Source organism: Burkholderia sp. AU45274, from assembly GCF_030482505.1.
GTDB lineage: Bacteria > Pseudomonadota > Gammaproteobacteria > Burkholderiales > Burkholderiaceae > Burkholderia.
The window spans coordinates 1-55,862 of record NZ_JAUJQE010000017.1; the positions used below are offsets into that span (position 1 = coordinate 1).

Sequence of the window (55,862 nt, forward strand, 5' to 3'; positions counted from 1 at the left end):
TGGCAAGCTACATCCACTACTACAATCACGACCGCATCAAACTGAAACTAAAAGGGCTGAGTCCCGTGCAATACAGAACTCAGCCCTAGCCGTCATAACCCGTCCAACTTTACGGGGTCAGTTCACATCGTGCGGGGCTTCTTTTTCGCGCAAGCGGCAGCGCGTTCGGCTTACTTCACGCGCATGCCGGGCTTCGCGCCGCTGTGCGGCTCGAGGATGTAGAGGCCCGGCTCGGCCTTCTCGTCGGTGGCCGACGCGGCGAGCACCATCCCTTCGGACAGGCCGAACTTCATCTTGCGCGGCGCGAGGTTCGCGACCATCACGGTCAGCTTGCCGACGAGCTGCTCGGGCTGGTACGCGGACTTGATGCCCGAGAACACGTTGCGGGTCTTTTCCTCGCCGACGTCGAGCGTGAGCTGCAGCAGCTTGTCCGAGCCTTCGACGGCCTGGCACGCGACGATCTTCGCGATGCGCAGGTCGATCTTCGCGAAATCGTCGATCGAGATCGGTGCGTCGTCCGCGCCGTTCACGACAGCCTGCTTCGCGTTCGCCTTCGCGTTGTTCTTCGCATCCTTCGCGGCGTTCGCGCTCGCGGCAGCCGCGCCGGTGGCTTCGGCCTGCAGCGAATCGCGGTTCGCGGCGAGCAGCGCTTCGATCTGCTTCGGGTCGACGCGCGTCATCAGGTGCTGGTACGCCTTGATCGGCTGCTCCGACGACAGCGGCTTCGCGGCATCGGCCCAGGCGAGCGGCGCGATCCCGAAGAACGACTCGACGGCTTCGGCCACGCGCGGCATCACCGGCTTCAGCGCGAGCGACAGCAGGCGGAACGACTCGAGGCTCACGCTGCAGGTTTCGTGCAGCGCGACCGCGTTGGCCGGATCCTTTGCGAGATCCCACGGCTTCGCGCCGTCGACGTACGCGTTCACCTCGTCCGCGAGCTCCATCGTGTGGCGCAGCGCGCGGCCGTACTCGCGTGCTTCGTAGTGCGCGGCGATCTGCGGGATCGCCTCGCGCAGCTTCGCGACGAGCGGATGGTTCATCGCGCTGTCCTGCACGCGGCCGTCGAAGCGCTTGATCAGGAAGCCTGCCGCGCGGCTCGCGATGTTCACGTACTTGCCGACGAGGTCGCTGTTCACGCGCGCCTGGAAGTCGTCGAGGTTCAGGTCGATGTCTTCCATCGTCGCGTTCAGCTTCGCGGCGAAGTAGTAGCGCAGCCATTCGGGGTTCAGGCCCGTGTCGATGTAGCTCTGCGCGGTGATGAACGTGCCGCGCGACTTCGACATCTTCGCGCCGTCGACCGTCAGGAACCCGTGCGCGAACACGTTGGTCGGCGTGCGGTGGCCCGAGAACTCGAGCATCGCGGGCCAGAACAGCGTGTGGAAGTACAGGATGTCCTTGCCGATGAAGTGGTACTGCTCGGTGGTCGAGCCCGGGCGGACCCACGCATCGAAGTCGATGCCGTTGCGCTCGCACAGGTTCTTGAAGCTCGCGTAGTAGCCGACCGGCGCGTCGAGCCACACGTAGAAATACTTGCCGGGCGCGCCCGGGATCTCGAAGCCGAAATACGGCGCGTCACGCGAGATGTCCCAGTCGGCGAGCTTGGCCTCGCCGGCGTCGCCGAGCCATTCGCGCATCTTGTTGGTCGCTTCGGGCTGCGCGAGGCCGCTCACCCATTCGCGCAGGAACGTTTCGCAGCGCGGATCGGACAGGCGGAAGAAGTAGTGCTTCGAGGTCTTGCGCACCGGCGTCGCGCCCGACACGACCGAATACGGGTTCAGCAGTTCGGTCGGCAGGTAGGTCGAGCCGCACACTTCGCAGTTGTCGCCGTACTGGTCCTTCGCGTGGCACTTCGGGCACTCGCCCTTGATGAAGCGATCCGGCAGGAACATTTCCTTGACGGGATCGTATGCCTGCTCGATCTCGCGCTCGGCGATGAAGCCGGCGTCCTGCAGCGCGACGTAGATCTTCTCGCTCAGCACGCGGTTCTCGTCCGAATCGGTCGAGTAGAAGTTGTCGAACGACACGCCGAAGCTGTCGAAGTCGCGCTTGTGTTCGGTCCACACGCGATCGATCAGCTGCTTCGGGGTCAGGCCTTCCTTCTCCGCGCGCAGCATGATCGGCGTGCCGTGCGTGTCGTCGGCGCCGATGTAGTAGACCTCATGGCCATGCATTCGCAGCGTCCGCACCCAGATGTCGGTCTGGATGTACTCGACCAGGTGGCCGATGTGGATCTGCCCGTTGGCATAGGGCAGTGCGGACGTAACGAGGATCTGGCGGCCACCTTGCGGCGCCGCAGCCTGCACGGAAGTGAGGTCGGATGCGGACATAGGGTCTGTAGAGGAACGGCGGAAAAACGACGGGAAACTGCGATTCTAGCAGGGGCGCGCGTCAGCGACGCGGGCAGGCGCCCTCGACCGGGCGCCGAAAGAGGCGGGGCCACGCAAGCGGCGTGCCCGAGGGCGGTGTGCTGCGGCGCAGCACGATTTCTGCGGGCAAAAAAAACCGGGGCGGATACGGCCCCGGAGCAACAACGACAAGAGGAGAATGGTGACGCGCCGGCAACACCAGCCGCGTACCGTAAATACTGACCACGGCCTGCGACAGAAGTTCGAAAATTTTTTCGATTTGTTACCGGGTCCGCCGGAAGCCTTGTCCGGCGGGGCTGCGCGGGCCGCGAGCCCGCGCGTTCCCCTCGTCGTGCGCTTACTGCGCCTGCGCTGCGCGCAGGTAGATTTCGACGCGGCGGTTCTGTGCGCGGCCGGCTTCGGTCGCGTTGTCCGCGATCGGGTTCGATGCGCCCATGCCTTGCGCCGACAGGCGGCCGCCGTTCACGCCGCGCTGCGCCAGTGCGTTCACGACGCTTTGCGCGCGGTTCTGCGACAGCGTCTGGTTCAGCTGCGCCGAGCCCGTGCTGTCCGTGTAGCCGACGATCGAAGCCGTCACTTGCGGGTTCTGGTTCAGCGTCGTCGCCAGGTCGTTCAGCAGCGGCGTGAAGGCCGGCGTGATCGCGTACTGGTTCGTCGCGAACGTCACCGAGCTCGGCACGTTCAGCTTCAGCGAGCCGTCCGGCTGCTCGGTCACTTGCGTGCCCGTCTGCGCTGCCGACGGTGCGAGCTTGTTCTTGATCGCCTGCCAGTTGTAACCCGTCACGCCGCCGACCAGTGCGCCGACGCCAGCGCCGATCGCCGCGCCCTTGCCGCCGCCTGCCAGCGCGCCGATGCCTGCGCCCAGTGCTGCGCCCGTGCCGGTACCGACGGCCGCGTTGTTGCCTTGCTGCGTGGCGCAGCCTGCCAGCAATGCGCCGGCCAATGCAAAGACGGACAAGCGGGTCGCGATTTTCATGTTCATCTTGGATTCCTCTCTTGGTTGAACGAGTCGACAACGACGACAACAACAGTTATGGCTCCCTGCGCGGGCCGCCCGAAAAAGGAGGGCAGGCCCGTGCTCGCGGCAGCCGCCGAGGTGGCTGCATGCCCTGCCCGTCAGCGTGGCTGTTGGGACAGTGCGACGCGTCAGCCTCTACAATATAGGCGGTAAGTGGCCGATTTGGCCCCATAGCATGCCGCACGCGAAGAGTGCGCCGGGTCGCGCGTTCGCGCAATGGCGTGCAACAGATTCTTTCACTTTTCCCGATTTTCGCGCCGAAATTTGATATTTTTTGACGTTTGCGCGCGAGAAAAACGTTTTCACGGAGTTTCGATGAGCATTGACCGGGCACAAGTCGACGCCGCTTTGGCGGCTGTCGTCGACCCCAATACCGGCCGTCCGTATGCGGCGAACAAGGGCGTGCGCAACGTCGCGATCGACGGCGACGTCGTGGCGCTCGACGTGGTGCTCGGTTATCCCGCGCGCAGCCAGCACGACGACGTGCGCGCCCGCGTCACCGCGGCGCTGCAGGCCGTGGCCGGCGTGCGCGACGCGCGCGTCGCGGTCTCGCAGGAAATCGTCGCGCACACGGTGCAGCGCGGCGTGAAATTGCTGCCGAACGTGAAGAACATCGTCGCGGTCGCATCGGGCAAGGGCGGTGTCGGCAAGAGCACGACGGCCGTCAACCTCGCGCTCGCGCTCGCCGCGGAAGGCGCGTCGGTCGGCATCCTCGACGCCGACATCTACGGTCCGTCGCTGCCGACGATGCTCGGCATCCACGGCCAGCGTCCCGAGTCGCCCGACAACCAGTCGATGAACCCGCTCGTCGGCCACGGGCTGCAGGCGAACTCGATCGGCTTCCTGATCGAGGAAGACAACCCGATGGTATGGCGCGGCCCGATGGCGACCTCCGCGCTCGAGCAGCTGCTGCGCCAGACCAACTGGCGCGAGCTCGACTACCTGATCGTCGACATGCCGCCCGGCACGGGCGACATCCAGCTGACGCTCGCGCAGCGCGTGCCCGTCACCGGCGCGGTGATCGTCACGACGCCGCAGGACATCGCGCTGCTCGACGCGAAGAAGGGCCTGAAGATGTTCGAGAAGGTCGGGATTCCGATCCTCGGCATCGTCGAGAACATGAGCATCCACATCTGCTCGAACTGCGGCCACGAGGAGCACGTCTTCGGCGCCGGCGGGGCCGAGCGGATGGCGAAGGAGTACGGCGTCAACGTGCTCGGCAGCCTGCCGCTCGACATCGCGATCCGTGAGCGCGCCGACAGCGGCACGCCGACGGTCGTGGCCGATTCGGAAGGCGCGCTGGCGCATCGCTATCGCGAAATCGCGCGCGGTGTTGCGCTGGCGATTGCCGAGCGATCGCGCGACATGACGTCGAAGTTCCCGTCGATCGTTGTTCAAAATACGTAAAACCCTTGCGGGGCGGGGCCTCACGCTGTTTACGGCGCCGCGAGGCGCGGTATCATGGCGACTTTTCCCGGGTCCCTTTACCCGCCCGGCGCGGCCGTCGTGTCAAACGGCCGTCAGCCGGCATGAGGATCGAATGAAACAACGACATCACGGCGTGTACGCCGGCCGCGCGCGGTGCGCGCTGCTGGCCGCCGCCGCGCTGGGCCTGCTGGCCGGCTGCACCTCCTTTTCCTCGTCGCACGAAAAACGGGCCGACGCACAACTGCAGCCGACGGTTGGCTCGCAGGCGCGCGGCGCGGTGACGTTCGTCGAGCGTCCGGACGGCGTGCAGGTCACCTACAACCTGGCCGGCTTGCCGCCGAACAGCGATCACGCCTTGCAGGTACACGAACGCGGCGACTGCAACGCGGGCGACGGCTCGAGCGCCGGCCAGGTGTTCGCGCCGGCGGCCGACCGGCTGCGCGCGGGTGCCCGCGTCGCCGGCGATCTCGGCAACATCCACGCGGACGCGAACGGCGTCGCGGCCGGCTTCATCGTCGCGCCCGATCTGGCCCTCGATGGTGTGCGCTCGGCGATGAACCGCGCGGCGCTGGTGCACCGCGAACCGAGCGATCCCGCGTTTCCGCAGCATGGCGCGGGGCCCGCGCTCGCTTGCGGCGTGATCCGGTGACGGCCGCTGCGTGCGCAGGCCGATGATCGCGTAAAATGTGCGCCTTTCCCGGCCGCTGCCTCGCGCGAGCGGCCCTCCCTGACTGTCACGCAGCGTTTCCAGGCGCCCTGATATGAAACGACCCCAACGCTCACTTCGTTCGCTGTCCCCCGAGGGGACGGCCAGCCTCCTTGGGACGGCCCGGCGGAGGCTGGCATGAGCATCAAGTCCGACAAATGGATTCGGCGCATGGCCGAAGAGCACAAGATGATCGAGCCGTTCGTGCCCGATCAGGTTCGCGCGTCCGAGGACGGCCGCCGGATCGTCAGCTACGGCACGTCGAGCTACGGCTACGACATCCGCTGCGCGGACGAATTCAAGATCTTCACGAACATCAACTCGACGATCGTCGACCCGAAGAACTTCGACGAGGGTTCGTTTGTCGATTTCAAGGGCGACGTGTGCATCATCCCGCCGAACTCGTTCGCGCTGGCCCGCACCGTCGAATATTTCCGCATCCCGCGCACGGTGCTGACGGTCTGCCTCGGCAAGTCGACCTATGCGCGCTGCGGGATCATCGTCAACGTGACGCCGTTCGAACCCGAGTGGGAAGGCTACGTCACGCTGGAATTCTCGAACACCACGCCGCTGCCCGCGAAGATCTACGCGAACGAAGGCGTCGCCCAGGTGCTCTTCTTCGAGAGCGACGAAGTGTGCGACGTGTCGTACGCGGATCGCGGCGGCAAGTATCAGGGGCAGCGTGGTGTCACGCTGCCGAAAACCTGATCTGGTTGCATAACGTCTCACCAGTTTCCGGGTGACCGCTGCGCGTGACGCGCCGCGGTCGTTCTTTTTGGAGAATCGCCCATGAAGTTTCGTTTCCCCGTCGTCATCATCGACGAAGATTTCCGCTCCGAGAACATCTCGGGCTCCGGCATCCGGGCGTTGGCCGAAGCGATCGAGAAGGAGGGCGTCGAAGTCCTCGGTCTCACGAGCTACGGTGATCTGACGTCGTTCGCGCAGCAGTCGAGCCGCGCGTCGTGCTTCATCCTGTCGATCGACGACGACGAACTCATGCTCGGCGAAACCGGTTCGGACGGCGAGCTGCCCGAGCTCGCGACCGCGATCATCGAGCTGCGCGCGTTCGTCACCGAAGTGCGCCGCCGCAACGCGGACATCCCGATCTTCCTGTACGGCGAGACGCGCACGTCGCGCCACCTGCCGAACGACATCCTGCGCGAACTGCACGGCTTCATCCACATGTTCGAGGACACGCCGGAGTTCGTCGCCCGCCACATCATCCGCGAGGCGAAGGTCTATCTCGACTCGCTCGCGCCGCCGTTCTTCAAGGAGCTCGTGAAGTACGCGGACGAAGGCTCGTACTCGTGGCACTGCCCGGGCCACTCGGGCGGCGTCGCGTTCCTGAAGAACCCGCTCGGCCAGATGTTCCACCAGTTCTTCGGCGAGAACATGCTGCGCGCGGACGTCTGCAACGCGGTGGACGAACTCGGCCAGCTGCTCGACCACACGGGCCCCGTCGCGGCGTCCGAGCGCAACGCGGCGCGCATCTTCAGCGCGGACCACCTGTTCTTCGTGACCAACGGCACGTCGACGTCGAACAAGATCGTCTGGCACGCGACGGTCGCCCCGGGCGACATCGTGCTGGTCGACCGCAACTGCCACAAGTCGATCCTGCACGCGATCACGATGACGGGCGCGATCCCCGTGTTCCTCACGCCGACGCGCAACCACTTCGGCATCATCGGGCCGATCCCGCGCGACGAATTCAAGCCGGAGAACATCCGCAAGAAGATCGAGGCGAACCCGTTCGCGCGCGAAGCGATGCGCGAGAACCCGGACATGAAGCCGCGCATCCTGACGATCACGCAGAGCACGTACGACGGCGTCGTCTACAACGTCGAGATGATCAAGGACCTGCTCGGCGACCTGCTCGACACGCTGCACTTCGACGAAGCGTGGCTGCCGCACGCAACCTTCCACGATTTCTACCGCGACATGCACGCGATCGGCGACGGCCGTCCGCGCACCGGCGCGCTCGTGTTCGCGACGCACTCGACGCACAAGCTGCTCGCGGGCATCTCGCAGGCCTCGCAGATCGTCGTGCAGGATTCGGAGAACCGCACGTTCGACAAGCATCGCTTCAACGAGGCGTACCTGATGCACACGTCGACGAGCCCGCAGTACGCGATCATCGCGTCGTGCGACGTCGCGGCCGCGATGATGGAGCCGCCGGGCGGCACCGCGCTCGTCGAGGAATCGATCGCCGAGGCGATCGACTTCCGCCGCGCGATGCGCAAGGTCGACGCCGAATACGGCGACGACTGGTTCTTCAGCGTGTGGGGCCCGGACAACCTGTCCGAGGAAGGCATCGGTTCGCGCGAGGACTGGATGCTGAAGCCGAACGACCACTGGCACGGCTTCGGCCCGCTGGCGGAAGGCTTCAACATGCTCGACCCGATCAAGGCGACGATCATCACGCCGGGGCTCGACGTCGACGGCGAGTTCGGCGAGACCGGCATTCCGGCCGCGATCGTCACGAAGTACCTGGCCGAGCACGGGATCATCGTCGAGAAGACCGGCCTGTACTCGTTCTTCATCATGTTCACGATCGGCATCACGAAGGGCCGCTGGAACTCGATGGTGACCGAGCTGCAGCAGTTCAAGGACGACTACGACAACAACCAGCCGCTGTGGCGCGTGCTGCCGGAATTCGTCGCGCAGCATCCGCGCTACGAGCGTGTCGGCCTGCGCGACCTGTGCACGCAGATCCACGACGTGTACCGCGCGAACGACATCGCCCGCCTGACGACGGAGATGTACCTGTCGGACATGGAGCCGGCGATGAAGCCGTCGGACGCGTTCGCAAAGCTCGCGCACCGCAAGATCGACCGCGTGCCGCTCGACGAGCTCGAAGGCCGCGTGACGAGCATCCTGCTCACGCCGTACCCGCCGGGCATTCCGCTGCTGATCCCGGGCGAGCGCTTCAACAAGACGATCGTGAACTACCTGCGGTTCGCGCGCGACTTCAACGAGCGCTTCCCGGGCTTCCACACCGACATCCACGGCCTCGTCGCGGAAGAGGTGAACGGCCGGGTCGAGTACTTCGTCGACTGCGTGCGCGACTGATGGCGACGCACGGACGAATCCAGGCGATGCGTGCGGCGCTGGCCGCGCTCGTCGTCTGGGCGGCAGGGTCGGCAGGGCTGGCGGGAGTCGGGGTCGCGCACGCGGAAGTCGCGGCGGCCGACCCGATCGACGTCGCGATGCGGCAGTGTCTCGCGCGGCGCGACCGGTCGTCACCGGCCGGCCAGATCCAGTGCATGGGCGAGGCGCAGCAGCAGTGGCAGGCCGTGATGGACGGCGCGTACCAGCGCCTGTTGAAGGATGCGCCGGCCGACGCGAAGCGCGGCTGGCAGGACAGCCAGCGCCATTGGCTCACGTGGCGCAAGGACGAAGTGCATCTGCTGAAGGCCGTGTACGACACCACGCGCGGGACGTCGTACGCGATGTCGAGTGCCGACCTGCAGCTGCAGCCGGTGCGCGATCGCGCACTGGCGCTGCGCGCTGCGGCCGATCGCTATGCGCCGCCGCCTGCCGCCGTGCCGGTCGCGGCCACGAGCGGCGCGCAGGGCAGCGTGGGTGATGTCCCGAGCGCGGCCAAACCGAACGCCAAACCGAACGGCAAGCCGGCGAACGCGCCGCGCGATCCAGCCGTGCGCCGCGTGCGGCCGTGCGAACAGGACGCCGCGTGCGAGCACGCGCTGTTCGACCTGAACCGCTATTACCAGAAGCTGCGCCGCAAGATGCCCGCGCATTCGGCCGCGACGCTCGTGCGCGCGCAGCGCGCGTGGGTCGGGTTCCGCGATGCGACGGCACCGCTCGTCGGCGAGGACGGCCGCGTCGACCTGATCGGCGCGCGCATCGCGACGATGAAGCGGCTGTCGGAGACGGCCGGCAACAAGTAAGCGCAATGGCGACGCCGGTGATCCGGCGAGACGGCAAAAAGCAAAACGGGCACCCGGAAAGGTGCCCGTTTTTCATTTGGCGGCCGTGATTCAGGCGGGCCGTTGCGTATCGAGCCCGCCGAACCACGACGGCACGAGCGCGACCGCATCGTCGAGCGACGCGAGCACGTGCAGGCTCAGCGCGACGATTTCGGGCGTCGGCGCCTTCAGGTCGGGCACGGTGATGACCGATGCACCCGCGCCGGCGGCCGATTGCGCGCCGAAGTCGCTGTCCTCGAACGCGACGCAGGCGTGGGCCGGCACGCCGAGGCGTTCGGCCGCGAGCCGGTAGACGGCCGGGTCGGGCTTGCCGCGCGCGACTTCGTCGCCGCCCGCGATCGCGCGGAAGAACGGCAGCACGCCGACCGCGTCGAGCCGCGCACGGATGACCTCGCGCGCGGACGACGACGCGACCGCACACGGAATGCCGGCTTGCGCGAGCGCGTCGAGCAGCGCCAGCGCGCCCGGCTTCAGCGGAAACTTCGGATGCGGTTCGGGCGCCGCAAGCTGCTCGCGCACGCGGATGCGCACCGCGTCGAACGTATCGGGGTTGCCGATCAGCCGTGCCAGGATGACCTGGCCTTCGGCGAACGAGCGGCCGACGATCTGCAGGTAGTCGGTGGTGGTCAGCGTGACGCCGTGCGCATTCGACACGTCGATCCACGTGTTCATGATGGTCCGCTCGGAATCGACGAGCAGGCCGTCCATGTCGAAGAGCGCGGCGGAAAAGGTCATCGGCGGCATTCGGGAAGCAGGGAAGGCGATGGGCGGCGCGACGGCCGCCCGAATGAAAAACGGACGCCGAGGGCGTCCGTCCGGAACAGCAGGCTTACTGGCCGAGCGCGGCGCGCGCCGCCTTCACCGCCGCACGCACCTGGTCGGGCGCGGTGCCGCCCGGGTGGTTGCGGCTCGCGACCGAGCCCTCGAGCGTCAGGTAGCCGAACACGTCTTCGCCGATCAGGTGCGCGACGTTCGGCAGTTCCTGCTTCATCTCGTCGAGCGTCAGGTCGGCCAGGTCGATGCCTCGGTCGTCGCAGATCTTCACGGCGTGCGCGACGGCTTCGTGCGCGTCGCGGAACGGCAGGCCGCGCTTCACGAGGTAGTCGGCGAGGTCGGTGGCGGTCGAGAAGCCCTGCAGCGCGGCCGCGCGCATCGCGTCCGGCTTCACGGTGATGCCGGCCACCATCTCGGCGAAGATCCGCAGCGTGTCGGCGACGGTGTCGACCGTGTCGAACAGCGGTTCCTTGTCTTCCTGGTTGTCCTTGTTGTACGCGAGCGGCTGGCCCTTCATCAGCGTCAGCAGCGCCATCAGGTGGCCGTTCACGCGGCCCGTCTTGCCGCGCGCGAGCTCGGGCACGTCCGGGTTCTTCTTCTGCGGCATGATCGAGCTGCCGGTGCAGAAGCGGTCGGCGATGTCGATGAAGCCGACGCGCGGGCTCATCCACAGCACGAGTTCTTCGGAGAAGCGCGACACGTGCGTCATCACGAGCGCGGAAGCCGCCGTGAATTCGATCGCGAAGTCGCGATCCGACACCGCGTCGAGCGAGTTCGTGCAGATGCCGTCGAAGCCGAGCGTCTTCGCCACCGCGTGACGATCGATCGGGTAGCTCGTACCGGCGAGCGCGGCCGCGCCGAGCGGCAGGCGGTTCACGCGGGTGCGGCAGTCGCGCATGCGCTCCGCGTCGCGCGAGAACATCTCGACGTATGCGAGCAGGTGGTGGCCGAACGTGACGGGCTGGGCAACCTGCAGGTGCGTGAAGCCCGGCATGATCGTGTCGGCGTTCTGTTCCGCGAGGTCGAGCAGCGCGCCGCGCAGGTCGTTCAGCAGGCCGCCGATGCGGTCGATCTCGCCGCGCAGCCACAGGCGGATGTCGGTCGCGACCTGGTCGTTACGCGAGCGGCCCGTGTGCAGGCGCTTGCCGGCGTCGCCGATCAGCGCGGTCAGGCGCGCCTCGATGTTCAGGTGGACGTCTTCCAGATCGAGCTGCCATTCGAATTCGCCGCGCTCGATTTCACCCTTGATCTGCGTCATCCCGCGTTCGATCGCGGCCAGGTCGTCGGCGCTGATGATCTTCTGCGCGGCGAGCATGTTCGCGTGCGCGAGCGAGCCGGCGATGTCGACGAGCGCGAGGCGCTTGTCGAAAAATACCGACGACGTGTAGCGCTTGACCAGCTCGGACATCGGTTCCGAGAAGCGGGCCGACCAGGCCTCGCCCTTTTTGTGCAGTTGGGACGTCATGGCGATTCTTCGAAGGGAGATTGAGCGGCGTGCGCCGCCGAGGAATCCGGGGATTTTAGCATTCGCGGCCGGGTGTCCGGCACAAGCCCGCCGCGGGCGGGAGCGGCGCGGGCGCTAGCGCGGCGAGCAGGTCAGCGGGCCGATCCGCGGCAGCGTGCCGTCGTCCGGCCGCCGGTACGCGAAGGCAACCGCGCAATCGTGGCCGTTGCCGGAGATTTCCAGGCGGTTATGGTCGACGAGGCCGTCGACGAACGTGAGGCCGTCGTAGCCGACGATCGTGCGCTGGCCGTTCTCGACATCGCGGACTTCGAGCCCCGGTGGCAGCGGCGTACCGTCGGGCGCGTGCAGGATGATCGACGCCGCGCTGTAGCGCGACACGGCGAAATGCGCGAGCACGCCCGAGCGCGCCTGCGGCACGACGTCGAGTGTCGTGTCGGCGATGCGCGCATCGGCCGGTAGCGTCGCGCCGTCGATCGCGACGCGATTGTTCTGGTACGCGTTCAGATCGGGCACCAGCAGGTAGCCGGCGCGGTTGGTCTCGCCGATCAGCCGGTTCTGGTGCAGGACGGGGACGCGCCCCGTATCGGTCGAGACGAGCGCAAAGCTGTCGTCGATGCGGCGCGCCGTCATCAGCCGGCCGTCCATCAGCACGAGCGCGCCCGTGACGTCGACCGACGCGTTGCCGCGCCCGCCGAACGACTGCGCAAGCAGCGTGACCTCGCCGGCGCGGCCGAGATACCGCACTTGACCCTGCCCATAGCGCAGCGCGGCGCTGGTGCCCGCCTGCACGTTCCAGCCGAAGCCGCCGCCGTAGTCGGGCGGGCGCGACGCGTTCACCGCGTAGGTCGATTCGCCGTTCTGCCGGCCTGCGCTGGCCGAGACCGACGTGTTGCCGCCGAGGCCGATGCTCACGCTGGCGAAGAAGCCGCGCGTGTCGCGCTGCCGGAAATCCTGGAACGCACTGACGGTCAGCGAGGTCAGCATGCCGAGATTGACGAGGTACGCGATCGAACCGATGCGCGATGCATCGATGCCCGGGTACTTGAGGCCGAGATAGCTGAACGACAGCGTCTGCGCGCGCAGGAACGGAAACGATACCGTGACGCGGTCCGTGGCGCTCGACACCGGGATGCCCTCGCGCGCACCGAGGTCGCCGTAGCCGCCGAATGCGCGTAGCGTCTGCGCATCGATCGAGACACGCGGCGTCACGTACTGGTAGCCGAGGCCCACCTGCGCGCCGGCGCCGCGCTGCGCGCTGACGGCCAGCGACGCGTTCGCGACGCCGCCGTTGCCGATGCGCGCGAGGACGCCCGCGCCGGCGTTGTAGACGCCGGTCGTCGCTTCCGCGTGTGCCTCGACGGTCAGCCGCTCGCTGATGCCGTAGCGCAGCGACCCGCTCGCCGCCGGCGTGCGGGCGTAGTCGAACGAGGTGATGCCGTACGCGCGTCGCAGGAAACCCGCCTCGACCGAATAGCTCGCGAGGCCCGGCGCGAGCAGGCGCGTATCGATGTACAGCGGAATCGACGTCGACACCGAGCGGCCCAGCGCGTCGCGCGTGACCACGGTGGCGTTGCCCGAGCCGGTGATGCCCGGCACGCTGTTGATCACGAACGGCCCGCCCGGCACTTCGCCGCTGAACTGGCGCACGTTGTTCACGTACAGGTCGACCGACGTCGGCACGACCGCGCTGCCGGACAGCGCCGGCACCGGGAACGTCACGAGATCGGGGCGCAGGCCGAAGTTGCTGCGCCATTGCACGCCACCGATGCGCAGCGAGCGCGTCCACGACAGCGACGACGAGATCGTGTCGCCGAACTGCGTGGTCGTGAGCGTCGCCGGGCTCGAGCGCGTCCACGACGTGTCGTAGCGCAGGTAGCGCTGGCGGTCGTCGTACAGGTACGCGATGCCGGTGCTGCTGAAGACGCCGGCCGGGTCGAAATAGCGTGCCTCGCTCCAGATGGCGAGCGGCGAATGGGCGAGGGTCTGCGCGTAGGCATCGTAGTTCAGCACGACGCCGCGGCCGGCCGTGGCGGGCGGCGCGGCGGTGAGCGCGCGCGTGTCGAACGTGTGCGGAATGCGCAGCGCGTCGGGCACGCGCAGGTCGAGCGTCTGGCGGCTCATGTCCACGTCGTAGCGCAGCCCCGGGAGCGTGTCGAGCGCGACGAGCGTATTCGAAGGCTCGTGCGTGCGCTCGCCCGTCGCGACGCCGAGATCGTTCAGGTCGGCGGAGGCCGCGTAGAGTCGGCCGTCGATCTGCTGGACGCGGGCGATCCGGTGGGTCGGCTCGCCGTTGAGCGACACGTCGAGAAACAGCACGCCGGGCTCCGGGGCAGCCGCGGGGGCGGGCCGCGCGGGCGCCGGCTCCGCGCGTGCCGCGGCGGCATGCAGCGCCAGCGCGATCGCGAGGGCGGCCGCGAGCCGGGTGTGTCGCGCGGGGGCGTGGGCCCGGTGGGCATGGCGCGTCGTCGGCACGGGCAGCGTGGCGGGTTCGTGCCCGCGCGTCAGGGTGGCGTCAACTGCGCCTCGACCGGCTGCGCGTTGACGGTGGCCTGTACCCTGACGAACGATGCCGCGCGCGCGTCGAGCCTGAGCGGCCAGCGGCGCGTGCTGCCGGCGAGCGCATAGCCGAGCAGGCCGCGTGCGACCTCGTGAGTGGCGCCTTGCGCGTCGACCAGCCGGACCGCGGAAAGCTGCGCCCGCCGTCCGCCGCGATTGTCGACCGCGAGCCGCAGGCCCTGCGCGTCGCGTTCGACGCGCCACGCGAGACGCGGCGGCGCCGGCATCCCGGGCGGCTCGACGAACACGGGCACCGAATAGCGCAGCCGGATCGTGATGCCGTTTTCGACCGGGGTGCCGGGCGCGGGCAGTTCATCGATCAGGACGCGATAGCTTTCCTCGGCTGCCGGCGCGTCGAGGGCCGTGCGCACGAGCCGGATCAGCTGCCCGGCGTTCGCGCCGATCTGCAGCAGCGGTGGCGATGCGGCCAGCGCGTCGGTCGGCGTCATCACGTCGTCGCCGTTTTCCTGCGTCCAGCGGTACGTGCGGACCTGGCCGTAGATCGGCCGTCCGCCGGGATTGTCGAGCATGACGCTGGCCGCGGCGGCCGACGGCGGCAGCTCGATCGTCACGGGCGTGATCTGCAGCGTGGCCGCAGATACGGCCGCCGCCGACGTGGCCCACAGCGCGGCGACCGCGCGCGGAAGGAACGCCACGGGGCGTCAGAAGTAGACGGTGGCGGTGACACTCGCCTGATAGGTGTCGGGCTTCGGTGTCGCCTGCGCCGGCACCTGGCCATACACGTTCAGCGTCTGTGCGGAACCGGTCCCGGTGCCGCCGACCGTGTCCGTTCCCTGCGTGTTGCCCCAGACCGTGGCGTGGCTCGAATCCTGGTAGATCTGGTAGCCGACCGTCGTGCTCGTGTTGCCGCTCGCGGTGCCGGCCATCAGCCGGCTGGCGACCGTCGAGCCCGTGACGGCGCCCGCATCGAGCCCGACGTTGTACGGCGTCGAGTTCGTACAGGTGACGGACAGGGTGGTCTGCTGGCTGATCGTCGACGCGAGCACGCCGGTCGTGCCGAATGCGAGCGGGTTGGCGGCGATCGTGCAGTTCGCCTGGATCGTCAGCGTGACGTTGAACTGGGCGGTGGCGTTGCCGTTCGAGTAGGTGGCGGCGACGGTAACGGGTTGCAGCGCCGGTGCGAATGCGAAGGCGGTCGCGAGCGCGGTGGAAAGGACACGACGTCGGGTAGCGTTCATTGTGGTTATCTCCAGCCGTTCAAGGGATGTCGCCCGGCTCGCGGGTGGCCTCCCGCGTTGTGCCTGCCGTGCCGACGGAACAGCGCTGTCGTTGAAGGAAGACTACTCCACGCTTTCGGGCGCCGGCAATGGTGAAAACGCCGACGCGGCAGGTTTTGTGCCGGATTCCTGATAGATTGCTGTGGGCGGCTTGACCTGGATCAAGAATCGGCGCGAACGACGCGGTACGCGGCCGGCTACCATCGAGGGGCGCGTGGCCTGGCGACGGTTGTCGCGGGGCGAGCGTGCTTACGGGGAAAACCATGGCGGATGAGCGATTCGACGCGGCGCGCGGCTGGCTGCGCATGCTGTCGTGCCTGCTGCTGGTCGTGGCGCTTGGCGCGCCGTGGGCGTCGGCACGCGCGGATTCCTGTTCGGTCACGCCACCGGCGCCGAGCTTCGGCTCCGTCAGCCCGATCCGGCTGCTGGCCGTCACGACCACCAGCACGATGACCGTCAACTGCACGTGGGATGCGCTGAGCCTGAACACGGGCGTGCTCGTCTGCGTGAACCTCGGCGGCACGAGCCCGCGCTACCTGAGCAACGGGACGAACCAGATGCAGTACGACCTGTACCAGGATTCCGGCTATTCGCAGGCGTGGGGTTCCGTCAGCGCCGGCACCACGCCGATCTCCGTTACGTTGCAGAAACCATTGCTCGGCACCAGCGCGAGCGCGAACATCACCGTCTATGGCCGCGTCACGGCCAACCAGCCGACCGTGCCGACCGTGAACAACAGCAGCACGGTCTACACGCAGAGCTTCAGCGGCAACCAGGCGACGTACAGCCAGAGCTTTTCGCTGCTCAGCATCCTGCCGACGCTGACGTGCGCGGCGCAGTCGGCGGCCGGCACGGTGAGCTTCTCCGCCACGGCCACGGTCACCAACGACTGCATCATCACCGCCACCGGCGTCGCGTTTCCGGCCACCGGCGTACTGACGTCTCCGTTGGCGGCGGCCGGGTCGATCAACGCGCGCTGCACGAACGGCGACGCGTTCCAGATTGCGCTGAACGGCGGCGGCAGCGGCAACGTCGCCGCGCGCACAATGTCGCGCGCGGGCGGCGGCGGGTCGGTCGGCTATCAGCTTTACAAGGACGGTGGCTACACGACGCCGTGGGGCGACGGCACCGGCGGCACGGCGATGGCGACGGGGGCGGGCAGCGGACTTAGCCAGACGATCCCCGTGTACGGGCGCGTGCCCGCGCAGACAACCCCCGCGCCGGGCAACTACAGCGACACGATTACCGCAACGATCAGCTTCTGAGTGGCGTCAGTCGCGCACCAGCACGACCAGCTTCAGGTCCTCGCGGTGCGCGGGCTTCAGCGTGATCTGCTGGTACACGAGGCGGCCGTCGGCCGGATGGTCGAATTCGCGCAGGCCGCCTTCGCGCTCGAATACGTCCTGCGATGCCCAGTACTGCGCGAAAGCGTCGCTGCCGGCGGTCAACGCGTCGATCAGTGCGCGCGTCGGCGCATCGGTCAGGTGACGGATCGAATCGGCGCGGAATTCGGCCGCGAGCCGCCGCGCGCGGGTTTCCCAGTCGACGATCAGCGTGCGTGCGGCCGGCGACATGAATGTGAAGCGCAGCAGGTTGCGGTCGTGCTCGCCGTCGAGCCAGCCTGAAAAGAGCGCGGCGGCCGGCGCGTTCCAGGCGAGGGCGTTCCATTGCCGGTCGAGCACGTACGCGGGCGTCGCGATGGCCGCGACGGTCGCGGCGAGCGTTGGCGGCAGGTCGCCGCCCGCGACGTCGGGCTCGGCCGGGTCGCGCTGCGCGGCCAGCTCGAACAGATACGCGCGCTCGGCCTTCGACAGTTGCAGCGCGACGGCGATCCGCGCGAGCGCGTCGGCCGACGCCGACACCGGGCGGCCCTGTTCGATCCACGTGTACCAGGTCGGGCTGACGCCGCACAGTTGCGCGACTTCCTCGCGCCGCAGCCCCGGCGTGCGGCGGCGCGGGCCGGGCGGCAGGCCGACGGCCTGCGGCGACAGCCGCTCGCGGTGGGCGCGGATGAATTCGCCGAGTGCGCGGGCGGGCGAGGCGTCGAGCGGCGGGACGGGAGAGGAGGACGGGTGGTTCATGCGGAAACGGCGAAATGGAAACGGGGGCGCGGCAACGGTCAGGCAGGTGTATCGAATACCAGAATAACTGCTTAACTTGTACCGGTACAAACGCAGGCCTATTGTAGCGGCTCGCGCGCTGGCAGGGCAGCGCGCGTCCCACAAAACGCGTTGCATGGGGCCGGAGCAGAGGCTGAGGCGTCTGTCGCACCGGCAACGGTACAAAGGAGCGAACGATGAAACACCACGACCAGGTCGCCGACGCATTCGGCACGACGGCCGCCGCCTATCTGACGAGCACGGTCCACGCGACGGGTGCCGATCTGCAGACGCTCGCGGACGCGGTGCGCGCGACGCCCGACGCCGCGGTGCTCGATCTCGGCTGCGGCGCGGGCCATGCGAGCTTCGCCGTCGCGCCGCACGTGCGCGACGTGGTCGCCTACGATCTCGCCGCGCCGATGCTCGCGACGGTCGACGCCGCCGCGCGCGAACGCGGGCTCGCGAACATCCGTACGCAGCAGGGGCCGGCCGAGCAACTGCCGTTCGACACGGCGACGTTCGACTGGGTCGTGAGCCGGATGAGCGCGCACCACTGGCACGACATGCGCGCGGCGCTCGCCGAGGTGCGCCGCGTGCTGAAACCGGGCGGCCGCGTGTTGATGATCGATATCGCCGGCAACGATCATCCGCTTCTCGATACGTACCTGCAGGCCGCGGAGGTGCTGCGCGATGCGTCGCACGTGCGCGACTACCGGGCGGACGAATGGCTCGCGATGTTCCGCGAAGCCGGCTTCGACGCGCACGTGCACAGCCGCTGGCGGCTGCCGATCGATTTCGATACGTGGGTCGCGCGCATCCGCACGCCGGCCGACAGCGTCACCGGCATTCGCGCACTGTGGGCGCATGCGCCGGACGAGGTGCGCGGCTACTACGCGGTGCAGCCCGACGGTTCGTTCGAACACGACGCGTTGCTGATCGACGCGCACTGAGCGCGAGGTGCGCCGCTGCTGTTTCGCCGGCGCATGAAAAAAGCCGCGATACGCATCATCGCGTATCGCGGCTTTCAGGACGTCAGTCGGCGCGGCATCCCACCGCGCCGCAGGCGGATCAGCCCGTGTTGCGCAGGCCGGCCGCGATCCCGTTGATCGTCAGGTGAATCCCGCGGCGCAGCCGCGCGTTCGTGTCGCCCGCGCGGTGGCGCTTGATCAGCTCGACCTGCAGGTGGTTCAGCGGATCGAGATACGGGAAGCGGTTCTTGATCGAGCGCGCGAGCAGCGGGTTGGTCGCGAGGCGGCCTTCGTGCCCGGTGATTTCGGCCAGCGCCTGCGACGTGCGCTCCCATTCCGCGACGATCCGCTCGAACACGTGCTTGCGCAGCTTGCGGTCGGAAACGAGCTGCGCGTAGCGCGACGCGACCGCGAGGTCGGTCTTCGCGAGCACCATGTCCATGTTCGACAGCAGGTTCGAGAAGAACGGCCAGGTCTTGTTCATCTTCTTCAGCAGCGCGACACGCTTCGTGCGCTCGGCGTCGTCCTGCGCGCCGTCGAGATACGCGCTCACCGCGCTGCCGAAGCCGTACCAGCCCGTCAGCAGCAGCCGGCACTGACCCCACGAGAAGCCCCACGGAATCGCGCGCAGGTCCTCGATCTTGCGCTGCTTCGGATCCTGCAGCTTGCGCGAAGCCGGGCGGCTGCCGATGTTCAGCTCGGCGATCTCGGTGATCGGCGTCGACGAGAAGAAGTAGTCGGTGAAGCCCGGGGTTTCATAGACGAGCGCGCGGTACGCGGCCATCGCCGAATCGGACAGCGTCTGCATCGCGGCCTCGAACGCCGGCAACTGCGCGGGCGCATTGTTCTGCGGCAGGAGCGTGGCTTCGAGCGTCGCGGCGACGACCGTCTCGAGGTTGCGGCGGCCGATCTCCGGGTTCGCAAACTTGCTCGCGATCACCTCCCCCTGTTCGGTCAGGCGGATCTGGCCGTTCACGGTGCCGGGCGGCTGCGACAGGATCGCCTGGTAGGTCGGGCCGCCGCCGCGGCCGACCGTGCCGCCGCGGCCGTGGAACAGCCGCAGCGTGATCTTGCGGTCGCGGAACAGGTCGACGAGCGCGAGCTCAGCACGATACAGCTCCCAGTTCGACGTCAGGAAGCCGCCGTCCTTGTTGCTGTCCGAATAGCCGAGCATCACTTCCTGCTCGGCGCCCTGGTGTGCGATCAGCGCGTCGATGCCCGGCAGTGCGAAGTACTCGCGCATGATGCGCGCGGCGTCGCGCAGGTCGGGAATCGTCTCGAACAGCGGGATCACCATCAGGCTGTTCTTCGCATCGCCGCCCGGGACGCCGAGCGCGCCTTCGAGCAGGCCCGTCTCCTTCTGCAGCAGCAGCACCTCGACGAGGTCGCTGACGGTTTCCGTATGCGAAATGATGTAGTTGCGTACCGCACGTGCGCCGAATTGCGCGCGGACTTCGCGCGCCTTCTCGAACACGCCGAGCTCGCTCTGCGCGAGCGCCGAGTATTCGAAATACGGCGAGCGCAGCGGACGCGGATCGGCGAGCGCCGCGAGCAGCACGCGCAGCTTGTCTTCCTCGGCGAGCGCCGCGTAGTCGGCCTCGACGCCCGCGCGGGCGAACAGTTCGGCGACCACGGCTTCGTGGATGTCGGAGCTCTGGCGCAGGTCGATGCTCGCCAGGTGGAAGCCGAACACTTCGGCCGCGCGCACGAGCGGCGCGAGGCGCGGCGCGGCGAGCGACGTGCCGTGGTGTTCGTCGAGCGACGCGGTCAGCACCTTCAGGTCGGCGACGAACGCTTCGGAATCCGCGTACGGGATCGCACGCACGGGCGGCGCGCCGCGGCCTGCGCTGCGCACCGGCACCGTGCCTTCGCCGAGCCGCACGCGTGCGCTCGCGGCGAGGCGCGTGTAGATGCCGATCAGCGCGCGGCGATACGGTTCGTCGACGCGGTGCGGCGACTGGTCGGGGGAGGCTGCCGCGAGCGCCTTCACGGCGTCGTTCGCACCGACGAGCAGGTTCGACACCGACAGCTCGGCGCCGAGCTTGTGCACCTGTTCCAGATAGTGCTCGAGGATCACCGCGGCCTGGCGGTTGATCGCCTCGTCGAGCGTCGGCGCGGTCACGTTCGGGTTGCCGTCACGGTCGCCGCCGATCCAGCTGCCCATCTGGAAGAACGCGGGTACGCGCGCGGACAGGCCGTGCTCGGCGAGCGCGGCCTCGATGTCGCCGTACAGCGCGGGCAGTTCGTCGAGGAACGTCGCGCGGTAGTACGACAGCGCGTTCTCGATCTCGTCGCCGACCGTCAGGCGCGAGTCGCGCAGCATGCGGGTCTGCCACAGCGCGGTGACGCGCGCCCGCAGCATCGATTCGTTGTGCTGGCGCTCACGGCTCGTCAGTTCCTGGTCGCGTTCGGCGAGCAGGCGCGCGATGTCGTGCTGGGCGTCGAGGATGCTCTTGCGCTGCACTTCGGTCGGGTGCGCGGTCAGCACCGGCACGATCAGCGCATCGTCGAAGAAGCGCTGCAGCAGGCGCTTCGACGCGTTGCCGGTCGTCTTCAGTTGTTCGAGCGCGTACGCGACCGTGCCGGGCTGCGACGCGGAGCCGGCCAGCGCATGGATGCGGCGACGTCGGTTGTGGTGGCGGTCTTCCGCGATGTTCGCGAGATGCGAGAAATAGCTGAACGCGCGCACGACGCTCACCGTCTGCTCCGGCGTCAGCTTGCGCAGCTTCTTCTCGAGCGTCTGCGCGGCTTCGCTGTCGTCCTCGCGGCGGAACTTGACCGCGGTCTGGCGGATCGTCTCGACGACGTCGAACACGGTATCGCCTTCCTGCTCGCGCACGACGTCGCCGAGCAGGCGGCCGAGGAAGCGGATGTCTTCGAACAGCGGGCCGTCCTTGTCCTCGCGCGTGCGCGTGCCGGACTTCGGCGCACCGGCCGTGCGGGCCGCGGTGCGGGCAGCCGGGCCGGCGGCTTTCGTCGCGCGTTTTGTCTGACGTATCGGGTCTTTCGGTTTCGTTGCCGTTTTCGCACGGCCGTTCGCGGCGGTGGCGACGGTGTCCGTCGAGGCGTCGGAGGAGGACAGGGCAGCATTGCGGCGCGCCGTACGCGCCGATCCGGAAGACTTCACGATGGGTTTCCTTGGGAAAGCTCGAGTCAAAAGGAACTGCGGAAACTGCGAAACTGCGGTCAAGCAACCAGCTACGTGCGGCACATCCGCGCATCGGCGCCGCGACCCGCTCGGCGGCAGGCCGGGCGCAGGCTCCAGGCCCGGGCGGGCAGGGGCGTGCGTGCTACCATTGTTCGATCTTCAATCCCGTCCTTCGATGTTCCAGCAATGAATTCCGAGACCCCCGCGGCCGGGCCGCAACAGGCACAGTCGCCCGCGACGTTGACGATTGCTTCGCGCGAGAGCCGCCTGGCGATGTGGCAAGCCGAACATGTGCGTGATGCGCTGCGCAAATTATATCCAGCTTGTGACGTGAAAATCCTCGGGATGACGACGCGCGGCGACCAGATTCTCGATCGCACGCTGTCGAAAGTCGGCGGCAAGGGCCTGTTCGTGAAGGAACTGGAGGCCGCGCTGGCCGACGGCCGCGCCGATCTCGCCGTGCATTCGCTGAAGGACGTGCCGATGGCGCTGCCCGACGGCTTCTCGCTCGCCGCGATCATGGAACGCGAAGATCCGCGCGATGCATTCGTGTCGAACGACTACGCGTCGCTCGACGCGCTGCCGGCCGGCGCCGTGGTCGGTACGTCGAGCCTGCGCCGCGAGGCGATGCTGCGCTCGCGCTACCCGCACCTGGACGTGCTGCCGCTGCGCGGCAACCTCGACACGCGCCTCGCGAAGCTCGATCGCGGCGACTACGCGGCGATCATCCTCGCGGCCGCCGGCCTGAAGCGCCTCGGCCTGGAAGCGCGCATTCGCACGGTGATCGACGTCGAAGCCAGCCCGCCCGCGGCCGGCCAGGGCGCGCTCGGCATCGAGATCGCATCGCACCGCGACGACGTCGCCGCCTGGCTCGCACCGCTGCACGACCCGCAGACCGCGCTCGCGGTCGAGGCCGAGCGGATGGTGTCGCGCGCGCTCGGCGGCAGCTGCGAGGTGCCGCTCGCCGCGCACGCGGTGTGGCGCGCGGGCGAACTGTACCTGACGGGCCGTGTGTCGACGACCGACGGCAAGCGCGTGCTGACGGCCGAGGAGTGCGGGGCAGTCATGACCGTCGCCGATGCGCTCGCGCTCGGCCGCGCCGTGTCCGACGAGCTCGAGGCGCAAGGCGCGCTCGACATCGTCCGGGCGCTGCTCGCGGGCTCGCAGGCCGCCGGCAAGGGCGACGCCTGATGGCGGGCGGCGCGCGCGCGTTCACCGCTGTCCTGACGCGCCCGGACGGCCAGTCCGGCGCGCTCGCGTCGCAACTGGCCGAGGCCGGCTGCGACGTGCTCGAATTCCCGTTGATCGACATCGCGCCGGTCGACGATCCCGCGCCGCTCGACGCGGCATTCGCGGCGCTCGCCGACTACGCGCTGGTGATTTTCGTCTCGCCGAACGCGATCGACCGCGCGCTCGCGCAGTACGGCGCGATCTGGCCGAACGCGCTGCCGGTCGGCGTGGTCGGGCCCGGCAGCGTGGCGGCGCTCGAGCGTCACGGGATCGCGGCGCCCGCGCATCGCGTGATCGCGCCGCAGGCGCCGGCCGACGGCGGCGTACCCCATTACGATTCGGAAAGCCTGTTCGCGTGCATCGAGGCCGCGTTCGGCGGCGCCCAGGCGCTGGCGGGCAAGCGCGTGCTGATCGTGCGCGGCGACGGCGGTCGCGAATGGCTCGCCGAACGATTGCGCGAGGCCGGCGCGGACGTCACGCTCGCCGCCGCCTACCGGCGCGTCGTGCCCGAGCCGCGTGTCGGCGCGTGGGAGCGCGTGCATGCGCTGCTTCACGGCGAACCGCATGCGTGGCTCGTCACGAGCTCGGAAGGCGTGCGCAACCTGCACGAACTCGCGCGGGCGCACCTGAACGATGCCGAGATCGACGCGCTGAAGCACGCGCCGCTCGTGACGCCGCATCCGCGGATCGAGCAGACCGCGCGTTCATTGGGTTTTGATAGGATTACGCTGACCGGCGCGGGCGATGAGCGCATCGTCCGCGCGTTTCGAACGATGGCCGAGGAGGCCGTCCAACCGGCGACAGCCGCACCGGTGACTAAACGCATGACAGATACCAACGATTCCAAAAGCGTCGCTTCCCAGCCGGCCGTTGCATCCGCACCGCCGTCCCGCCCTGCCTACATGGGCGCCGAACCACCCGCGCGCCGCGGCGGCAGCGCGGTGCTGTGGTTCGTCGTCGTCGTGCTCGGCTGCGCGGCGGGCGTCGGCGGCTACGCACTGAACCGCAAGATCGACCGGCTCGACGGCACGTTCGTCACGCGCCAGAAGGCGCTGGATGCGCAGACGGCCGAGACGCGCATGAAGACCGAGCAAGCGCTCGCGAGCACGCACCAGGTCGACACGCAGCTTGCGCAGCTCGACGGCAAGCTCGCCGACGCGCAGAGCGCACAGCAGGCGCTGCAGCAGCAATACCAGGATCTGTCGCGCAACCGCGATGCGTGGATGCTCGAGGAAGTCGACCAGATGCTGTCGAGCGCGAGCCAGCAGCTTCAGCTGACCGGCAACACGCAGCTCGCGCTGATCGCGCTGCAGAACGCCGACGCGCGCCTCGCAACGTCGCAGAGCGCGCAGGCCGTCACGGTCCGCAAGGCGCTCGCGCTGGACATCGAGAAGCTGAAGGCCGCACCGGCGGCCGACCTCACGGGCCTGGCGATCAAGCTCGACGATGCGATCGCGAAGATCGACGCGCTGCCGCTGTCCGGCGAGGCGATCGTCCCGCACGAGGCGCCGAAGGCCGCGCCGGCCGACACCGCGTCGTCGGCCGTGGCCGGCGAGCCGCGCTGGAAGGTGTGGTGGCACGACTTCTCGGCCGGCCTCGGCCAGCAGTTGAAGGGGCTCGTGCAGGTGCGCCGCATCGACAACGCGGATGCGATGCTCGCGTCGCCCGACCAGGGCTACTTCGTGCGCGAGAACGTGAAGCTGCGCCTGCTGACTGCCCGCCTGTCGCTGCTCGCGCGCAACGACAGCGCGATGAAGGCCGACCTGCACGCCGCACAGGCGTCGCTCGGGAAGTATTTCGACCAGGCATCGAAGGACACGCAGACCGTCGAGGATCTGCTCAAGCAGGTTGACGGCGCATCGCTGACGGTTGCGGTGCCGAACCTGAACACGAGCCTGAACGCCGTTCAGCAGTTCAAGAGCCGGGGGTAACGATGACGCTTCGAGGAATCGTCTGGCTCGCGGTCCTGTTCGCGATCGCCGCGGCGCTCGCCACCGTCGGCCGTTTCGACGCGGGGCAGGTACTGCTCGTCTATCCGCCGTACCGGATCGACGTGTCGCTGAACTTGTTCGTGATCGCCATCGTCGTGCTGTTCATCGTCGTGTATGCGCTGCTGCGCATCGTGCGCAACATCTGGCGCATGCCGCAGCGGGTCGCCGCGTATCGGGCGCGCTCGCGCAACGAGAAGGCACAGGCATCGCTGCGCGACGCGATCGCGAACCTGTATGCGGGCCGCTTCTCGCGCGCGGAGAAGGCCGCGCGTGAAGCGCTGTCGGTCGATGCGAACCTGGGCGCCGCGAGTCTCGTCGGGGCCACCGCCGCGCACCGGATGCACGAGTACACGCGCCGCGACGACTGGCTGTCGAAGGTCGACGCGCCGGAATGGCAGGACGCACGGCTGCTCGCCGCGGCCGACATGCGCGCGGATGCGCGTGATGCCGACGGCGCGCTTGCCGCGCTGGCCGACCTGCAGGCGGGCGGCAAGCGCATCCATGCGCAGCACGTCGCGCTGCGCGCGCAGCAGCAGTTGAAGAACTGGGCCGAGGTGCTGAAGCTCGCGAAAGCGCTCGAGAAGCGCGAGGCGCTGCATCCGGCGGCGGCCGTGCGGCTGCGCCAGCAGGCCGCGGAAAACCTGCTGCGCGAACGCCGGCACGACCCGGACGCGCTGCTCGAGGTGTGGCAGTCGCTGTCGCCGGCCGAGCGCCAGTCGCCGCGTCTCGCCGACCTCGCCGCCGATCTGCTCGTCCCGCTCGAGCGCCGCAACGAAGCGCGCCGCATCGTCGAGGACGCGCTCGCGCACAACTGGGATGCGCGCCTGCTGCGCCGTTATCCGGATACGGCCGGCGCCGATGCGCTGCCGCTGATCCAGAAGGCGGAAGGGTGGAAGAAGGATCACCCGGAGGATGCCGACCTGCTGTTCGCGCTCGGTCGCCTGTGCCAGCAGCAGCAGCTGTGGGGCAAGGCGCAGTCGTTCCTCGAATCGGCACTGAAGCTGGCCGACAACGAGGCGCTGAAGGTGCGTGCGCATCGCGCGCTCGCGCGGCTGTTCGAGCATCTTGGCGAAACCGACAAGGCTGCGAAGCACTACCGCGAAAGCGCGCTCGCGATTACCGTGGTCTGACGCGCTGACGCGCTGACGCGCTGCGGCGCAAACCAGCCCCGAACGCCTGGCGGCCTTCGGGGCTTTTTTTCGTCGATCGCGACGCAGCGGGCGCGCGCGGTGCGTTACGCGCCGAGCCTGCGCAGCAGGTCGTCCTCGCTCGCGACGAACCACACCGATTGCCCACGATTGGACTCGCGAACGAGCGCGCGGAGCGCTTCGCTGCGCGCGAGCCAGCGGTCAATATCACCGACCACGCCGAGCCGGACGCCGTAGTTGACGAGTTTCTGCAGCACCGCGCCCGCCAGCCCGCTATCGAGCCGGTAGAAATCCTCGTGCAGCGCGTTGGCGGGCACCGCGACCCAATCGGCCTCATGCTCGTGCGCGAGCGCGACGAGATCGAGCGCATCGCTTTCGCGCTGAACCAGGCCAGCGGCGGGATCGCGGACCAGCACACGGTGGCCGGCTGCCTGGACGATTCGGTGGAGCATGCGGGTTGGCTCCCTGCGTTACTTGTCGACCAGCCGCTTCGGCACCGACAGCGCCAGCAGTCCACCGAGCACGAGGAACCCGGCGAGCATGTACATGCCCGAATCGTTGGCGCCCGTTACCTGCTTGAGCCAGCCCATCATGTACGGGCTGAGGAAGCCGGCGAGGTTGCCGATCGAGTTGATCATCGCGATGCCGGCCGCGGCCGCCGTGCCGCCGAGGAAAGCGGTCGGCAGGCTCCAGAACAGCGGCAACGTCGTCAGGATGCCGATCGTCGCGAGCGTGAGGCCGAGCATCGCGAGCGCGGTCTGGTGCGCCCAGATCACCGACAGCACGAGCCCGAGCGCGCCGATCGCGGCCGGAATCGCGACGTGCCAGCGGCGCTCGCGGTGCCGGTCCGCGCTGCGTGCGATCAGGATCATCGCGACCACGGCGGCCGCATACGGAATCGCCGACAGCAGGCCGATCATGAGCGTGTCGGTCACGCCCGTCGCCTTGATGATGGTCGGCAGCCAGAAGCCGACGCCGTAAAGCCCCATCACGAACGAGAAGTAGATCAGCGCCATCAGCCACACGCGCGGGCTGGCCATCACGGCGCCGAGCGGCGGGTCTTCCTTGGTGGCCTCTTCGGCAGCGACGTTGCGCGTGAGCAGCGCCTTTTCATCGTCGGTCAGCCAGTTCGCCTTCTCGATCCGCTCGTCCAGCTTGAGGAACACGACCACGCCGACCAGCACCGACGGGATACCCTCGAGCAGGAACAGCCATTGCCAGCCGTGCCACCCGCTGATGCCGTCGAACGCCTTCAGGATGAAGCCCGAGAGCGGCCCGCCGATCACGCCGGACAGCGCGACGGCCGTCATGAAGAACGTCGTCATCCGGCCGCGCCGGTGCGCGGGATACCAGTAGGTGAGGTAGAGGATCACGCCGGGGAAGAAGCCCGCCTCGGCGACGCCGAGCAGGAAGCGCATCACGTAGAACATCGTGGGTGTCGTGACGAACATCGTCAGGATCGAGATCACGCCCCACGTCGCCATGATCCGCGCGATCCACACGCGCGCGCCGACCCTGTGCAGGATGATGTTGCTCGGCACTTCGAAGAGGAAATAGCCGAAGAAGAAGATCCCGGCGCCGAGCCCGTAGACGGTGTCGCTGAGGTTCAGGTCGCTCGCCATCTGCAGCTTCGCGAACCCGACGTTCACGCGGTCGAGATACGCGACCACGTAGCACAGCAGCAGGAGCGGCACGAGCCGCCACGACACCTTGCGGTAGGTCGCTTCCTCGAATGCGCCGGACGAGCCCGGCAGCGACTGCGTCGATGTTGCCATGTTGTCTCCTGTCGATCAAAGTTAGCGCTTTAGCGGTTACTTGGATCCCATGCACCGCTGTCCTTGTAGTTGGCCGGGGAGGGCGCAGCGGCACCCGATCCGGTTTCGTGCGAAGCAATGCGTGGATGCCGTGCCGGCCGGCGAAACCCGGCGCGGCACGCAACAGCCCGGTGCGGCTAGATGCAGCGCCCGCCGTCGACTTCGAGACAAACGCCCGTGATGAATTCAGCTTCGTCGGAGGCAAGGTAAAGCGCCGCGTTCGCGATGTCCTGCGGCGTCGAGAAGCGGCCGAGCGGGATCGTCGCGAGGAACCGGCTGCGGTTCTCGGGGGTGTCCTCGCAGCCCATGAATTCGGTCATCAACGCCGTTTCGCCGAGCACGGGGTTGATGCAGTTCACGCGGATGCGGTCGGCGCCGAGCTCGGCCGCGAGCGACTTGCTTGCGGTGATCATCGCGCCCTTCGTGCTGTTGTACCAGACGAGGCCTGGCCGCGGCCGCACGCCGGCCGTCGACGCGACGTTCACGAACACGCCGCCGCCCCGTTCGCGGAAGTACGGCACGAAGGTCTGCACGCACCAGAACAGGCTCTTCATGTTGACCGCGTACACGCGGTCGAATTCGGCTTCCGTCACGTCGAGCACCGGCTTGTTGCGGTGCGTGGTGCCCGCGTTGTTCACGACGATCTGCACCGCGTGGAAATCGTCGAGCGACGCTTGCAGCAGCGCGTGCCAGTCGTCCTGCCTCGACACGTCGCCGGCCACCGCGATGGCCTTGCCGCCCGCGAGCGCGATCTCGCTCGCGACGCGCTCGGCTGCCGCGCCATTCAGGTCGTTGACGACGACGTTCGCGCCTTCGCGCGCATAGGTCTTCGCGATGCCTTCGCCGAATCCCGAGCCGCCGCCCGTGACGATTGCCGTCTTGCCGCTCAACCGCATGGTGTGTCTCCTGTGCTGGATATGAGTGTCGTCGTGCTTCGGCACGCAGCCCGGTGCTGCCGGCCGCGTGCCAAGTGCTGCATGCGGCGCGGTCAGCCGTGCCGGATCGCGATCGTCTTCAGCGTGGTGAAGCCGTACAGTGCCTCGAAGCCTTTCTCGCGGCCATGTCCCGAGTGGCCCACGCCGCCGAACGGCAGCTCGACGCCGCCGCCCGCGCCGTAGTTGTTGATGAACACCTGGCCCGCCCGCAGGCGCCGCGCGAGCCGCATCTGGCGTGCGCCGTCGCGCGTCCAGATGCCCGCGACGAGGCCGTACGGCGTGCCGTTCGCCAGCGCGACGGCTTCGTCCTCATCGACGAAACGCATCGCGGCGAGCACGGGGCCGAACACTTCCTCCTGCGCGAGCCGGTGCGACGGCGGCACGTCGCGCAGCAGCGCGGGCGCCTGGTAGAAGCCGCTTTCGGGCGCGTCGGCGACGACCTGCCCGTGCGCGGCCATCGGAATGCCGTCGTGCTGCGCGTCGGACAGGAAATCCCACACGCGCTGTTGCTGCTTCGCGTTGATCAGCGGGCCGCAGTCGAGGTCGGCGCGGCTCGGGCCGACGCGCAGCCCGTTGAACGCGGTGGCAAGCCGCTCGACGAGCGGCTCGTACACCGCGCGCTCGATCAGCACGCGGCTGCCGGCCGAACAGGTCTGCCCGCCGTTCTGCACGATCGCGGACACGAGCACGGGCAGCGCCGCTTCGAGATCGGCGTCGGCGAACACGATCTGCGGCGATTTGCCGCCGAGTTCGAGCGTGACGGGTACGTGGTTCTCGGCCGCCATCTGCGTGACCAGCTTGCCGGTGGCCGGCGATCCCGTGAACGAGATGTGGTCGATGCCGGGATGGCGTGCGAGCGCGGCGCCGGCTTCATGGCCGTAGCCGGTGACGATGTTCAGCGCACCGGCCGGCAGCCCGGCCTCGATGGCCAGCTCGGCGACGCGCAGCAACGACAGGCACGCATCCTCGGCCGGCTTGACGACGCAGGCGTTGCCGGCCGCGAGCGCGGCGCCGACGCTGCGCCCGAAGATCTGCATCGGGTAGTTCCACGGCACGATGTGGCCCGTGACGCCGTGCGGCTCGCGCACCGTCAGCACCGTGTAGCCGGCTTGATAGGGGAGGGTTTCGCCGTGCAGCTTGTCGGCGGCGCCTGCGTAGAACTCGAAGTAGCGCGCGAGCGCGGCTGCGTCGGCGCGCGCCTGTTTCAGCGGCTTGCCGGTGTCGCGCGCTTCGATCGCGGCGAGTTCCTCGATCGACGCGGCGACACGCGCCGACAGGCGCATCAGCACGCGGCCGCGCTCGGCGGCGCTGGCGGCGCCCCACGGGCCCGCGAATGCGTCGCGGGCCGCGGCGACCGCGCGCTCGATGTCGGGCGCCGTGCCGCGGGCGATCGACGCGAACGGCTGGCCGTCGGAGGGATCGACGACCGCGATGGTTTCCAGTTGCGCGGGCAGCGTCCATTCGCCCGCGATGAAGTGCTTCGCCTCTTCCATGCCAGCTCCTGTCGACCCGAGTTAGCGCTTTAGCGCTTACTCGGGTCCCATGCTTCGCGGTCGACCCGAGTTAGCGCTTTAGCGCTCACCCGGGTCCCATGCTTCGCGGTCGACCCGAGTTAGCGCTTTAGCGCTCACCCGGGTCCCATGCTTCGCGGTCGACCCGAGTTGGCGCTTCAGCGCTCACCCGGGTCCCATGCTTCACGGTCGCCCCGAGTTAGCGCCTCAGCGCTCACCCAGGCCCCATGTTTCGCGGTCGGCCGGCGATAGCGCTTCAACCGCCGACACCGATTCCACGTCACGCGGCCAATGGTTCAATGGCCGGGCATCCGGAACGATTATCGGCCGATCGTCATCCGGACGCCACCGGTCGATTGGCTATAATGGCGCATTCCCTTGCGGGACGCCTGCGGCGATGCATCGGCCGCGGCGCCCTGTCCCGAATTCCCATCGACCTACAGAGAGTGCTCATGAGCTTCAATCATGTTCCGGCCGGCAAGGACCTGCCGCAAGATTTCAACGTGATCATCGAGATTCCCGCGCAAAGCGATCCGGTGAAGTACGAGGCGGACAAGGAACTGGGCCTTCTCGTCGTCGACCGCTTCATCGGCACGGGCATGCGCTATCCGGTGAACTACGGCTACATCCCGCAGACGCTGTCGGGCGACGGCGATCCGGTCGACGTGCTCGTGATCACGCCGTTCCCGCTGCTGGCGGGCTCGATCGTGCGTTCGCGCGTGCTCGGCATGCTGCAGATGACCGACGAGTCGGGCGTCGACGCGAAGCTGGTCGCGGTGCCGCACGACAAGGTCTGCCCGATGACGGCCAACCTGAAGTCGATCGACGACGTGCCCGAGTACCTGAAGGACCAGATCAAGCACTTCTTCGAGCAATACAAGGCGCTCGAGAAGGGCAAGTGGGTGAAGGTCGAAGGCTGGGCCGGCATCGAAGCCGCGCACAAGGAAATCACCGACGGCGCAGCGAACTACAAGAAGTAAGCGGCGCACCGGCCGACGGCCGGTTCGTGCGAAACGCCAACCGCGCGTGTCTCCTCAGGAGGCCGCGCGGTTTTGTTTTGTGCGTTGGGGTCGCTTGCGTGCGGCGGCGGGTACGGCCGCGGGCGACGGGGCGGTGGACGGCGCGTCCTTCGTGCGCTTCGCGCGGCGAGGGACAACGGGAGCGGCTGGCGCTTCGGCGGCTTGGGTAGCAGCCGCGCGGCGGCGGGCCGGTGCGGGCGCGGCATCTTCGCGTCCGGTCGTGATGAGTTTGCCGCTGGCTGCAGGCGCCTTTCCTTTCGACGAAGCGGGTGCGGCCGGCTTGTCCTTTGTTACCGGTGTGCCGCGCGATGAAGTCTTTTTTGCGACCCCATCGTTGTCGGGCTTCTTGCGCTGTGCGACCGGGGCGGCTTTTGTCGCCTTGGGAGACTTGGCGGCTTTTGCAGGCTTGTCGACCTTTTCGGCTTTCCCGGCCTTTCCGGCCTTCTTCGGGCTTTTGCCCGTCTCGACCATCTTCTCCGCACGATCGACGTTCTTCGCCTTCTTCCGCCCGCGCGCACCAGCCTTCAACCCGGCCTCGTCACCGCTGGTATCGACGGCCACGACGGCCGGCAGCACCGACTCCAGCGTCCGCAACCCGGCCGCCAGTTCCCGCTTCTGCACCGCCGTGAGTTGCTTCACCCAGTACTCGGCGCGCGACGCGCTCGACCGGTCGGGCAGTGGAAACGACGCGAGCACCGCACGCGGCTTGCGCGAGCGCGTATAGCGCGCGCCCTTGCCGGAGGCGTGCTCGTCGAAGCGCGCGGCAACGTCGGTCGTGATGCCCGTATAGACGCTGTCGTCGGCGCATTCGATCAGATACAGAAACCAGGACATGGCAGGGCGGCAGGATGCGAAGCCGCCAGTGTCTCAGAAAAAGCGCCCGTCAACGCCACCGCTCGCCGTGCCCGTCGCGAAAGCGGCTCGGCGCCGCGCCGAGTTCGCGCGTGAAGAAGCGCGTGAACGCGCTCGTCGAACGGAAGCCGACCCGCGCGCCGATCTCGCCGATCGGCAATTGCGTATTCAGCAGCAGGTCGCGCGCTTCACCGAGCCGTGCCTGCGCGACGAGCGCGTGAAACCCGACCGCTTCGCGATGCAGCCGCCGGCGCAGTGTCCAGCGCGACATCGCGAAGCGCGCGCAGACGTGCTCCATCAGCGTGTCGGACGGCACGTCGGCGTCGTCGGACGTGCGCAGCCAGTCGCGCACGCATTGCTCGACCGACGCGCCGAACGTCGAGCGGGCGCGCACGCGCTCGCGCGCGGCGTCGGCCGCCTGACGCTGGATGTCCGCGAGCGGCGCGTTGTAGCACTCGAACGGCGTGTCGAAGCGCGCGGAGCGCAGCACGACGCGGTTGCATGCGGCATCGAACGACACCGTCGCGCCGAGGAGATCGCGCAACGCGGCCGTCGGCGCGAACGCGCGGCCCGCGAACCCGGCTTCGTCGATCCGCACGTGCGGATCGTACAGGCGCGCGAGCGCGACGAGGATCGCGAAATTTGCGAACGCGCTGCTGGCGGGCCTTCCGTCACCTTCGTTCACGTACTCGAGTGCGATCGCGTCGCCTGTCTCATGCGCGAAAAGCCAGTCGACGTTGCCGATCAGTTCGCGGTAGCGCAGGTAGCCGTGCAGCGCGTCGCGCAGCGTCGCGGCGTTGCAGGTGACGCCCGCGAGTTCGGGGAATGGTGCGAGCCACGGCACGACCTGCGGCGGCGGCCGATGCCAGGACAACGGCCAGTCGCTCATCAGCCGCATCGCGGCGACGTGCCGATCGCCGGGGATGCGCCGCGCGTCGTCGGCGAGATCGGCCGCGCCGATGCCGAGCGTCGCATACAGCGGCGCGACGTCGAAGCCGTTGCGGCGCATGTCGTCGAGCGCCTGTCGGTAGACCCGGACGGATACCGATTTCTGTCGTAACTCCATGTCTCTCTCCATGACCTTCGGGTTGCCCCCGCTGCGAGAGGTCAGGTACTGCTCCTGCCGGTCAAGCATGGTGACCGGTCGATTTTTTTAAACTGGGACGCTGGAGTGGGATGACAAGTACAACAGATCGATTCAGGCGGATCAATGAAAACTTCGCTGTTCCGGCGTTCGACGATGGCGTGCGCGTGGGCGATCGAGGCGGTGCCGGCGACGGTGACGCTCGCCGCGCACCGGGCCGAAGGGGGCGTGCGGCGAAGCCGGCCATCGTCGCATGCCGGGGCCCTTGATGACGTTACTGGCCGCCGCGCCGGAACGGATCGTGTTCGCGCAGCTCGTCGACGTACGCGTGGATATGCTCGGTCTCGCGTTCGAGAAAGCGTGCGACCGCGTCCGAGAACGCCGGGTGCGCGAGCCAGTGCGCGGAGTGCGTGACGGTCGGCAGGAAGCCGCGCGCGAGCTTGTGTTCGCCCTGTGCGCCGCCTTCGAACGTATCGAGTCCGGCCTCGATGCAGAATTCGAGCAACTGGTAGTAAGCCGTTTCGAAATGCAGGCAGGGCACGTGTTCGAGCGCGCCCCAATAGCGGCCATACAGCGCGCCGCCGCCGTTTTCGCCGCGCCGGTAGACGGCGAGCGCACTCGCGATCGGCTGCCCGCCGGCTTCCGCGATCACGAGCAGCAGGTTCTCGGGCATCGTCGCGCCGATCGTGCGGAAGAAGTCGAGATTCAGGTACGGGCTCGAATAGTGTTCGCGATAGGTCTGCCGGTAGCAGCGCGAGAAGAAACGCCAGTCGGCGTCGGTGATCTGGTCGCCGGTGAGCCGCCGGAACGTCACGCCCGCGTCGTGCACCTTGCGCCGCTCGGCACGGATGTTCTTGCGCTTCTTCTGCTCGAGCGTGCCGAGGAAATCGTCGAAGTGGCGGTAGCCGTCGTTGATCCAGTGGAACTGCACGCCTTCGCGCAGCATCATCCCCATCGATTCGAGGAGCGCCGCTTCGTCGCCGGTCGGGAACAGCACGTGCAGCGACGACACGTCGCTCTGCTCGGCGAACGCGAGCAGCGTGGCCGCGAGCCGGCGGCGCGCGTCGTCGTCGGCCGCGAGCAGGCGCGTGCCCTGCACCGGCGTGAACGGCACCGCGCACAGCAGCTTCGGGTAGTAGGGCAGGTCGTTGCGCTGGTACGCGTCGGCCCAGGCCCAGTCGAACACGTATTCGCCGTATGAATGCTGTTTCGCGTACACCGGCGCGGCGGCCGCGAGGCGGCCGGTGCGCTCGTCGGTCAGCGTGACGAAGTGCGGCGACCAGCCGGTATCGTCGACCGCGCAGCGCGCGACGTGCAGCGCGTCGAGGAATTCGTGGCGCAGGAAGGGCGTCGGCTGCGCGTCGCGGGCGAGCAGCGCGTTCCATTCTTCGGCCGGCACCTCCGCGGGGGACGACAGGATGCCCGTGCGATAATCGATGCGTTCGTGTTTCAAGCGTGAATCCGTACCGTTCTGTGTCGCCGGATGCGCGGGCCTGCGCGGCCTGCACCGGGACGATTTCGTCAGCCGTTCAGGGCGCGCCGCCGGGCTGCGCCGATCCCGCCATGAAGACCCGACTCGCTCTCGCCCAGATCAACGTCACCGTCGGCGACTTCGCCGGCAACGTCGCGCGAATCGTCGCGGCCGCCCGCGCCGCGCACAACGATGGTGCGCAGCTGATGGTCGCGCCGGAACTCGCGCTGTCCGGCTATCCGCCGGAAGACCTGCTGCTGCGGCCCGCGTTCTACGCGGCGGCCGCCGCGGCACTCGACGCGCTAGCCGACGCGTTGAAAGCATTCGACGGGCTCGCGGTGCTGGTCGGCCATCCGCTGCGCGGCGCGGGCGAAGGCGCGCACGCGCCAGCCGTCGATGGTAATGCAAACCGCCCGATCGAGCGCGGCGTGCCGCCCACCGATACCTATAACGCGGTTTCCCTGATCGTCGGCGGCGAGATCGTCGGCACCTACCGCAAGCAGGATCTGCCGAACGCCGAGGTGTTCGACGAGAAGCGCTACTTCGCGACCGACGCCGAGCCGCTCGTGTTCGAGCTGAACGGCGTGAAATACGGCGTGATCATCTGCGAGGATGCGTGGCACGCGTCGGCCGCGCAGATCGCGAAGGCGGCCGGCGCGCAGGTGCTGCTGATCCCGAACGGCTCGCCGTACCACATGAACAAGGAAGCGGTGCGCTTCGACATCCTGCGCGCACGGATTCGCGAAACCGGGTTGCCGATGGTGTACGTGAACCTCGTCGGCGGCCAGGACGAACTCGTGTTCGACGGCGGCTCGTTCGTGCTCGACGCGCAGGGCGCGCTCGTCGCGAAGATGCCGCAGTTCGACGAAGGGCACGCGATCGTCGAATTCGACGGCGCGCGGCCGCTGCCGGGCGCGATTGCGCCCGAGCTGTCGACGCACGCGCAGGTGTACCGCGCGCTCGTGACGGGCGTGCGCGACTACATCGGCAAGAACGGGTTTCCGGGCGTGCTGATCGGGCTGTCGGGCGGCGTCGATTCGGCGCTGGTGCTGGCCGTCGCATGCGATGCGCTCGGGCCCGAGCGCGTGCGCGCGGTGATGATGCCGTCGCGCTTCACGGCCGACATCTCGACCACCGATGCGGCGGAGATGGCGCGGCGCGTCGGCGTGCGCTACGACGAGATCGCGATCGCGCCGATGTTCGATGCGTTCCGCGCATCCCTCGCGGGCGAGTTCGCGGGCCGCGCGGAAGACGCGACGGAGGAGAACATCCAGGCGCGCATTCGCGGCACGCTGCTGATGGCGCTGTCGAACAAGTTCGGCTCGATCGTGCTGACGACCGGCAACAAGAGCGAGATGGCGGTCGGCTACTGCACGCTGTACGGCGACATGGCCGGCGGGTTCGCGGTGATCAAGGACATCGCGAAGACGCTCGTGTACCGGCTGTGCCGCTATCGCAACGAAACGGCCGACTACCCGCTGCGCGACGTGATCCCGGAGCGGATCCTCACGCGCGCGCCGTCGGCCGAGCTGCGCGAGAACCAGACCGACCAGGACAGCCTGCCGCCGTACGACGTGCTCGACGCGATCATGCGGATGTACATGGAAGAGGATCGGCCGCTCGCCGAGATCGTCGCGGCCGGTTATGCGCAGGCCGACGTCGAGCGCGTGACGCGGCTCATCAAGATCAACGAATACAAGCGCCGCCAGGCGCCGATCGGCATCCGCGTCACGCATCGCGCGTTCGGGCGCGACTGGCGCTACCCGATCACGTCACGGTTTACCGAACGGCTCGATTGAGCGGTGCTGGGCCGCGTGCGGCTCGCAGGCTTACAATCGGGGTCGCGATTTTGCATCCAAACGAGCATTGGGGGACAACCACCATGAAACGCATCACTGCCATCATCAAGCCGTTCAAGCTGGACGAAGTCCGCGAAGCGCTCGCCGAAGTGGGTCTCACGGGCCTGACCGTGACGGAAGTGAAGGGCTTCGGCCGCCAGAAGGGCCATACCGAGCTGTATCGCGGCGCCGAATACGTCGTCGACTTCCTGCCGAAGATGAAGATCGAGGTGGTCGTCGCGGAAGCGCAGGTCGACCAGGTGATCGACGCGGTGATCGGCGCGGCCCGCACCGGCAAGATCGGCGACGGCAAGATCTTCGTGTCGGATGTCGAGCGCGTGATCCGCATCCGCACCGGCGAAGAGAACGAAGCGGCCGTCTGAGCGCCGCCTTCGTCGAAGGCCGCACAAAGCCGGCCCGCCAATAAAAAACGGTGCGATACCCGGTTGGGTACCGCACCGATACGCGCCTCTCGCAGCAGCGTGGAAAACGTCGTTGAATCGATTCTTTGAGAACGGCGCCTGATCAGAACAGGTGCTGGATACCGGCGTAGACGCCGGTCTGGCTGCCGCCGAATTTCGGATTGCCGGTAGAGACGTCGGTACCCGCGCCGTTGGCGTTCAGGCCGAAGTTCGCGGTCTTGCTGTTGCGTACCGTTGCGACCTGCAGGTCGAACAGCGTGCGCTTCGAGATGTTGTACGAACCGCCGACCGTGTAGATGTTCGCGTTGCCGCCACCGTGGTTCGCGTTCACGTGGTACACGGCCGCGATCAGCGCCGCTGCCGGCGTCGCTTGCCACGTCACGCCGCCCCAGACTTGCTGGGTACCCGTCACGCCGTTGTTGACGGCCGGGCCGCCGCTGCCGTCCGCGTGCGATGCCTGGTAAGCCGCTTGCACCTTGAACTGGCCGAGGAATACGTTCACGCCCGCGAAGTATTCGCGCGAGTATTTGAACACGTCCGAGAAGCGGCCGTTGCTGTCGCGCGTTTCGTCGTAGATGCCGCGCAACTGGAACAGCGAGTTCGTATAGGTGATCTGGGCACCGGCAGCGCGACCATCCTTGGTCGAATCGGTGTTGCCGTTGAAGCTGGTCGAGTTCGAGAAAGAGAACTGGCCGTAGAAGTCGAGGCCGTAGAGCGACGGCGACTGGTACGACACGTTGTTGCTGGTCTTGTTCCAGTTGCGGCCGCGCACCAGCGATGCCGTCGACCAGGCCGACTGGCCGAACGGGTCGAAGTCCCACACGCCGTTGGCGATCGCGAGCTCGCGACCCAACAGCAGCGTACCGTAGCGGTCGTTGGAGATGCCGACCGTCGCATAACGATCCCAGATCGAGCCGCTGAAGCCGCCCGTCATCGTGTTGAACGCGCCTTCGAGGTGGAACAGGATCTTGTTGCCGCCGCCGATGTCCTCGGTGCCCTTCAAGCCCCAGAGGCTCGTGCCCCAGTCGCCGCTTTCCGCGCGCACTTGGTGGCCGTTTTGCAGGCCGTTCATGTACTCGATGCCGGCATCCAGGCGGCCATACAGCGTGACGCTGCTCTGCGCGTGCGCCGTCACCACCCCAGCAGCCATCAGCGCGGCCGCGACCAAAGCTTTCTTCATCATCTCCTCCATACCCTGTCAAAAAGTCAACCCAGACTGCACGAGATGCCCGGAGCGCGAGCGCCGGGCAAAAGCGGGATAACCAGGGAGACCTCGTGCAGGGCCGGTAAGCGCGGCACGCGGGCAAGCGGACGGAAAACCGTTGAGCGGTCCCGCGCAGCCGGGTCGGCCTGCGGGGTCTCCTTGTAGTGTCGTGAAGCTAAACTACATTTCACGAACTTCGTTTTGCTACTTTGGTTACTAATTTAGCAAAAATACAATTTTGTGGCGATGGAAATCGTTGTTTGACTAACACGTGTCGCCAAATTGCCATGCAACACGGTGGGCAACAGGGGCGCCAAGGGTTTGCAATTAACGGAAAACCCTTGTCCCGCAAGGGAGACACGAGTTTTGCAAACAGGGGTCAAGGATTGCCACTATTGACGCTGCGAGGGCGCGGGCGTAAGCGTCGGACGCGAGAAATTGGTAAGTATTTCGTAATGAATGGATGGCTGCCGGAGAGGGCCGGCGGGTGCGTGAAACGCTTGTCCGTCAACGCCCGGCGCGAGGTACCAACCTGTGTCGGTCAGGCAGCGGCGGGCCTTGCGTCGAGCAACTGCGCGCGAATCCAGCGATGCGCATCGGTGCGCGCATGCTTCGCGTGCGAGTAGACCTTCACGGTGTAGCGCGGAATCTCGAACGGCGCCGGAAAGAGGCGGATCGGCGCCGCGTGCCGCAACGCCTGCGCGGCGCGGTTCGGCACCGTCATCAGCAGCGCGGATTCCGCGATCACGAACGGCGCGGCCAGCACCGTCGGCAACTGCACGGCGACCTGCCGCGCGAGGCCGAGCTGTTCGAGCACATGGTCGACGACGCCACGCGACTCGTTCCACGGCGTGACGACCACGTGGCGTGCGGCCAGGTACTGGTCGAGCGTCAGGCGCCGGCGAATCTCCGGATGCGTGGCGCTTGCAATCACGACGTAGTCGTCGGAGAACCAGTCGAAATCCTCGATGCCCGGCGCGTCGGCCGCCGATTCCTCGTGGTAGCCGAGCGCGAAATCGATACGGCCGGCCGCGAGTTCGTCGACGGAGATCTTTCGGTCGGAGTGCACGACGCGGATCCGCAATTGCGGCGCGACATGCTGGATGCGGGCGAGAAACGCCGGCAGCACGGCGAATGCCGTGTAGTCGGTCGCCGCGAACACGAACGTGCGGTCGCTTTGCGCAGGATCGAAGCGGCGTGCGCGGGCGAGCCCCTTCGACATCGTGTCGAGCGCGTCGCCGGCCCAGGCGGCGATGTCGTCGGCGCGCACGGTCGGCTGCATCTCGTTGCCGAGGCGCACGAACAGCGCGTCGCCGATCGCGTCGCGCAGCCGCGCGAGCGCGTGGCTCAACGCGGACGGGCTCAACGCGAGCTCGTGCGCGGCCGCGGCGACGGACCGGTGGCGATACAGCGCATCGAACACGAGCAGCAGGTTCAGGTCGAGGCGGCGCAGATCGGGATGCATCATGTTCAGGTCCGGATGAAGAAACTGCACTTCCTGCAGGAGCAGCATGAACGTAGCATGACGCTCTGATGGGTGCCAGCGCGGCTGCGCGGCATCGTTTCCCGTTACAAGCCAGGGCCGGAGGAGGGCTCAACCCGTGCAAATCGACATCCGTTCCGCCACCGTCGCCGACGTGCCGCAGATCCTGCGTTTCATCACCGAGCTGGCCATCTACGAGAAGGCGGAACACGAAGTGATCGCGACGCCCGCGTCGCTCGAGCGCAGCCTGTTCGGCGAGGGATCGCCGGCGCGCGCGCTGATGTGCGAGGTCGACGGCGAGCCGGCCGGCTTCGCCGTGTATTTCTTCTCGTATTCGACGTGGCTGGCCCGGCAGGGGCTGTATCTCGAGGATCTGTACGTGTCGCCGCGCTTTCGCGGCGCGGGCGCCGGGCTGCGGCTCCTGAAGGCGCTCGCGCGGATCGCGGTCGAGTCGGGCTGCGGGCGTTTCGAATGGAGCGTGCTCGACTGGAACGAGCCGGCGATCCGCTTCTACGAGAGTGTCGGCGCGGCGCCGCAGAGCGAATGGGTGCGCTACCGACTCGCAGGCGACGAACTGCGTGCGTTCGCCGACGCCGCGCCGGTCGACGCCGCCTAACGCCGCGTCAATGCAAAACGGGCGCCGCGCGGCGAACCGCGGGGCGCCCGTTCACGCGTCGCGACGCGTGCGATGTTACTTGAGGCTGCCCGACAGGAACCCGCGCAGGCGTTCGCTCTTCGGGTTGGCGAACACCTCGGACGGCACGCCTTCTTCCTCGACGCGGCCCTGGTGCAGGAACATCACGTGGTTCGACACGTTGCGCGCAAAGCCCATCTCGTGCGTGACGACGATCATCGTGCGGCCTTCCTCGGCCAGCTTCTGCATCACCTTCAGCACTTCACCGACGAGTTCCGGGTCGAGCGCGGAAGTCGGCTCGTCGAACAGCATCACGTCCGGATGCATCGCCAGCGCGCGCGCAATCGCCACGCGCTGCTGCTGGCCGCCCGACAGGTGCGACGGATACTGCTTCTCGACGCGCGGCGCGAGGCCGACTTTCTCGAGATACTCGCGTGCGCGCTCCTCAGCTTCCTTCTTCGGGATGCCGAGCACGTTCACCGGCGCTTCCATCACGTTCTCGATCACGTTCATGTGCGACCAGAGGTTGAAGTGCTGGAACACCATCGACAGCTTGGTGCGTACGCGCTGCAGCTGCTTCGTATCGGCGGCGCGCAGCGCGCCGGTCTTGTCGAGCGCGGTGCGCACTTCCTCGCCGTCGACGAAGATGCGGCCCGCGTTCGGCTGCTCGAGGAAGTTGATGCAGCGGAGCATCGTGCTCTTGCCGGAACCGGACGAGCCGATCACGCTGATCACGTCGCCCGAGTTCGCCTTCAGCGAGACGCCCTTGAGCACCTCGTTGTCGCCGTACCGCTTGTGCAGATCGTCGACGAAAAGCTTTTGAGTCTGGGAATTCATCATAGTCCTGCGAAAACTTACTTGCCTTGCGGGCGCAGATACGCGAGCCAGCGGCGCTCGGCCTGGCGGAACAGCCAGACGAGCGTGAACGAGATCACGAGATAGAGCAGGGCGGCGATGCCGAACGCATGGAACGACATGTAGGTCGCCGAGTTGACGTCGCGGGCGATCTTCAGGATGTCCGGCACGGTCGCGGTAAATGCAACGGTGGTCGCGTGCAGCATCAGGATCACCTCGTTGCTGTACAGCGGCAGCGCGCGGCGCAGCGCCGACGGCAGGATCACGCGGCGGTACATCGTGAACGTCGACATGCCGTACGCGCGCGCGGCTTCGATCTCGCCGTACGACGTCGCCTTGATCGCGCCCGCGAAGATCTCGGTGGTGTACGCGCAGGTGTTCAGCGTGAACGCGAGCAGCGTGCAGTGCATCCCGTCGCGGAAGAACGCGTCGAGCATCGGCGTGCCGCGCACGGCCTGCAGGCTGTAAAGGCCCGTGTAGCAGAGCAGCAGCTGCACGTAGAGCGGCGTGCCGCGGAACACGTACGTGTAGAGCCACACGGCGCCCGACAGCCACTTCTTCTTCGACACGCGCGCGACCGCGAGCGGTATCGACAGGCAGAAGCCGAGGCCGATCGACACGACCAGCAGCCACAACGTGATCGCGACACCGGTGATGCGATAGCCGTCGGTGTAGAGATAGTTGCGCCAGTATTCTTGGATGAGTTCGATCATAGGTCAGCCTTGCGGACGCCGGTCGAGTAGCGCTTTTCGAGCCACATCAGCACGAAGTTCGAGATCGTCGTGATCGCGAGGTAGACGGCACCCGCGATCAGCGTGAAGAAGAAGAACCGCAGCGTGCCCTTGCCGGCGTCCTGCGACGCCTTCACGACGTCGGCGAGGCCGATGATCGACACGAGCGCGGTCGACTTCACGAGCACCTGCCAGTTGTTGCCGATGCCGGGCAGCGCGAAGCGCATCATCTGCGGGAACATGATCCGCGTGAACACCTGCCAGTTCGTCATCCCGTACGCGCTGCCGGCCTCGAGCTGGCCGCGCGGCACCGACAGGAACGCGCCGCGGAACGTCTCGGTGAAATACGCGCCGTAGATGAAGCCGAGCACGAGCACGCCGGCGAGGAACGGGTCGATGTCGATCTGGTCCCAGCCGAGCGCGTCGGTCGCCATGTTCAGCCAGATCTGCAGGCTGTAGAACAGCAGCAGCATCAGCACGAGGTCGGGCACGCCGCGGATCAGCGTCGTGTAGACGGTGCCGACGCCGTTCGTGAAGCGGTTGCGCGACAGCTTCGCGCCCGCGCCGAGCAGGCCCAGCAGGAACGACAGCGCAAGCGAAAGCACCGCCAGTTTGACGGTTTGCCAGGTGCCAGCGAGGATCAGCGGGCCGTAACCTTGTAGAAACATTGAGTGGTCCCTGGTGTGGTCCCTTAGGGCGCACGCGGTGCGCCGCCAAAGACGCGTTCCGCCCAAGCTGCGCGGAACGCCCCGTGCGTATCATGACCGTCCGCCCCGGCATCGGTGCCGGGCCCGCCCGTCGCGCGAGCGGCGGGCAGGGGGCGGGCGGCGCGTGGTTGACTGCCTGTACTGCCCGGGTGCGGGGCCGCCCCCGCATCCGTCGTCTCTTCTTTTCGTTGCTCAGCGGGCCGAAGCCGAATAGACGCTGAACGCGAAATACTTGTGCGACAGCCGGTCGTACGTGCCGTCCTTGTGCATGTCGGCCAGCGCCTGGTTGATCTTGAGCTTCAGGTCCGTATCTTCCTTGCGCAGGCCGATCGCGGTGCCGTCGCCGATCGTCTTCGGATCCTTCACTTCCGGCCCGGCAAACGCGAAGCCCTTGCCGCGCGGCGTGCGCAGGAAGCCGTAGTCGGCCTGCAGCTCGTCCTGCAGCGTCGCGTCGAGACGGCCCGAGCCGAGATCGGCATAGACCTGGTCCTGGTTCTGGTAAGGAATGATCGTCACGCCCTGCGGCTCCCAGTACGCCTTCGCGTAGGTTTCCTGCGTCGAGCCCTGCTCGACGCCCACGCGCTTGCCCTTCAGCGATGCAACCGTCGGCAGCAGCGGCGAGCCGGTCTTCGCGATCATCCGCGCCGGCGCGTCATAGACCTTGTCGGAGAAGTCGATCTGTTCGCGGCGCTTGTCCGTGACGGTCAGCGACGACACGATGACGTCGTACTTCTTCGCCTTCAGCGCCGGGATGATCCCGTCGAGATCCTGCGCCACCCACACGCATTTCGCGTTGATTCGCTTGCAGATTTCCTTGGTGAGATCGACGTCGAAACCGACGATCTCGCCGCTCGGCGCGGTCGACTCGAACGGCGGGTAGCTGGCGTCGACGCCGATCCGCACGGTCTTCCACTCCTTCGCGAAGGCGCTGCCCGCCATGAGGGCGAGGGCGGCGCACAGGGCGGCCTTCTTCATTTCCATCCTTCTGTTGCTGACTTTCCGGGAGCACTCGCGGCCGGTTGGACCGGGCGCCGCGGCGTATTCTAGACGGCCAAAAATCGCCGATCGGCGCTCTGGCAATGGCGGCCGCCGGAACGGCGAACGCCAAAAGGCCGGTATTTTACCCGAACGCGATACCCGGAAACCGGCAATCCGGGCCGACCGATCGATTCTTCGACGCATTGATCCGGCTGTTGCGATAATCGCCGCATTCGCAATGGACATTGCATCGATTGCATCCGCAGGTGCAACGATGCGGTGCGCAGGCGGCGGATTGTGGCGCGATTGGCACACTCATACAGTGATGGCATGGCAGAACCCTGCATCCCACGGAGTGTCCGTTCCATGTTCCAGATCCGCCGCGCCGCCGATCGCGACCAGCGCAGCCATGGCTGGCACGAATTCCTTCACAGCTTTCCTGGGGCGTCCGGCCGGAGCGGGCCGCCGGCGTTCGGCGCGTTGCGCGAACTGAACGAGGAGTGCATCGCGCCGACCCGCGGCTACGGGATGCGGCCGTACCGCGACGCGGAAATCGTCACCTACGTGCTCGACGGCGCGCTCGCGCATCGCGACAGCCTCGGCAACGGGGCGATCGTCCGTGCGGGCGGCGTGCAGCGCATGAGCGCCGGCAGCGGTGTCATGCTGAGCGAAACCAACGCGTCGCGTGACGAGCCGCTGCGCCTGCTGCGGATCTGGCTCGCGCCGGCCGGGGCAGGCGGCCGGCCCGGCTACGTGCAGACGCGCTTTGCCGATGACGAGAAACGCGGCCGGCTGCGGCTCGTCGCGGCGCCGGACGGTGGCGACGGTGCGTTGCCGATCGGTGCGGACGCCCGCATCTTCGCGGGGCTGATCGACGGCGACGAGGCGGCGGCGTTCGACGTGCCGGCCGGGCGCCGCGCGTACGTGCACGTGGTGCGCGGCGACGTCGAGGTGAACGGCTACGCGCTGTCCGCGGGCGACGGCGCGCGGATCGGTGCCGTGGACGCGGTAGCGTTCGCGCGCGGCCAGGCGGCCGAGGTGCTGCTGTTCGACGTCGCCTGAAACGCAAAAAAGGGGACGCGGGCCGGTGCCCGCGTCCCCTTCGATGCCGCTGCGCGGAGCGGCCCGCCGGCTTACTGCGCCGGCGCCGACGCGGCCTTGGCCGCGCGATGCTGCTCCCAGCGCTCCTTCATCTTCTCGTGGCGCTGTTCCATCTTCGCGAACTGCTGCTTGAGCGCCGTGCTGACCATCGTCTTCTGCTGGTCGTTCAGCCCGTTGTAGAACGTGAGCCATGCGGCGGACGTCTGCTCGCGCAGTTGCGCGTTCTGCGCCTCGGCCTGCTGGCGTGCCGAGTGCATCGCGCTCAGGTCGAGGATCGGCTGGTTCTGCTGCGCCTTGAACTGGTCGCGCATCTGCTCGTGGCTCTTGCGCATCGCGTCACGGTTCTGCTTCATCGTGTTGACGGCCGCCTGCCATTGCTGTTCCTGCGACGCGTTGAGCTTCAGCTGGTCGTGCAGTTTCATGATCGCGCCGAACGGGCCGCCTTCGTGCCCGCCGTGCATCTGGTGCATGCCGGGGCCGCCCGGAGGCGGCATGTCGTTGGGCTGCGCGGCATGCGCGGTGCCGAATGCGAGAGCGAGCACGGTGGCGGCCGCGATGGCCACGCGGGAAGTCTTCTTATACATTTCAGAAACTCCTTGTATCCAAAGGGTCCGGCGATGCGGGTCCGGGAAAACCGGGCGCCGCATCCGGTAAGACGCAGGTTAGCGATGCAGGCTGCGGCCGGTGTTACGTGGGGCGGTGGCCGGGTTACCGCGCATTACAGTTCCCTTGCGCGGTAACCCGCAGTAACCCTTTCGTCCCTTTGTTTCGTTCTTCGACTCCGCCCTCGCGCGGTAAACTTCGAGCCATGACTACCCAGATCCTCATCGTCGACGACGACCAAGAACTCCGAGACCTGCTGCGCGACTACCTCGTGCGCCAGGGGATGGAAGTGTCCGTGCTGCACGACGCGGCGACGCTCGAGAAGCGCCTCGAGCGCGAGCGGCCCGACCTGATCGTGCTGGACCTGATGATGCCGGGCGTCGACGGCCTGACCGCGCTGCGCCAGCTGCGCGCGGCCGGCGACGACATCCCCGTGATCATGCTGACCGCGCGTGCGGACGACGTCGACCGCATCGTCGGGCTCGAGCTCGGCGCGGACGACTACCTCGGCAAGCCGTTCAACCCGCGCGAGCTGCTCGCGCGCGTGCAGGCCGTGCTGCGCCGCCGCCGCGCGACGCCGTCGGCGGCGGCGCCCGAACAGCGCGAGCCGTTCGCGTTCGGCCGCTTCGTGCTCGACTTCCAGGCGCGCACGCTGTCGGTCGACGGCAAGCCGGCCACGCTGTCGAGCAGTGAATTCGCGCTGCTGAAGATCTTCGTGAACCATGCGCTGCGCACGCTCACGCGCGAGCGGCTGCTCGAGCTGCTGCACGGGCCCGAGTACGACGGCACCGACCGCGGCATCGACGTCCAGGTGTGGCGCCTGCGCCGCATCCTCGAAACGGATCCGTCGACGCCGCGCTTCATCCAGACGGTGCGCGGGCGCGGCTACGTGTTCGTGCCCGACGGCGAGGCCCATGCGCAAACCCATTGATTCACTGTTCGGGCGGCTGGCGCTGCTCGTCGTCGGTGTCCTGCTCCTGTCGCACTTCGCGTGGTTCTTCGCGATGCGGCTCGAGCGCAGCCAGATGCAGACGCGTTACGCGGTCGAGGAGGCCGCGTTCCTGGTCGACGCGGTGCGCCAGCACGTCGCGCGCACGCCGGACCAGCCGCTGCCGTCGCGCGTGCGGCTCGTGTCGCCGGACAGCGCCGACGTGCCGAAGGGCGGTGATGCGGGGCTGCCGCCGCCGCTGAAGCGGTTCCGCGACGACGTGAGCGACCGCATGCCGCCCGGCACGCAGGTCGAGATCGGCACGCCCGGACATCCGCCGGTGCTGTGGGTGAAGGAGCCGACCGACCGCAACTGGATCGTGGTGCCGGTTCAGCCGCTGCGGCCGCCGCGCTCGCTCGACCGGATGCTGTTGTGGCTCGGCACGATCTTCTCGGCCGGCGTGATCGCCGCGCTGTTCGCGGCCTGGCAACTGCAGCAGCCGCTGCGTTCGCTGGCACGCGCGGTCGCGCGCTTCGGCCGCGGCCAGCCGGTGCCGCCGCTGCGTGAGCGCGGCCCTCGCGAGCTGCGCCAGCTCACGCATGGCTTCAACCAGATGGTGGAACAGGTGTCGCAGGCCGAGAGCGACCGCGCGGTGATGCTCGCGGGCGTGGCGCACGACCTGCGCACGCCGCTTGCGCGGATGCGGCTGCGGGCGGAAATGATGGACGACGCCCGGTTGCGTGATGGCGTCGTGCGCGACGTCGATTCGATGTCGCACATCGTCGATCAATTCCTGGTGTTCGCGCACGGCGGATCCGATCGCAGCGAGCCGGTGCCGGTCGATCAGGCATGCGAGCGGATCGCGCGCAGCTATCGCGCGGTCGCGCCGAACGCGCCGGCGGTCCAGACCCGGCTCGACGCCGATCCGGGCTTCCGGCTGCCGACGGCGACGCTCGACCGGATCCTGTCGAACCTGCTGGACAATGCGCATGCGTATGGTGCGCCGCCCGTGCTCGTCGAGACGGCGCGCACGCCGGCCGGCTACGTGTTGTCGGTGAGCGACAGCGGCGGCGGGATCGCGCCGCGCGACCTCGCGGCGGCCACGCGGCCGTTCGTGCGGCTCGACCCGGCGCGCGGCGGCAACGGCCACAGCGGGCTCGGGCTCGCGATCGTCGAGCGGCTCGTGCTCAGGCTGGGCGGGACGTGCGACATCGGCAACCGTCCCGAAGGCGGCCTGCGTGTCGCGATGACGTTCCCGTTCGAGGTCGTGCCGAAGGACGAACCCCACGCACAGGCCGCATGAGCGGCTGCGGCGCCGGCCCGGACGGGCTGGCGCCGCGTGCCATCATTCGCCGAACAGCGTGCCGAGCGTCTCGGCCGCGTTGCTGTCGATGGTGTTGTAGGTCACGGTGGTGGCCTCGAAGATGTAGACGGTCGTGTACCGGCCGAGGCGCTCCAGGATTTCCTCCTGCAGCGATTCCGGCACGACGTTCATGTTCAGGTACCACGCCGTCGACGACAGCCGCGTCTGGAACGACCCGTACTCCTGCATCAGTTCGTAGAACGCGTCGGCATCCTGATCGCGGCAGACGATCACCAAGTTTCCTGCCATTCCCTTTCCTCCCGCTCGTCGATCGATCCCCAGCGCCTGTTGACATCGGGCACGCGCATGCGTTGCCGTCGGACCATCCGCAACAGACCCCGAGGGCCAGCCCTGATCATACCCGCATAGTCGTATCCGGCTGGTGACGCCCGACATGGTTTGCGCGCACGTGCGGCTGGCGGGTTCCCGGGCGGGCCGGATCACGGCATAATTCGGGCCTGCATGCCGGCCGAAAGACTGCGGCCGGGGCTGCTCGACCCGCGCACCCGCCATCCGCCCGCGCGCCAGGCACGATCCGTGCGCCGCCTGCGCCGTTCCCGGACGGTTGTACCTGAAATACAGGTTGGTGTAGTGTCGTGCCGTCGCGGCCGACTCGTCCGGGGCGCGGCAGCGCGTGCACGCACGGCGCACCGCGCTCGCGCGCGATCGTCAGTCAATCGAATTACCGCACCCGTGCGCTTTGCCATGAATCAACATCGACTGCCGGCTTCGTTCGGCCTTACCGGGGAGGGCGCCTGATGGACGTCGGATTCTTCAATCCGAACCGGACCGCCAACGCGTCCGCGTGGCGCGTCCTGCCGAACCGGTGGGATTTCATCGCGTTTCCGCTGATCATCTGCCTGATCGCGATGGCGGTCGTCGGTTTCCACGAAACGATGGCGCCGATCGGTACCCTGCAGACGCAGAAGATCTCGCTCGACCCGTCGAACCTGCCCGAATACGCGTTGCGCACCACGCTGCGGATGCTTGCCGCGATGGTCGCGTCGCTTGCGTTCACGCTGATCTACGGTACGCTCGCCGCGAAAAGCCGGCGTGCCGGCATGGTGCTGATCCCGATCCTCGACATCCTGCAGTCGGTGCCGGTGCTCGGCTTCATCTCGTTCACCGTCACGTTCTTCCTCGCGCTGTTCCCGAGCCGCGTGCTCGGCGCCGAGCTCGCGGCGATCTTCGCGATCTTCACGAGCCAGGCGTGGAACATGACGTTCAGCTTCTACCAGTCGCTGCGTACGGTGCCGCGCGACCTGGACGAAGTGTCGCGGGGTTTCCACCTGACGTCGTGGCAGCGCTTCTGGAAGCTCGAAGTGCCGTTCTCGATGCCGGGCCTGATCTGGAACATGATGATGTCGATGTCGGGCGGCTGGTTCTTCGTCGTCGCGTCGGAGGCCATCACCGTCGGCAACCAGACTATTACGTTGCCGGGCGTCGGCGCGTATCTCGCGCAGGCGATCTCGGACAAGAACCTCGGTGCGATCGGCTGGGTGATCCTCACGATGACGGTCGTGATCGTCGCGTACGACCAACTGCTGTTCCGCCCGCTCATCGCGTGGGCCGACAAGTTCCGGATGGAAAACACCGCGTCGGGCGACGCGCCGCAATCGTGGCTGCTCGACCTCGTGCGCCGCACGCGCCTGATTCATCAGTTGCTCGTGCCGGCCGGCTGGTTCTTCGCGAAGGCCGCACGGATTCCGCTGCGTCTGCCGCTGTCGGGGGCGATGCGCTTCTCGCTGCCGAAAGTCGAGAAGAAGGCGTCACGCACGGTTGACATCGCGTGGGCGACCCTCGTGCTGCTCGGCACGGCGTATATCGTGTGGCGTGTCATCAGCTTCGTGTCGACCGGCGTGACGATGGCCGAGGTCGGCCACGTGCTGGTGCTGGGGCTCATCACGCTGCTGCGCGTGGTCGTGCTGATCTCCATCGCGTCAGTGATCTGGGTGCCGATCGGCGTGTGGGTCGGGCTGCGCCCGAAGCTGGCCGAGAAGCTGCAGCCGCTCGCGCAGTTCCTCGCCGCGTTTCCGGCCAACCTGCTGTTCCCGGTGTTCGTGATCGTGATCGCGCGCTTCCACCTGAACGCCGATATCTGGCTGTCGCCGCTGATCGTGCTCGGCACGCAGTGGTATATCCTGTTCAACGTGATCGCCGGCGCGACGTCCTACCCGAACGACTATCGCGAAGCCGCGACGAACTTCCGCATCCGTGGCTGGCAGTGGTGGCGGCAGGCGATCCTGCCCGGCATCTTCCCGTATTACGTGACCGGCGCGATCACCGCATCGGGCGGCGCGTGGAACGCGAGCATCGTGTCGGAAGCCGTGCAGTGGGGCAATACCAAGATCGAGGCGCACGGCCTCGGTGCCTATATCGCGCAGACCACCGCCGCCGGCGATTTTCCGAAGATCATCCTGGGCATCGCCGTGATGTCCCTGTTCGTTACCCTGTTCAACCGCCTGCTGTGGCGTCCGCTGTATGCCTTCGCCGAAGCGAAGCTGCGGCTCGACTGAGACCGATTGAGAGCGAAACGCGATGCACAATCCGAATGCTGTAAACGCCCCCGTCCAGACGAACCAGCCGCCGCGCCTCGGTGAGGAAATCCTGCGCGTCGATCACGTCTGTCGCGGCTTCAACAAGACGCAGGGCGAATTGCTCGTGCTCGACGATGCGAACCTGTCGCTGCGCGAAGGCGAGATCGTCGGGCTGCTCGGCCGTTCCGGCTCGGGCAAGTCGACGCTGTTGCGCATCATCGCCGGGCTGATCGAGCCGACCGGCGGTGAAGTGACCTATCTCGGCCAGCCGCTGCGCGGCCCGGCCGAAGGCGTCGCGATGGTGTTCCAGACCTTCGCGCTGTTCCCGTGGCTCACCGTGCTGCAGAACGTGGAAGCCGGCCTCGAGGCGCTTGGCGTCGGCGCACGCGAGCGGCGTGAGCGTGCGCTGGCCGCGATCGACCTGATCGGTCTCGACGGCTTCGAGAACGCGTACCCGCGCGAGCTGTCGGGCGGCATGCGCCAGCGCGTGGGCTTTGCGCGCGCGCTCGTCGTCGACCCGACGATCCTGCTGATGGACGAGCCGTTCTCCGCGCTCGACGTGCTGACGGCCGAGACGCTGCGTACCGACCTGCTCGATCTGTGGACGCAAGGTCGGATGCCGATCAAGTCGGTGCTGATCGTCACGCACAACATCGAGGAAGCCGTGTTCATGTGCGACCGGATCCTCGTGCTGTCGTCGAACCCGGGCCGCGTGATCGCCGAGATCAAGGTACCGTTCAAGCATCCGCGCAACCGGCTCGACCCGGCGTTCCGCAAGCTCGTCGACGACATCTACGCGAAGATGACGGCCCGCCAGACCGGCGAGGCGACGAAGAAGGGGCTCGAGCTCGGCAGCTGGCTGCCGCAGGTGTCGACCAACCTGATGGCCGGCCTGATCGAGACGCTCGCGATGGCGCCGTACCACGGCCGCGCGGACATGCCGGAAATCGCGCGCACGCTGCATCTGGAAGTCGACGACCTGTTCCCGATCGCCGAAGTGCTGCAGTACCTCGGCTTCGCGGACGTGCGGGAAGGGGACGTGTTCCTGACGCCGCCGGGGCGCGTGTTCGCGGAATTCGGCACGCAGGAGCGCAAGCTGATGTTCGCGGATCACCTGCTGAAGCACGTGCCGCTCGCCGCGCGGATCAAGAAGGTGCTGAACGAGCGCCCGGGCCATCGTGCGCCGCGCGTGCGCTTCGAGCAGGAGCTGGAGGATTTCCTGTCGGACGGCGCCGCCGAGGAGACGCTCGACGCGGTGATCGACTGGGGCCGTTACGGCGAGATCTTTTCGTACAACGACCAGACCGAGATTTTCAGTCTCGAGGACGTCGAGTCCTGATCGACGTGCCGGGCCGTGCGGCCCGGCATGCGTGTGCGCCGCGCGTCACGCGCGGCGTATCGCACACTTACTGCAGATTCCCCCACCGGTCGACCGCCGGTTCCGCGGACGTCCACTTCCAGTGCGTGCCTTGCTGGCACGCATTCGCGAAATACCAGTCGGCCTTGTTGCCATCCTTCACCGAGAACGCGAATTCCTTGCAGATCGCGAGCGCCGACGCGTACGCGCGGGTGACGCGCACTTCGCCTTCGCCGTTTTCGAGCGGCAGCGTGTTCTTCACCTTCCACGGCTTCACTTCGCCGACGGCCAGGCTGCCGGCCGTCTTCGCGATCGCGTCCTGCTGGTTCTGATGGAGCTGCTTCATCGTGCGGTTGACGGCTTCGTCGGTCGCGGCCTGCACGGCAATCCCGACGCCGACGCCGACCGCCGGGTTCGCGGTGACGAGGCCCGTCGCCGCGCCGGCGAGGGCGCCGCTCGCCGCGCCGACCGACCCGCAGCCCGACAGCGTGGCCGTTGCCGCGCACAGCGCGCCGATGGCCGCGATACGGAGCGCGACGCTCATTGCAGCGCACCCCAGCGTTCGGTCGCCGGTTCGGCCGATGCCCATTTCCAGACGGGGCCGTCGCGGCAGATCGTGGCGACGTAGAAGGCCGATTGCGCGGCTTTGTCGGGTTTCGCGGGCGTATCGACCGCGAACACGATTTCCTTGCAGTCGAGCGGGCCGATGCTGATCATCCGGCTGACCGTCACGCGACCCTGCTCGTCGTCCTCGATCGGGAACGAGTGGTGCGTCGACCACGGCGCCACGCCGCCCACGTCGAGCGGGCCCGCCGCCTTCGCGATCTGTTCCTGGGTGTAGCGGTGTGCGACCCGCTGCGAGTACTGGACGCCCGCCCGCGCCCCGGCGACGGCGCCGAGGCCGATGCCCGTCGCGACGGCGGCGTTGTTGGTGACCTTGGAGGCGATCGCGGCGCCCGCGATACCGGCGCCGGCAGTCGCGCCTTCGCTGTACAGCGAGTTGCAGCCGGACAGCAGTGCGGCCGTGGCGATCACGGCCAGCACGACGCGCGCCGGCGTGGCCCGGCGCGGCGATTCGAAACGAATGTTCATCCCTGAGTGCAAGTCCTGTCTGGGTGAGCGGCGTGGCATGCACACCGTCATGCCGCGTCATTGTTTCGCAATTGTCATAGGAAAACTGCAAAGCTTTGACAAATCGCCGTGCGGCAGGCCGCGTGCGCGCGAGCGGCGTTATTGTCGGATAGATGCTTGCGGAGGGGTCGAAACGTTACAAATTGAAGGTAATTGTTACCTTCGGATGCGATCAGGCGACCTAGACTGTTGTGCTATGGAATGTTTCTACGACGGCCTTGGGCCGCGCCGCATATGAGACACCCAGCTATGCGCCGTTCGAAACGGCTATCACCTCGGCCGCCAGACGCGGCGGCCGTCCGTCCGGAAGACCGCCCGCGTCCGCGGACCGACGCGCCATCGGCGCCGCCGCCGGGCGCGCCCGACGACACGCCGTCGGACGGCGATCACAACCAGGGCGGCGCCCGCCCGGAAGGGCTCGACTATCAACGTGACCTCGGTCAGGAGCAGGACGCGTGATTCCGTCGTAGCCGCATTCCACCGCCGTATTTCATCGCAATTCTCGGAACTGAATCGCCGCGCGGCCGCCTTCGGGCCGCCGCGCCCGCTTTGGCGTGCGTCGCGCGCCAGCTAATCGAATCGAGGAGGGGAAGTCGCATGAGCAGATTGATCGTGGTATCGAACCGTGTCGCCGCCGGCGAGGACACGCGCCCGAGCGCGGGTGGCCTTGCGGTCGGCGTGATGGACGCGCTGAAGGAAACGGGCGGCGTCTGGTTCGGCTGGAACGGCGAGATCGTCGGCGCACCCGACACCGAGCCCGCGATCCAGCGGGACGGCAACGTCACCTATGCGACGGTCGGGCTGACCCGGCGCGACTACGACCAGTACTACCGCGGCTTCTCGAATGCGACGCTGTGGCCGGTGTTCCATTACCGCGGCGATCTCGCGCGCTTCGACCGCCAGGAGTACGCGGGCTACCTGCGCGTGAACGCGATGCTCGCGAAGCAGCTCGCCGCCTTGCTGCGCCCCGACGACCTGATCTGGGTGCACGACTATCACCTGTTGCCGTTCGCGCATTACCTGCGCGAGCTCGGCGTGAAGAACCCGATCGGCTTCTTCCTGCACATTCCGTTTCCGTCGCCCGACATGCTGCGTCTCGTGCCGCCGCACGAGGAACTCGTGAAGTTCATGTGCGCGTACGACGTCGCGGGTTTCCAGACCGAGGCCGACAAGCAGGCGTTTACCGACTACATCGAGCGGCGCGGGATCGGCGCGGCGAGCGACGACGGGATGCTGCACGCGCATGGCCGCGTCGTGAAGGTCGCCGCCTATCCGATCGGCGTGCATCCCGACGCGATCGCGCAGGCGGCCGTCCAGTACGGCACGCGCAAGCCGGTGAAGATGCTGCGCGAGGCGCTCGACGGCCGCAAGCTGGTGATGAGCGTCGACCGCCTCGATTATTCGAAGGGGCTCGTCGAGCGCTTCCAGTCGTTCGAGCGGATGCTCGCGAACGCGCCGGGCTGGCAAGGGCGTGTGTCGCTGCTGCAGATCGCGCCGCCGACGCGTTCCGACGTGAAGACCTATCAGGACATCCGCGAAACGCTCGAGGGCGAGGCCGGTCGCATCAACGGCCGCTTCTCGCAGCTCGACTGGACGCCGATCCAGTACCTGAACCGCAAGTACGAGCGCAACCTGCTGATGGCGTTCTTCCGGATGTCGCAGGTGGGCTACGTGACGCCGCTGCGCGACGGGATGAATCTCGTCGCGAAGGAGTACGTCGCGTCGCAGGATCCGGCCGATCCGGGCGTGCTCGTGCTGTCGGAGTTCGCGGGCGCGGCGGCCGAGCTGACCGGCGCGCTCCTCGTCAATCCGTACGACCTGTCGCAGATGGCCGAGGCGCTCGAGCGCGCGCTGTCGATGCCGCTCGCGGAGCGGCAGGCGCGCCACGAGGAGAACCTCGCGCGGCTGCGCGCGAACGACCTGTCGGTCTGGCGCGATACGTTCGTCGCCGACTTGCGCAGCGTCGCGGCGGCCGCGTCGGTCACGCGGCGCGTGGGCCGGCGGGTTGCGCATGCGTGAGGTCGTGCAGGCGCCCGGCGCCGCCGACGATGCGGGCGAGGAAGCCGCACGCCGCTTCTTTATCGTCACCGGTGGCCCGGGCTCGGGCAAGAGCACATTGCTCGACGCGCTCGAACGCGCCGGTTTCGCGCGCTCGCAGGAAGCCGGTCGCGGCGTGATCCGCGACCAGATGGCGATCGACGGCCAGGCGTTGCCGTGGCGTGACCCGGCGGCGTTCGCCGAGTTGATGCTGAGCTGGGAGATGCGCTCGTACGATCTTGCGCGCCACGCGCGCGGGCCCGTGTTCTTCGATCGCGGCGTGCCGGACGTGGTCGGCTATCTACGGCTGACAGGGCTCGCGGTGCCCGCGCATGCGGAAGCCGCGGCCCGCCGTTTCCGCTACCACCGGCGCGTGTTCATCGCGCCGCCGTGGCCGGACATCTATGCGCAGGACACTGAACGCCGGCAGGATTTCGCGGAAGCCGTGCGCACCTACGACGCGATGGTCGAGTGCTACACGTCATATGGCTACCGGCTGATCGAACTGCCGCGCGACAGCGTGCAGGCGCGCGTGCGCTTCGTGACGGACGCGCTCGGCGCGGAATGACGGGCGGGACCGAGGACGGCGAGCGATGTGTCAGGTCGCCGTGTCCGGCCGCGGCGACGTGATGCGCAGCATGCTGACGACCGCGGCCACCGCCGCGAATGCCGCGGCGACATAGAGCGCGATCGTCGGCCCGCGATCGGGCACGAGCCCGAAAATCAACGCGACGAGCGCGGCGCCGAGCGTCTGCCCGGTCAGGCGCGCGGTGCTCAGCATGCCGCCCGCGCCACCGCTGCGCTCGCGCGGCGCCGACGACAGCATCGCGCGGTTGTTCGGCGACTGGAACAACCCGAAGCCCGCACCGCACAGCGCCATCCGCCACACGATGTCGACGGTGCCCGGATGCGCGCCGATCGTCGCGAGCGACAGCAGCCCGGCCGCGAACAGCGCGAGCCCGATCCCGCCGAGGATGCCGGCCGAATAGCGATCCGACAGCACGCCCGCGAGCGGCGCGGCGAACACGATCACGAGCGGCCACGGCGTCATGTACAGGCCCGTCTCGACCTGCGAGAACCCGAGCGAGTTCTGCAGCCAGAACGGCAGCGCGACGAACGCGAGCATCTGCGACGTGAACGACGCCGTCGACGTATAGACCGACAGCGCGAACATCGGGATGCGCA

The 55,862-nt window shown here is 67.9% G+C and carries 50 protein-coding genes (1 of these 50 running past the window's edge); 23 read left to right on the forward strand and 27 right to left on the reverse strand.

All coding sequences use genetic code 11. From position 1 onward, the window contains the following. The coding region (locus QZM35_RS34795) for an IS3 family transposase (protein ID WP_301777645.1) at window positions 1-89 on the forward strand (89 nt) is incomplete at its 5' end. A gap of 81 nt (window positions 90-170) precedes the next feature. Here QZM35_RS34795 and metG read toward each other — a convergent pair. Next, complete coding sequence (gene metG, locus QZM35_RS34800) at window positions 171-2,327, reverse strand: methionine--tRNA ligase (RefSeq protein WP_089426096.1); 2,157 nt, start codon at window positions 2,325-2,327, stop codon at window positions 171-173. A gap of 376 nt (window positions 2,328-2,703) precedes the next feature. Beyond that, window positions 2,704-3,348, reverse strand: coding sequence for an OmpA family protein (locus tag QZM35_RS34805; RefSeq protein ID WP_043189806.1), 645 nt, complete (start codon window positions 3,346-3,348; stop codon window positions 2,704-2,706). Window positions 3,349-3,699: 351 nt separating this feature from the next. Here QZM35_RS34805 and apbC point away from each other — a divergent pair, with 351 nt between their 5' ends. The 5 genes from apbC to QZM35_RS34830 all read left to right on the forward strand — a co-directional run bounded on the left by apbC (window position 3,700) and on the right by QZM35_RS34830 (window position 9,426). Continuing rightward, complete coding sequence (gene apbC / locus QZM35_RS34810; RefSeq protein WP_089431569.1) at window positions 3,700-4,791, forward strand: iron-sulfur cluster carrier protein ApbC; 1,092 nt, start codon at window positions 3,700-3,702, stop codon at window positions 4,789-4,791. 133 nt (window positions 4,792-4,924) lie between these two features. Continuing rightward, window positions 4,925-5,461, forward strand: a complete 537-nt coding sequence (gene sodC, locus QZM35_RS34815) for a superoxide dismutase [Cu-Zn] (protein WP_089426094.1) — start codon at window positions 4,925-4,927, stop codon at window positions 5,459-5,461. Window positions 5,462-5,656: 195 nt separating this feature from the next. Further along, entirely contained in the window at window positions 5,657-6,226 is a 570-nt protein-coding gene (gene dcd / locus QZM35_RS34820) for a dCTP deaminase (RefSeq protein WP_006398615.1), read from the forward strand. Window positions 6,227-6,307: 81 nt separating this feature from the next. Beyond that, the gene (locus QZM35_RS34825; RefSeq protein WP_069248599.1) at window positions 6,308-8,587 is read left to right on the forward strand and encodes an arginine/lysine/ornithine decarboxylase; all 2,280 of its coding nucleotides are present in this window, start codon (window positions 6,308-6,310) and stop codon (window positions 8,585-8,587) included. Continuing rightward, a complete protein-coding gene (locus QZM35_RS34830; RefSeq protein WP_301777620.1) occupies window positions 8,587-9,426 on the forward strand; it encodes a lysozyme inhibitor LprI family protein in 840 nt (279 codons plus the stop codon). Before QZM35_RS34825 ends, QZM35_RS34830 begins: the two co-directional genes overlap by 1 nt. 90 nt (window positions 9,427-9,516) lie before the next feature. On the opposite strand, the gene QZM35_RS34835 is transcribed toward QZM35_RS34830, so the two are convergent. From QZM35_RS34835 to QZM35_RS34855, 5 genes are all read right to left on the reverse strand, one after another. Further along, complete coding sequence (locus QZM35_RS34835; protein WP_301777621.1) at window positions 9,517-10,200, reverse strand: HAD family phosphatase; 684 nt, start codon at window positions 10,198-10,200, stop codon at window positions 9,517-9,519. Between the two features lie 94 nt (window positions 10,201-10,294). Continuing rightward, window positions 10,295-11,704, reverse strand: a complete 1,410-nt coding sequence (gene argH, locus QZM35_RS34840; protein WP_175951020.1) for an argininosuccinate lyase — start codon at window positions 11,702-11,704, stop codon at window positions 10,295-10,297. Between the two features lie 114 nt (window positions 11,705-11,818). Further along, window positions 11,819-14,182, reverse strand: a complete 2,364-nt coding sequence (locus tag QZM35_RS34845; RefSeq protein WP_179255284.1) for a fimbria/pilus outer membrane usher protein — start codon at window positions 14,180-14,182, stop codon at window positions 11,819-11,821. Window positions 14,183-14,205: 23 nt separating this feature from the next. Continuing rightward, window positions 14,206-14,916 carry a molecular chaperone gene (locus tag QZM35_RS34850; protein ID WP_089431566.1) on the reverse strand — a complete coding sequence of 237 codons (711 nt, stop codon included), beginning with the start codon at window positions 14,914-14,916 and terminating at the stop codon, window positions 14,206-14,208. A gap of 6 nt (window positions 14,917-14,922) precedes the next feature. After that, window positions 14,923-15,459 (reverse strand): spore coat U domain-containing protein, encoded by a 537-nt coding sequence (locus QZM35_RS34855; RefSeq protein ID WP_089426090.1) that lies wholly within the window; start codon window positions 15,457-15,459, stop codon window positions 14,923-14,925. 344 nt (window positions 15,460-15,803) lie between these two features. Here QZM35_RS34855 and QZM35_RS34860 point away from each other — a divergent pair, with 344 nt between their 5' ends. Continuing rightward, window positions 15,804-16,763, forward strand: a complete 960-nt coding sequence (locus QZM35_RS34860; protein WP_256976796.1) for a spore coat U domain-containing protein — start codon at window positions 15,804-15,806, stop codon at window positions 16,761-16,763. A 6-nt stretch (window positions 16,764-16,769) separates the two neighbouring features. Here the strand turns inward: QZM35_RS34860 and QZM35_RS34865 are convergent, their stop codons facing one another. Further along, window positions 16,770-17,579, reverse strand: a complete 810-nt coding sequence (locus QZM35_RS34865) for a helix-turn-helix transcriptional regulator (RefSeq protein WP_301777622.1) — start codon at window positions 17,577-17,579, stop codon at window positions 16,770-16,772. Between the two features lie 215 nt (window positions 17,580-17,794). On the opposite strand from QZM35_RS34865, the gene QZM35_RS34870 reads away from it, so the two are divergent. Further along, window positions 17,795-18,547, forward strand: coding sequence for a class I SAM-dependent methyltransferase (locus tag QZM35_RS34870; RefSeq protein ID WP_175032251.1), 753 nt, complete (start codon window positions 17,795-17,797; stop codon window positions 18,545-18,547). A 118-nt stretch (window positions 18,548-18,665) separates the two neighbouring features. On the opposite strand, the gene ppc is transcribed toward QZM35_RS34870, so the two are convergent. Next, the gene (gene ppc / locus QZM35_RS34875; protein ID WP_089426086.1) at window positions 18,666-21,692 is read right to left on the reverse strand and encodes a phosphoenolpyruvate carboxylase; all 3,027 of its coding nucleotides are present in this window, start codon (window positions 21,690-21,692) and stop codon (window positions 18,666-18,668) included. A gap of 207 nt (window positions 21,693-21,899) precedes the next feature. Between ppc and hemC the strand changes: the two genes are divergently transcribed. Genes hemC through QZM35_RS34890 form a run of 3 tightly spaced genes read left to right on the forward strand, consistent with a single transcriptional unit; the run spans window position 21,900 to window position 26,064 of the window. Then, window positions 21,900-22,904 (forward strand): hydroxymethylbilane synthase, encoded by a 1,005-nt coding sequence (hemC, locus tag QZM35_RS34880; RefSeq protein ID WP_301777623.1) that lies wholly within the window; start codon window positions 21,900-21,902, stop codon window positions 22,902-22,904. After that, window positions 22,904-24,874, forward strand: a complete 1,971-nt coding sequence (gene hemDX, locus QZM35_RS34885) for a fused uroporphyrinogen-III synthase HemD/membrane protein HemX (protein ID WP_301777624.1) — start codon at window positions 22,904-22,906, stop codon at window positions 24,872-24,874. Before hemC ends, hemDX begins: the two co-directional genes overlap by 1 nt. A gap of 2 nt (window positions 24,875-24,876) precedes the next feature. Continuing rightward, window positions 24,877-26,064, forward strand: coding sequence for a heme biosynthesis protein HemY (locus QZM35_RS34890; protein WP_301777625.1), 1,188 nt, complete (start codon window positions 24,877-24,879; stop codon window positions 26,062-26,064). A 104-nt stretch (window positions 26,065-26,168) separates the two neighbouring features. On the opposite strand, the gene QZM35_RS34895 is transcribed toward QZM35_RS34890, so the two are convergent. The 4 genes from QZM35_RS34895 to QZM35_RS34910 all read right to left on the reverse strand — a co-directional run bounded on the left by QZM35_RS34895 (window position 26,169) and on the right by QZM35_RS34910 (window position 30,324). Next, on the reverse strand, window positions 26,169-26,534 hold the full coding sequence (locus tag QZM35_RS34895) for a DUF4180 domain-containing protein (RefSeq protein WP_301777626.1): 366 nt from the start codon (window positions 26,532-26,534) through the stop codon (window positions 26,169-26,171). Window positions 26,535-26,552: 18 nt separating this feature from the next. After that, on the reverse strand, window positions 26,553-27,857 hold the full coding sequence (locus QZM35_RS34900; RefSeq protein WP_089426081.1) for an MFS transporter: 1,305 nt from the start codon (window positions 27,855-27,857) through the stop codon (window positions 26,553-26,555). A 176-nt stretch (window positions 27,858-28,033) separates the two neighbouring features. After that, complete coding sequence (locus QZM35_RS34905; RefSeq protein WP_089426080.1) at window positions 28,034-28,792, reverse strand: SDR family oxidoreductase; 759 nt, start codon at window positions 28,790-28,792, stop codon at window positions 28,034-28,036. Between the two features lie 92 nt (window positions 28,793-28,884). Further along, entirely contained in the window at window positions 28,885-30,324 is a 1,440-nt protein-coding gene (locus QZM35_RS34910; RefSeq protein ID WP_089426079.1) for an aldehyde dehydrogenase family protein, read from the reverse strand. A 470-nt stretch (window positions 30,325-30,794) separates the two neighbouring features. Between QZM35_RS34910 and ppa the strand changes: the two genes are divergently transcribed. Further along, a complete protein-coding gene (gene ppa / locus QZM35_RS34915; RefSeq protein ID WP_011352863.1) occupies window positions 30,795-31,322 on the forward strand; it encodes an inorganic diphosphatase in 528 nt (175 codons plus the stop codon). A gap of 54 nt (window positions 31,323-31,376) precedes the next feature. Here ppa and QZM35_RS34920 read toward each other — a convergent pair whose 3' ends face one another. The 3 genes from QZM35_RS34920 to QZM35_RS34930 form a co-directional block, all read right to left on the reverse strand. Continuing rightward, window positions 31,377-32,195 (reverse strand): GIY-YIG nuclease family protein, encoded by an 819-nt coding sequence (locus tag QZM35_RS34920; protein WP_301777627.1) that lies wholly within the window; start codon window positions 32,193-32,195, stop codon window positions 31,377-31,379. Between the two features lie 49 nt (window positions 32,196-32,244). After that, window positions 32,245-33,279 carry an AraC family transcriptional regulator gene (locus tag QZM35_RS34925; protein ID WP_301777628.1) on the reverse strand — a complete coding sequence of 345 codons (1,035 nt, stop codon included), beginning with the start codon at window positions 33,277-33,279 and terminating at the stop codon, window positions 32,245-32,247. Between the two features lie 292 nt (window positions 33,280-33,571). Then, complete coding sequence (locus tag QZM35_RS34930; protein WP_301777629.1) at window positions 33,572-34,750, reverse strand: GNAT family N-acetyltransferase; 1,179 nt, start codon at window positions 34,748-34,750, stop codon at window positions 33,572-33,574. 110 nt (window positions 34,751-34,860) lie between these two features. Between QZM35_RS34930 and QZM35_RS34935 the strand changes: the two genes are divergently transcribed. Beyond that, window positions 34,861-36,567: an NAD+ synthase gene (locus QZM35_RS34935; protein WP_174976250.1), complete on the forward strand. Its 1,707-nt coding sequence runs from the start codon at window positions 34,861-34,863 to the stop codon at window positions 36,565-36,567. 83 nt (window positions 36,568-36,650) lie between these two features. Continuing rightward, window positions 36,651-36,989, forward strand: a complete 339-nt coding sequence (locus QZM35_RS34940; RefSeq protein WP_006398637.1) for a P-II family nitrogen regulator — start codon at window positions 36,651-36,653, stop codon at window positions 36,987-36,989. Between the two features lie 142 nt (window positions 36,990-37,131). On the opposite strand, the gene QZM35_RS34945 is transcribed toward QZM35_RS34940, so the two are convergent. Together QZM35_RS34945 and QZM35_RS34950 are read right to left on the reverse strand one after the other, a co-directional pair. Further along, window positions 37,132-38,211 (reverse strand): porin, encoded by a 1,080-nt coding sequence (locus QZM35_RS34945; protein ID WP_089426633.1) that lies wholly within the window; start codon window positions 38,209-38,211, stop codon window positions 37,132-37,134. Between the two features lie 562 nt (window positions 38,212-38,773). Next, the gene (locus QZM35_RS34950; RefSeq protein WP_301777646.1) at window positions 38,774-39,700 is read right to left on the reverse strand and encodes a LysR family transcriptional regulator; all 927 of its coding nucleotides are present in this window, start codon (window positions 39,698-39,700) and stop codon (window positions 38,774-38,776) included. A gap of 133 nt (window positions 39,701-39,833) precedes the next feature. Here QZM35_RS34950 and QZM35_RS34955 point away from each other — a divergent pair, with 133 nt between their 5' ends. Continuing rightward, on the forward strand, window positions 39,834-40,331 hold the full coding sequence (locus QZM35_RS34955; protein ID WP_089426075.1) for a GNAT family N-acetyltransferase: 498 nt from the start codon (window positions 39,834-39,836) through the stop codon (window positions 40,329-40,331). A 75-nt stretch (window positions 40,332-40,406) separates the two neighbouring features. On the opposite strand, the gene QZM35_RS34960 is transcribed toward QZM35_RS34955, so the two are convergent. The 4 genes from QZM35_RS34960 to QZM35_RS34975 all read right to left on the reverse strand — a co-directional run bounded on the left by QZM35_RS34960 (window position 40,407) and on the right by QZM35_RS34975 (window position 43,617). Further along, complete coding sequence (locus QZM35_RS34960; RefSeq protein ID WP_089426631.1) at window positions 40,407-41,186, reverse strand: ABC transporter ATP-binding protein; 780 nt, start codon at window positions 41,184-41,186, stop codon at window positions 40,407-40,409. Between the two features lie 17 nt (window positions 41,187-41,203). Continuing rightward, window positions 41,204-41,917, reverse strand: a complete 714-nt coding sequence (locus QZM35_RS34965; protein ID WP_011352853.1) for an ABC transporter permease — start codon at window positions 41,915-41,917, stop codon at window positions 41,204-41,206. Continuing rightward, window positions 41,914-42,603, reverse strand: coding sequence for an ABC transporter permease (locus QZM35_RS34970; protein ID WP_021158491.1), 690 nt, complete (start codon window positions 42,601-42,603; stop codon window positions 41,914-41,916). Before QZM35_RS34970 ends, QZM35_RS34965 begins: the two co-directional genes overlap by 4 nt. Window positions 42,604-42,834: 231 nt before the next feature. Continuing rightward, window positions 42,835-43,617: an ABC transporter substrate-binding protein gene (locus QZM35_RS34975; RefSeq protein WP_301777630.1), complete on the reverse strand. Its 783-nt coding sequence runs from the start codon at window positions 43,615-43,617 to the stop codon at window positions 42,835-42,837. Between the two features lie 369 nt (window positions 43,618-43,986). Between QZM35_RS34975 and QZM35_RS34980 the strand changes: the two genes are divergently transcribed. Next, window positions 43,987-44,682, forward strand: coding sequence for a pirin family protein (locus tag QZM35_RS34980; RefSeq protein ID WP_301777631.1), 696 nt, complete (start codon window positions 43,987-43,989; stop codon window positions 44,680-44,682). Between the two features lie 71 nt (window positions 44,683-44,753). Here the strand turns inward: QZM35_RS34980 and QZM35_RS34985 are convergent, their stop codons facing one another. Then, window positions 44,754-45,305: a periplasmic heavy metal sensor gene (locus QZM35_RS34985; protein WP_089426072.1), complete on the reverse strand. Its 552-nt coding sequence runs from the start codon at window positions 45,303-45,305 to the stop codon at window positions 44,754-44,756. A 224-nt stretch (window positions 45,306-45,529) separates the two neighbouring features. Between QZM35_RS34985 and QZM35_RS34990 the strand changes: the two genes are divergently transcribed. Both QZM35_RS34990 and QZM35_RS34995 read left to right on the forward strand, forming a co-directional pair. Then, on the forward strand, window positions 45,530-46,255 hold the full coding sequence (locus tag QZM35_RS34990; protein WP_009693256.1) for a response regulator: 726 nt from the start codon (window positions 45,530-45,532) through the stop codon (window positions 46,253-46,255). After that, the gene (locus tag QZM35_RS34995) at window positions 46,239-47,555 is read left to right on the forward strand and encodes an ATP-binding protein (protein WP_175237945.1); all 1,317 of its coding nucleotides are present in this window, start codon (window positions 46,239-46,241) and stop codon (window positions 47,553-47,555) included. The genes QZM35_RS34990 and QZM35_RS34995 overlap by 17 nt, the downstream gene beginning before the upstream one ends. A gap of 42 nt (window positions 47,556-47,597) precedes the next feature. On the opposite strand, the gene QZM35_RS35000 is transcribed toward QZM35_RS34995, so the two are convergent. Further along, a complete protein-coding gene (locus tag QZM35_RS35000; RefSeq protein WP_011545926.1) occupies window positions 47,598-47,864 on the reverse strand; it encodes a hypothetical protein in 267 nt (88 codons plus the stop codon). Window positions 47,865-48,373: 509 nt separating this feature from the next. Here QZM35_RS35000 and QZM35_RS35005 point away from each other — a divergent pair. Together QZM35_RS35005 and QZM35_RS35010 are read left to right on the forward strand one after the other, a co-directional pair. Further along, window positions 48,374-50,131, forward strand: a complete 1,758-nt coding sequence (locus QZM35_RS35005) for an ABC transporter permease subunit (RefSeq protein ID WP_089426070.1) — start codon at window positions 48,374-48,376, stop codon at window positions 50,129-50,131. A 22-nt stretch (window positions 50,132-50,153) separates the two neighbouring features. Then, window positions 50,154-51,491 (forward strand): AAA-associated domain-containing protein, encoded by a 1,338-nt coding sequence (locus tag QZM35_RS35010; protein WP_011352844.1) that lies wholly within the window; start codon window positions 50,154-50,156, stop codon window positions 51,489-51,491. A 67-nt stretch (window positions 51,492-51,558) separates the two neighbouring features. On the opposite strand, the gene QZM35_RS35015 is transcribed toward QZM35_RS35010, so the two are convergent. Beyond that, complete coding sequence (locus QZM35_RS35015) at window positions 51,559-52,053, reverse strand: hypothetical protein (RefSeq protein WP_301777632.1); 495 nt, start codon at window positions 52,051-52,053, stop codon at window positions 51,559-51,561. Further along, entirely contained in the window at window positions 52,050-52,601 is a 552-nt protein-coding gene (locus tag QZM35_RS35020) for a hypothetical protein (protein WP_089426068.1), read from the reverse strand. Before QZM35_RS35020 ends, QZM35_RS35015 begins: the two co-directional genes overlap by 4 nt. A 288-nt stretch (window positions 52,602-52,889) precedes the next feature. Between QZM35_RS35020 and QZM35_RS35025 the strand changes: the two genes are divergently transcribed. The 3 genes from QZM35_RS35025 (at window position 52,890) to QZM35_RS35035 (ending at window position 55,245) form a co-directional block, all read left to right on the forward strand. Continuing rightward, window positions 52,890-53,099, forward strand: a complete 210-nt coding sequence (locus QZM35_RS35025; protein WP_089426067.1) for a hypothetical protein — start codon at window positions 52,890-52,892, stop codon at window positions 53,097-53,099. Window positions 53,100-53,237: 138 nt separating this feature from the next. Further along, complete coding sequence (gene otsA / locus QZM35_RS35030; protein WP_089426066.1) at window positions 53,238-54,659, forward strand: alpha,alpha-trehalose-phosphate synthase (UDP-forming); 1,422 nt, start codon at window positions 53,238-53,240, stop codon at window positions 54,657-54,659. Then, window positions 54,652-55,245 carry an AAA family ATPase gene (locus QZM35_RS35035; RefSeq protein ID WP_089426065.1) on the forward strand — a complete coding sequence of 198 codons (594 nt, stop codon included), beginning with the start codon at window positions 54,652-54,654 and terminating at the stop codon, window positions 55,243-55,245. Before otsA ends, QZM35_RS35035 begins: the two co-directional genes overlap by 8 nt. 30 nt (window positions 55,246-55,275) lie before the next feature. Here the strand turns inward: QZM35_RS35035 and QZM35_RS35040 are convergent, their stop codons facing one another. Next, window positions 55,276-55,862: the 3' portion of an MFS transporter gene (locus QZM35_RS35040; RefSeq protein ID WP_301777633.1), read on the reverse strand. Its footprint extends 781 nt past the window's final position; 587 of the gene's 1,368 nt are visible here — the last part of the coding sequence; its start codon lies beyond the right edge, outside the window; the stop codon is at window positions 55,276-55,278.

What these genes read in the sequence shown, in the direction of transcription:
- QZM35_RS34990 (WP_009693256.1), top strand. Translation starts at nt 45,530, where the DNA reads ATGACTACCCAGATCCTCATCGTCGACGACGACCAAGAACTCCGAGAC.
- QZM35_RS34945 (WP_089426633.1), bottom strand. Translation starts at nt 38,211, where the DNA reads ATGATGAAGAAAGCTTTGGTCGCGGCCGCGCTGATGGCTGCTGGGGTG.
- QZM35_RS34925 (WP_301777628.1), bottom strand. Translation starts at nt 33,279, where the DNA reads ATGGAGTTACGACAGAAATCGGTATCCGTCCGGGTCTACCGACAGGCG.
- dcd (WP_006398615.1), top strand. Translation starts at nt 5,657, where the DNA reads ATGAGCATCAAGTCCGACAAATGGATTCGGCGCATGGCCGAAGAGCAC.
- argH (WP_175951020.1), bottom strand. Translation starts at nt 11,704, where the DNA reads ATGACGTCCCAACTGCACAAAAAGGGCGAGGCCTGGTCGGCCCGCTTC.
- QZM35_RS34905 (WP_089426080.1), bottom strand. Translation starts at nt 28,792, where the DNA reads ATGCGGTTGAGCGGCAAGACGGCAATCGTCACGGGCGGCGGCTCGGGA.
- apbC (WP_089431569.1), top strand. Translation starts at nt 3,700, where the DNA reads ATGAGCATTGACCGGGCACAAGTCGACGCCGCTTTGGCGGCTGTCGTC.
- QZM35_RS34865 (WP_301777622.1), bottom strand. Translation starts at nt 17,579, where the DNA reads ATGAACCACCCGTCCTCCTCTCCCGTCCCGCCGCTCGACGCCTCGCCC.
- QZM35_RS34965 (WP_011352853.1), bottom strand. Translation starts at nt 41,917, where the DNA reads ATGATCGAACTCATCCAAGAATACTGGCGCAACTATCTCTACACCGAC.
- QZM35_RS34920 (WP_301777627.1), bottom strand. Translation starts at nt 32,195, where the DNA reads ATGTCCTGGTTTCTGTATCTGATCGAATGCGCCGACGACAGCGTCTAT.
- QZM35_RS34940 (WP_006398637.1), top strand. Translation starts at nt 36,651, where the DNA reads ATGAAACGCATCACTGCCATCATCAAGCCGTTCAAGCTGGACGAAGTC.
- QZM35_RS34860 (WP_256976796.1), top strand. Translation starts at nt 15,804, where the DNA reads ATGCTGTCGTGCCTGCTGCTGGTCGTGGCGCTTGGCGCGCCGTGGGCG.
- otsA (WP_089426066.1), top strand. Translation starts at nt 53,238, where the DNA reads ATGAGCAGATTGATCGTGGTATCGAACCGTGTCGCCGCCGGCGAGGAC.
- QZM35_RS34835 (WP_301777621.1), bottom strand. Translation starts at nt 10,200, where the DNA reads ATGACCTTTTCCGCCGCGCTCTTCGACATGGACGGCCTGCTCGTCGAT.
- hemDX (WP_301777624.1), top strand. Translation starts at nt 22,904, where the DNA reads ATGGCGGGCGGCGCGCGCGCGTTCACCGCTGTCCTGACGCGCCCGGAC.
- QZM35_RS34830 (WP_301777620.1), top strand. Translation starts at nt 8,587, where the DNA reads ATGGCGACGCACGGACGAATCCAGGCGATGCGTGCGGCGCTGGCCGCG.
- QZM35_RS34970 (WP_021158491.1), bottom strand. Translation starts at nt 42,603, where the DNA reads ATGTTTCTACAAGGTTACGGCCCGCTGATCCTCGCTGGCACCTGGCAA.
- QZM35_RS34960 (WP_089426631.1), bottom strand. Translation starts at nt 41,186, where the DNA reads ATGAATTCCCAGACTCAAAAGCTTTTCGTCGACGATCTGCACAAGCGG.
- QZM35_RS35015 (WP_301777632.1), bottom strand. Translation starts at nt 52,053, where the DNA reads ATGAGCGTCGCGCTCCGTATCGCGGCCATCGGCGCGCTGTGCGCGGCA.
- QZM35_RS34805 (WP_043189806.1), bottom strand. Translation starts at nt 3,348, where the DNA reads ATGAACATGAAAATCGCGACCCGCTTGTCCGTCTTTGCATTGGCCGGC.
- QZM35_RS34975 (WP_301777630.1), bottom strand. Translation starts at nt 43,617, where the DNA reads ATGAAGAAGGCCGCCCTGTGCGCCGCCCTCGCCCTCATGGCGGGCAGC.
- QZM35_RS34980 (WP_301777631.1), top strand. Translation starts at nt 43,987, where the DNA reads ATGTTCCAGATCCGCCGCGCCGCCGATCGCGACCAGCGCAGCCATGGC.
- QZM35_RS34855 (WP_089426090.1), bottom strand. Translation starts at nt 15,459, where the DNA reads ATGAACGCTACCCGACGTCGTGTCCTTTCCACCGCGCTCGCGACCGCC.
- QZM35_RS34910 (WP_089426079.1), bottom strand. Translation starts at nt 30,324, where the DNA reads ATGGAAGAGGCGAAGCACTTCATCGCGGGCGAATGGACGCTGCCCGCG.
- QZM35_RS34825 (WP_069248599.1), top strand. Translation starts at nt 6,308, where the DNA reads ATGAAGTTTCGTTTCCCCGTCGTCATCATCGACGAAGATTTCCGCTCC.
- QZM35_RS34985 (WP_089426072.1), bottom strand. Translation starts at nt 45,305, where the DNA reads ATGTATAAGAAGACTTCCCGCGTGGCCATCGCGGCCGCCACCGTGCTC.
- QZM35_RS34895 (WP_301777626.1), bottom strand. Translation starts at nt 26,534, where the DNA reads ATGCTCCACCGAATCGTCCAGGCAGCCGGCCACCGTGTGCTGGTCCGC.
- QZM35_RS35035 (WP_089426065.1), top strand. Translation starts at nt 54,652, where the DNA reads ATGCGTGAGGTCGTGCAGGCGCCCGGCGCCGCCGACGATGCGGGCGAG.
- metG (WP_089426096.1), bottom strand. Translation starts at nt 2,327, where the DNA reads ATGTCCGCATCCGACCTCACTTCCGTGCAGGCTGCGGCGCCGCAAGGT.
- QZM35_RS34995 (WP_175237945.1), top strand. Translation starts at nt 46,239, where the DNA reads ATGCGCAAACCCATTGATTCACTGTTCGGGCGGCTGGCGCTGCTCGTC.
- hemC (WP_301777623.1), top strand. Translation starts at nt 21,900, where the DNA reads ATGAATTCCGAGACCCCCGCGGCCGGGCCGCAACAGGCACAGTCGCCC.
- QZM35_RS35020 (WP_089426068.1), bottom strand. Translation starts at nt 52,601, where the DNA reads ATGAACATTCGTTTCGAATCGCCGCGCCGGGCCACGCCGGCGCGCGTC.
- sodC (WP_089426094.1), top strand. Translation starts at nt 4,925, where the DNA reads ATGAAACAACGACATCACGGCGTGTACGCCGGCCGCGCGCGGTGCGCG.
- QZM35_RS35010 (WP_011352844.1), top strand. Translation starts at nt 50,154, where the DNA reads ATGCACAATCCGAATGCTGTAAACGCCCCCGTCCAGACGAACCAGCCG.
- ppa (WP_011352863.1), top strand. Translation starts at nt 30,795, where the DNA reads ATGAGCTTCAATCATGTTCCGGCCGGCAAGGACCTGCCGCAAGATTTC.
- QZM35_RS34935 (WP_174976250.1), top strand. Translation starts at nt 34,861, where the DNA reads ATGAAGACCCGACTCGCTCTCGCCCAGATCAACGTCACCGTCGGCGAC.
- QZM35_RS34900 (WP_089426081.1), bottom strand. Translation starts at nt 27,857, where the DNA reads ATGGCAACATCGACGCAGTCGCTGCCGGGCTCGTCCGGCGCATTCGAG.
- QZM35_RS35025 (WP_089426067.1), top strand. Translation starts at nt 52,890, where the DNA reads ATGCGCCGTTCGAAACGGCTATCACCTCGGCCGCCAGACGCGGCGGCC.
- QZM35_RS34890 (WP_301777625.1), top strand. Translation starts at nt 24,877, where the DNA reads ATGACGCTTCGAGGAATCGTCTGGCTCGCGGTCCTGTTCGCGATCGCC.
- QZM35_RS35000 (WP_011545926.1), bottom strand. Translation starts at nt 47,864, where the DNA reads ATGGCAGGAAACTTGGTGATCGTCTGCCGCGATCAGGATGCCGACGCG.
- QZM35_RS35005 (WP_089426070.1), top strand. Translation starts at nt 48,374, where the DNA reads ATGGACGTCGGATTCTTCAATCCGAACCGGACCGCCAACGCGTCCGCG.
- QZM35_RS34870 (WP_175032251.1), top strand. Translation starts at nt 17,795, where the DNA reads ATGAAACACCACGACCAGGTCGCCGACGCATTCGGCACGACGGCCGCC.
- QZM35_RS34950 (WP_301777646.1), bottom strand. Translation starts at nt 39,700, where the DNA reads ATGATGCATCCCGATCTGCGCCGCCTCGACCTGAACCTGCTGCTCGTG.